Here is a 57671-nt window from a genome sequence, read left to right on the forward strand (position 1 = left end):
CCTTGGATTACTTTATCTTGCCCTTTTCAGCGGCTTGCCTTCGTTTGAAGGGAACGTTCTGAAATTCGGCGCGGCAGCGGTCGGTATTGTTATGCTGATTGTCTCGGCAACGCGTGTTTGTCCGATCTACTCTATCTTCGGCTTTAAGACCTGTCGGTCCTGAAGCAATGGAAACTTCGTTTACTCCTTTCACCTCTTTTAGCGGTGGCTTGCTGATCGGCCTTAGTGCTGTGCTGCTTATGCTTGGCCTGGGGCGGGTACTTGGTGCGACCGGGGTTCTGTCTGGTGCAGTCTTCGTCCAGAACCGGGAAGAACTGATGTGGCGGCTTGCTTTGATCGCAGGAATGATACTTGCTCCGGGGTTCATCTATGTCGTGACGGGCTCCATGCCCGTGCTCACCGTCCCCGTCAGCCCGGCGATGATTGTCATCGGCGGTGTGATTGTCGGGCTCGGCGCAAGCCTGGGGTCTGGTTGCACATCTGGTCACGGAATTTGTGGCTTGTCGCGCTTATCAATCCGTTCGTTCGTGGCGGTGCCGGTTTTCATAGCGACAGCAGCACTGACCGTATTCCTAATCCGCCATGTCGCTGGAGGCTGAGATGAAACATCTTTTTGCCCTAGTGACCGGACTTGTCTTTGGAGCAGGAATTGCGATCTCTGGGATGATGGACCCGGCAAAGGTTCTAAACTTCTTTGACGTTGCTGGAACATGGGATCCAAGTTTGATTTTCGTCATGGGCGGTGCTTTGGTCGTGACGTTTATTGGGTATCGGCTTGTTTGGCATCGCCCTGCCCCCGTGTTTGAACACGGCTTCCAGCTGCCTGTTTCCACACAGATCGATAACAAACTCATCGGGGGCGCTGCCCTATTTGGCGTTGGCTGGGGAATTGCCGGCTTCTGTCCAGGCGCTGCCATCCCTGCATTGGGAACAGGCCGCTGGGAAGTCGCGCTGTTCCTCGCGTCAGTCATTGGCGGATTCTATTTGCGCCGTCTGATCAGCCCTATGCCGGCCAAATCGACCACCTGACAATCCCTTCGGAGGACACGATATGACTTACCCCGTTTGCATGGGCATCAAACCGGATGTTCAGGCCTTTTTTGACGAAGCCACAAATACAATCAGCTACATCGTAAAGGACCCGTCATCGAATGCCTGCGCGATTGTCGATAGCGTCATGGATATCGACTATGCCGCAGGACGCATCACCTATGAACATGCAGATCAACTGATCCACCGAATTGAAGAACAAGCGCTAAAACTTGAGTGGATCATCGAGACGCATGTTCATGCCGATCACCTCAGCGCGGCCCCCTACATTCAGTCGAAGCTGGGCGGCAAGATCGGTATCGGATCGAAAATCATGGTGGTGCAGGACACGTTCGGAAAAGTCTTCAACGAAGGTACCGAATTCCAGCGCGATGGATCTCAGTTCGATGCGCTGTTCGAAAACGGTGACACCTACATGATCGGCAATATGCAAGCCTTTGCCATGTATACGCCGGGTCATACACCTGCCTGTATGGTGCATGTAATGGGGAATGCCGCGTTTGTAGGCGACACCCTGTTCATGCCCGACGGAGGTTCGGCCCGAGCCGATTTTCCAGGCGGCGATTCCGGCGTTCTTTACGACAGCATTCAGAAAGTGCTGTCACTGCCAAACGAGATGAGGCTTTTCATGTGTCACGACTACGGCCCAAACGGCCGTGAAATACAGTGGGAAACCACTGTTGGTGACGAAAAAGCGCACAATATTCATGTTGGCGGCGGCAAAACGAAGGAAGAGTTCGTCAAATTCCGCACCGAACGCGATGCACAGCTTGCCATGCCAAAACTCATCATTCCCTCACTGCAAGTGAACATGCGCGCCGGAGAAGTGCCAAAAGACGTTGACGGCAATCCAATGCTCAAAGTGCCCGTGAATGCACTCTGAGGAGGTCGAAATGGATATCAGGAAAATCACTGACAAAACCTCGGTAAGCCCGCAAATCACGGTCGACGATATAACCGCAATCAAGGATGCCGGCTTCCGAGCGATAGTTTGTAACCGTCCCGACGGTGAAGGAGCAGACCAGCCCAGCTTCGATGAAATCGAGGGGGCAGCAACGCTGGCTGGGCTTGACGCCGTCTACGTTCCCGTTCGATCCGGGATCGTAAAAGATGCAGATGTCGAGGCATTTGGTGACGCTTTGGCCCAGCTGCCAAGCCCTGTCCTTGCTTATTGCCGGACCGGAACGCGGTCAGCCACCCTTTGGTCGCTCCATGAAAGCAAGAAACGTCCAATGCCCGAAATACTCGCAGCAACGAAAGCCGCGGGATACGATATGAACGGTGTCGCCAGACGTATAGCAAATGGGGGTAAGACCCCAACGGATACGGGTGATGCAAAGTTCGATGTTGTGATTGTCGGTGCGGGTGCCGGCGGTGTTTCTGTCGCTGCCAGCCTTCAATCCCGCCAATCAAACCTTTCTATTGCGATCATCGATCCGGCTGATATTCACTACTACCAGCCAGGATGGACCATGGTCGGCGGTGGTATCTTCGAGGCCAGCGAAACCGCAAAAACTATGGGATCGCTCATCCCGAATGGAGTCAAATGGATCAAGGCGGCGGTTGCCGCGTTTGAACCCGAAAACGATGCGGTGATCCTGGATGGGTGCCGTGTTGTGAAATACAAGCGACTTGTTGTTTGCCCTGGCCTGAAGCTGGATTGGGAAGCAGTTGAGGGGCTCGAGGAAACGCTCGGCCGCAATGGCGTAACCTCGAACTACCGCTATGACTTGGCGCCCTACACTTGGCAGTTGGTCCAAGACCTGAAAGAGGGACGCGCCCTTTTTACGCAGCCACCGATGCCCATCAAATGCGCAGGTGCGCCTCAAAAGGCAATGTATCTGTCAGGCGATGCCTGGTTCCGAAACGGTCGCCTGAAAGACATCGACATTCAGTTCATGAACGCGGGTGGGGTCCTGTTCGGGGTGAAAGACTATGTACCCGCTTTAGAACACTACGTGGCTAAGTACGGTGCGACGCAGAACTACTTCCACAATCTGCTGTCTGTCGATGGCCAAGCAAAGACGGCAACATTCAAGGTCGCCAAACCCGAGACTGAACCGGAGACAGTCACAGTGGATTTTGACATGATGCATGTCTGCCCCCCTCAGGTGGCCCCTGACTTTGTCCGAGTATCTCCGTTAGCCGATGCGGCGGGTTGGGTTGACGTCGATCAGAGTACCCTCCGCCACAAGAACTACGAAAACATCTGGAGCCTTGGCGATGTCATGAACGCCCCGAATGCGAAAACCGCAGCGGCAGCGCGCAAGCAGGCTCCAACAGTGGCCGAAAACATCGTGGCCGATATCGCGGGTCGCTCACCGACTGCAGCCTATGATGGCTATGGGTCATGCCCTTTGACAGTTGAACGCGGAAAAATCGTTCTGGCCGAGTTCGGTTATGGTGGCGTGTTAAAGCCCAGCTTCCCACCTGCACTGCTGGACGGCACCAAGCCCACACGCTTGGCATGGTTTCTCAAGGAAAAGATGCTGCCGCCGATCTACTGGAAAGCCATGCTGAAGGGCAAGGAATGGATGGCCAAACCCGAAAAACTCAAGGTAGCTGCCGAATAAGCGGCTGATAACCAGCGCGGCGGAACCTTTTCCTAGATGCGCATCGTAAAAAGGTTGGCTCATGCGTGAACCGCTGAGCCCATCTTCTTTCTTCTGGACGGGGCCATGACCCAACTTCTACGCCGCAACCTGCCAGTACTGGACTGGGGACGCAGCTACGATCGCAGCGCTCTTTCGAACGATATGATCGCGGCTCTGATCGTCACGATTATGTTGATCCCGCAAAGCCTTGCCTACGCGCTGCTGGCGGGTCTCCCACCCGAGGCGGGTATCTATGCGTCGATCGTGCCAATCTTGCTTTATGCTTTGTTTGGGACAAGCCGTGCTCTGGCCGTAGGGCCGGTTGCAGTGGTCTCGCTCCTGACAGCCTCGGCAATTGGACAGGTCGCAGAACAGGGCACAGCAGGCTATGCGGTCGCGGCACTAACGCTCGCCTTCTTGTCAGGTGGATTCTTGTTTCTTTTGGGGGTGTTCCGGCTGGGATTTCTGGCCAATTTCCTCAGCCACCCGGTGATCGCCGGGTTCATCACTGCGTCAGGCATTCTGATTGCGACCAGCCAGATCAAACACATTCTTGGCGTTCCCGCCCAAGGACATACTCTGCCCGAGATGGTTGTGGCGACAGTATCTCATCTGAATGAATTGAATTGGATCACGCTTGTCATCGGAACAACTGCAACGGCGTTCCTTTTTTGGGTACGCAAAGGCTTGAAGCTAATGTTGAACCGTCTTGGGGCCTCGGCGTTTGTTGCAGAGCTTGCCACCAAGGCCGGTCCCGTTGTCGCCGTTATAGGCACCACTGTTGCGGTTTGGGCGCTCAGTCTTACAGACGAAGGCGTAAAGGTCGTGGGGGCTGTCCCGCAAAGCCTTCCGCCGCTGACCATGCCTAGTTTTTCCCCGGACCTCATCCAAGCCCTTCTTGTGCCAGCGATCTTGATTTCGATCATCGGATTTGTTGAATCCGTCTCCGTGGCTCAAACTCTTGCGGCCAAGAAACGGCAGCGGATTGACCCGGATCAGGAATTGATCGGGCTGGGCGCGGCCAACCTTGGTGCTGCATTTACCGGCGGCTATCCCGTTACAGGTGGCTTCTCGCGCTCTGTTGTGAACTTCGACGCTGGCGCGGAAACTCCTGCTGCGGGGGCGTTCACCGCCATCGGTCTCGCCATCGCCGCCACTGCCCTAACGCCGCTGGTTTATTACCTGCCGAAGGCAACGCTTGCAGCGACAATCATTGTTGCGGTGCTGTCTTTGGTCGATCTGTCGATCCTGAAAAAAACCTGGAGCTATAGCCGCGCCGATTTCGTCGCTGTTTCGGCGACGATTGTTTTGACCTTGTCGCTGGGGGTCGAGGTCGGGGTTGCTTCGGGTGTGATCATCTCTGTGCTGCTGCACCTCTACAAAACCTCAAAGCCGCATGTGGCCGAGGTGGGCCGCGTTTCCGGCAGCGAACACTTTCGCAATATCCTGCGCCACAAAGTCGAAACCGACCCGCGCGTGTTGAGCCTGCGCATTGATGAGAGCCTCTACTTCGTCAACGCTCGCTTTTTAGAGGATTTGATACAGTCCCGCGTTACCGAAGGCTGCAACATTGCCCATGTCGTCCTGATGTTCTCTGCGGTGAACGAAGTGGATTACTCCGCGCTCGAAAGTCTTGAAGCGGTGAACGCACGTCTAAAAGACATGGGTGTTGGGCTGCATTTCTCTGAAGTGAAAGGACCCGTAATGGATCGGTTAAGTCGCTCGCACCTGATTGATGACTTAAACGGGCAAGTCTTTTTGTCACAAAACGAGGCCTGGATAACCCTGACGGCACATCGGTGTGCCGCAGCAGAATAGCAAAAGACAAAGATCAGTTGTCCGGCGCGGGCTCGGGGGAAGAGTTGACCGTAGCGACAAAATCCAGCCCGATGTCCAGACAAGGCGCACTGTGGGTGATCCAGCCCATAGAAATCAGATCGACACCGGTTTCCGCAACGGCTCGCACACGAGCCGGGGTAATCCCGCCCGAGGCTTCGGCGATCGCCTGTCCATCGATCATTGCAACCGCTTTGCGAAGGGTCTGTGGATCCATATTGTCAAGCAGCACGGCATCGACACCGATCTCGAGAACTTGTGCCAACTGTTCGAGGGTGTCGACCTCAATCTCAATTTTGACCATATGGCCGACACTCTGTTTTGCTTTGGTCAGAGCCTTGCCAACACCACCTGCTATTGCAATGTGGTTATCCTTGATCAGCACAGCATCACTCAAGGAATAGCGATGGTTCATGCCACCACCTGCACGCACTGCATATTTTTCGAGCGTACGTAAACCGGGTGTGGTCTTGCGGGTGCAGGTGATCGCTGCGCCCGTGTCTTTGACCCGGTTCACCAGATCTGCCGTTACGCTGGCGATGCCAGAGAGATGCCCCATAAAGTTGAGCGCGGTGCGTTCAGCCATCAAAAGGCTGCGAGAGGGGCCTTGGAACGTTGCGATGACCGCGCCGGGCGCGACGAAATCACCGTCGTTTACATGACGCGTCACTTTGATTGCGGGATCGACCATTGCACAGGCCAGTTCCGCGCAATCCAATCCGGCAATACATCCAGATTGACGCGCGCGAGCCACAACTTCAGAACTGTGATTCCCTGAAATGATAGCCGTTGAGGTTACATCGCCGGCAAGACCCAAGTCTTCCTCCAGGGCGCGACGGACTAGGGGCTGCAGCATAATCCGGGGCAACGGGGCTAGGGCTGTGTCGGTCATAGTTCAAGCAGTCCTCAGAAGGGGTTCCTGGCAGATCGAACCTGCATGGGTGAGAATTTCGGTCAGTGTCATCTGATTGGCATGCGCCATGGATTCCGAATTTGGGAAATCGCTGCGATAGTGTCCGCCGCGCGATTCACAACGAAGATACGCAAAGATCGCGACAGATAGCGCCACAAGCGCCGGATCAGAGGCACACCCAGCGGATTCAACCATTGGCGACAGGTTTGAAATGGCAGATTGCAGCCCAGGCTGATTGCGGATTACGCCTAGGTGTCTTGAAACCGACTGCCTGACCAAACCAAGATAGGGATCAGGTAGCCATTCAGGCTCAAGCGCGGTCCGAGGAACATGAATCTCACACCCAGCAATGCTGTGGGCAGCGCGACGTCCCATCACCACAGCCTCTAGCAACGAGTTACTTGCAAGCCGGTTTGCACCATGCAGACCTGTGGCTGCGCATTCACCGACGGCCCAAAGGCCAGTCAAGGTAGTTCGGGCGTTCCTATCAACCGCGATACCACCCATGTGGTAATGCGCCGCCGGGCGTACTGGTATCGGTTCGCGAACCGGATCAATACCATGGGCATTACATATCGCATAAATACTGGGAAAATGCTGCGCAAAACTGGACCCAAGTGTTGTGCGGGCATCCAGAAATACGCGGCCACCATCAGCGATGACTTGATGCACAGCACGAGCAACCACATCGCGCGGGGCCAGTTCAGCACCCGGCATATGCGCCATGAAACGCTTGCCGTTTTGATCGACAAGGATAGCGCCTTCACCCCGCACGGCTTCGCTGACCAGATACAAGGGCGTCTGCGGAGTATCCAAGGCGGTGGGATGAAACTGCACGAATTCCATATCACGCAGTGCTGCCCCAGCGCGGGCAGCCATCATGACACCTTGCCCATAGTTGCCCGACGGATTGGTGCTGGCGTCGAATAAACCGCCGCAGCCACCAGTCGCCATGACAACCTGAGACGTGCGCAACACCTCTGCCTGACGGCCATGTTGAACGTGAATGCCGGTGACACTCTCGTCAGTCGTTGTCAGCCGCCGAACCTCGACATCTGTCAGGCAGGTGATCGACGGGCATTGCAGGACTGCACGTGTCAAGGCCGATATGATCTCGGCGCCAGTGCGGTCGCCACCCACGTGCAGTATGCGACGATGGGAATGTGCAGCCTCGCGCCCAAAGGCATATGCGCCATCAACACTCCGGTCGAAACAAACACCATAGCTTTCCAGCATGGTGATCGCCTCTTGCGCGTCGGCCAGAATGTCCGACGCGGCGGTCTCGTCGCACAACCCGTCTCCAGCTTTCAAAGTATCGACCAAATGTTGCGCCGGATCGTCATCCGCGCTCAACGCGGCGGCAATACCGCCTTGCGCCCAAGCGCTGGAACTTTCCTGCCCCAGCCCTGCACGGGTGATCAGCACCACCGGTTGCGGAGTCAATTCCAGCGCAGCGATCAACCCGGCAATGCCACTTCCGACTATTGCAACCTGGCCATGAAGACCGTCGAGCTGGATCATTTTACTGCCAACATCCGCTCCACAGAGCGGCGCGCATCGTCGGCGATGGCCGGGTCGACCGTGACTTCATAGCGATCATGTTCCAGCGCTTCGCGGATATTGCACAGACTAATGCGCTTCATGTGCGGGCACAGGTTGCAAGGACGCACGAACTCGACGTCCGGATGGTTAAGCGCCACATTGTCACTCATCGAGCATTCCGTGAGCAGGCAGACCCGCGCCGGTTTTTTGGCGCTTACGAAATCCGACATCACGGCGGTAGAGCCCGAAAAATCCGCCTCAGCAACCACCTCTGGTGGGCATTCCGGGTGGGCCAGTACCGTCACGCCCGGCCACGCTTCGCGCATGGCACGCACGTCGTCAGGTGTGAACAGCTCGTGCACCTCACAGTGCCCGCGCCAGGCGATCAGTTCGACATCTGTTTCTTTAGCAACATTCTTTGCCAGATACTCATCGGGTATCATCAGAACGCGCGGCACCCCGAGGGATTCCACGACCTTCACTGCGTTGCCCGACGTGCAGCAGATATCCGATGCCGCCTTCACCGCTGCCGACGTGTTGACATAGGTGATCACCGGAACCCCAGGGTGGGCTTGGCGCAGCAAAGCGATGTCCTCGGGGGTGATGGAATCAGCCAGCGAACACCCTGCCCCCAAATCCGGGATCAGCACGGTTTTCTCAGGGTTCAGCAGTTTGGCGGTCTCGGCCATGAAATGCACACCCGCCAAAACGATGACGTCAGCATCGACCTTAACGGCTTCGCGCGCCAAAGCCAGGCTGTCACCCACAATGTCGGCAACGCCGTGGAAAATTTCTGGCGTCTGATAGTTATGTGCCAGAATGACCGCGTTCTTCTTGCGCTTCAGTTCGAGGATGGCTTCCAGATCCTCTTCGAACAGCATCCACTCTGGAGGTGGGATGACCTGCTTAACCCGATCATAGAGCTCGGGAAGGCGAAAATCTTTCATTGGACTCTCCATTTATACTCGAATCGAGTACATTTTGGACCTACTTATTCTCGTTTCGAGATTATGTCAATGGAGTTTCAGGGTCTGGAGAGCGGCAATCTGGCACCCGACAGCATTCGGGCCTCAAGAATGGCCGGGCGAAATCGGAATAGCCGCGCCGGACGGCCGCTGGTGCCGCTGGACATTTCACCGGTTTCTTCAACCAGTTCCTGCTGGTCAATCTGGCGGCGGAAATTGGGTTTGTGCAGGTGCAGACCAGACAACGCTTCGACCGTGCGCTGCAATTGAAGCAGAGTGAAGCTTTCGGGCAAAAGTTCAAATACCACTGGAGAGTATTTGATCTTGGCCCGCAGGCGCGAAATGCCTGTCGCGAGGATGCGACGGTTGTCGCCTGCCATGGGTGCTCCGAATTCTGGCGTATCGACCAGCCCGGCCTCGTACATCAATTCATAGCGTTGCAGAACAAGCTCTTCGTTCCACGGTTTTCCATTTAGACCGAACAGATAATCGACACGCTGGACCTTTAGCGCATCCGCCGCCGCCCATGCTGTGAGGCGGTCAGTGATAAGCGGAAGTTCCTTGGGGCTGTGGTCACCGCGATGATCCTCCCAGGGAAAGTACCGATACCAGCTGCGCCATGTCGGGCGTCTGGCCCCGGCTGCATCCTGCTCACGCACCAGCCCAAGATAGCTGATCGAAATACGCTGCGAGCTGGTGACCTCCTCAGATCTTGGATCACGGTCCTTGTCTGCGAAGGTATAGAGTTGTTCGAGATAGCCTACTGGATGGCCGGTCTGTGCTTCGATCCAAGCACGCAATCCGCTTTGCAAACTGCGATGAGAGGATTCGAAAGGTCCGGAAGGCAAGGCCTCGCCTCCCCGTAGGGTCATGACCCGCGGCTGATCATCCGTTACCGCCGTTAAGATGGCGATCAGTTCGGCAGGGGCTAGTCCACTTGGCAACGAAATTCCCGTGTATTGAATGTCTGACCAGATTGGCTTCAATGTGCGTTCTAACTCAAATTCAATACCTTTGCTTGTAGAAAATGCCCTACAAAACGTGCTGATTCAGAGAATTCAGCTCTGACCCAAGTGCTCGCCGAGCGCAGTTAGAAGCACCCAACAACTTTCACTTAAGGCGGTTTCGAAAAACGGCTTCACGGGCAATTTTGTTTCAGGATGCACGAGATCAATGAACCAGCGAGAGGTTATGTCATCGACATCAAGCAGCGGTACATTTGATGATCACAGAACAGAAGAAACCATCTAACGACGCCCTCTCAATGCTACTGCAATAGGCAGCCGAGCTGCAGCAATTGCGGGCACGACACCACCTATGACTCCGATGGCAAGACCAACCAATGCGGCCTCAACCATAACATCTCGACCAACCACGAGATGGAAGGCCAGCTTTGTGCCATTTGCGCCGATCGTACTTGCCTGCCAGCCGTTTATTGCCAGCCATGATGCGGCGAGGCCCAAACCAATGCCCAAGGTTGAAAGCAATACAGCCTCTAACCAGGTCGCTACACAAGCCGATAAGCGGCTAAACCCCAATGCCCGGACGGTGGCGATTTCGACGGTTCGATCAGATACCGAGCTCATCATGGTATTCAGCGCCCCAGCGGTTGCGCCAATCGCCATCAAGATCGCCATTGGCCATCCAAAATACCGGACGAGTCGCGCCGTTCCCTCGGCCTGACCTGCGTAGAGCTGAGCCTCGGTCAGAACCAAAAGTTGAGCTGTATTGAATTCTGAGGTGGCGCGGATTAGCCCTTCAAGCTTGTTTGCCTCAGTGAGAGAGAGCCGAAGACTTTGCACCTCACCCAAACGGTCGAACACGGCTGCGACAGCATCAATGTCGCCCCAAATCTCTGATTCTAATGCACTTCCTTGGTTGGAAAAGTGTCCGACAACCGTCCAATCAACCGGACCGAGCCGAACCCGATCACCGACGTTCAAGCCAGGATAGCGGGCGGCCAGTTGTTCACCTACCATGATCTCACGCGTACTGGCTTTCATCGAGCGGCCGGAAACGAGCGTAACACCCGCGTGAATGCCCGGGCCAGTTTCATCCATACCCCGTAGTGCCAGTGTTTCAGCTACCGCGTCGGGACTGTGTCGAAACTCGACGGGAACTACAAGCTCGCGAGACAGGACGGGTACGTTCCGATCGTCGCGCAGGACGCCCAAATCGCCGCGCGTTGCCAGAAGTGCCCGCACAACTTCATTTGGGATATCAGAGTTGCCTTCCTGTCGTGTGCCGCCGCCAAGGATAACAGCCACGTCTGATGATCCCGCGCTTTGCAACGTGATCTCGAACCCCCGTGCCATGGCAAGAAAGCCACTTAGAACACAGACCACAAGCGTGATTGACCCTACCATAGACAAGGAAATGGCCAGCCTGCGCGGGAGACTGAGAAAGGTTGCACGGCTCATTGCAATAATTTGTCGAAAGGATGCAGGCATGGGGCTTACCTCGTTCTGAAAGCGGAAAGGATTGGTGTTCGCATGGCGGTCAGCGCGGGCAGCGCCCCGGCGACGAGACCAAGCAGGAAAACCAGTGCGGCTGCGCGCAACAGGACACCCGGATCAAAAACCAGCCCCAGAGCGGGCGGCAAGGCCAGGCTGGCAAGCTTCGCAAGTCCCATACCGGTGGTGCCGCCGAGCAGAAATATGAAAAGGGCCTCGGCCAAAACCATCATCAGGATACGGGATTGCGAAAACCCCAGGGTTTTCAGCACACCGACCTCAAAACGACGTTCGCGTAAGGCGAAGACCATTGTGTTAATCACAATCATCAAAAGCGTCACGAAAGAGGCGCCGACAACCAGTGTTACAACATGTTTGATGTCGGCATATTGGCTGAGGAACGCACTGAGAAATTGCTTTTCTGATAAGGTGCGCGTGGGTGCCGCAGAGTTGGCGAACAACGCGTCTATACGCGGTGCCAATTCCTGTGGTGCAACTCCTGGTTCTGGACGAAGCGCGAAGGTGGACACGGTATCTTTGCCCCGTGCGCGGCCTTCGTTGATGTAGCGATACTGGGCGAGGATAAAATACGTATCTGTGCTGGCACTTTTGCCATCAAAGATTGCGGCAATCTCAAACGGCCAGTCACGGCTTCCATCACGTCTTTTGGTGCGGAAGGCCGAAACCGTCAGTCGGTCTCCGACCTTCCAGCCCTGAGCCTCGGCAAGGGCGCGCCCAACAAGCACCCTATCCCGCCCGGCGCCCAGCGCATCAATCATGGACTGGCTCAGTCCGAGATCCCTACCGCTGACCGCCAGCAACTTATCAGGCTGACCCGCGCTGACCGCGACCACATTGCGTTCATCGCGAACGCTGCCGCGCAACCGTATGATGGGGCTGACTTCTGCAACACCTGGCACCGCAGCGATGCGCGGTAGATAGGCCACGGGCAAGGGCTGACTGCGACCGGCTGAGTGCATTACACCAAGCAAATCGTCGCTGGCGGCGGCCGTGCCCTGTGATCCGGCGATAAAACTGGCGGTCAGCCCGTAGATGAAAAAAGCCACAACGACGGAAATGACCAGCAATATGGATCGCAGTGGTTTGCGTAGTGCGCTTTTACGAGTGAGACCAAAGAATGTCATGCCATCACCCGCTCACGCTCGATAAACACGCCTTTATCAAGATGTAGTGTACGACCCGCGACCTCGGCAGCCTCGGGGTCATGGGTTACCATCACGATGGTCTTGCCAAGCTCGCGGTTCAGGTATTCTAGCATTGTCAGTACTTCATCGGCGGATGCGCGATCCAAATCCCCGGTCGGCTCGTCACAAAGCAATAGAGTTGGATCAGATACAATTGCGCGTGCGATTCCGACGCGCTGTTGCTGTCCGCCAGACATGCGCGCAGGGTTTTGCCGGCCACGCCCGGCCAGACCCACGAGATCGAGTATTTTCTCAACCCGCACGCGCCGCATAGAAGCAGGGATCGGTTTCAACAGCAGCGGAAGTTCCACGTTTTCTTCGGCGGTTAGCATTGGCAGAAGGTTGTAGAATTGGAACACGATCCCAAGATGGTGCGCACGCCACGCTGAACGGGCGGCCTCGCCCATATGGTCCAGCCTTTGGCCTGCGATCCAGATCTCACCAGTATCTGGCCCGTCAAGGCCGGCCAACAGGTTGAGGAGCGTTGATTTCCCGGAACCCGATGGCCCCATCACAGCAACAAATTCGCCTTTTTGGATGGTGAGATCGAGGTTTTCGAATATTGGAACACTCGTGCCACTGGTTTGAAAGGTCTTGCCGATACCGTGCAGCGTGATGAAAGATTGGTTGGTTTCTGAATTGGTACTCATGGGTAAGCTCCCGGTTCTATTTGGGTGTGCATCGATGATGGAGGCAACGTGATGTTGACGCGCGCCGCCATGCCTGGCCGCAGCCCGGCTGGCGGATCGATCGGTTTGAGGCGCAGCTCAACGGTTCCTTTGGCGGCATTCACCAACGGCGCAATGCGTTGAAGCGAGAAAGAGAAGGGTTGATTGGGAAAGGCGTCCAGAACCGCCTCGCCTATGAGATCATCGCTTAGGTCAGCAATCGCTTTTTCTGTCACATCAGCATCGATGACCAACTGGCCCAGATCAGCAATTGTCATCAGACCGATTCCGTCATGTATCGCATCGATACGGTCCAGAACGGCATCGCCTACATGAGCGGAAAGATGTGTCACAGTTCCCGCGATCGGCGCACGCACGGTCAGATCGGCAACGCGTTCTTCTGCGACGCGTACAGCGAACTCAGCCCTATCAAACTCGGCTTTAGCGTGTTCGACCCGGTTGGCCGCCATACGCGCAGCCGTCTGTGCATCTTCCAACCGACTACTTGGAACGGCACCCCTTCGTCTGAGTTCGGCCTGTCTCTGCAGTGTCGCATCAATCTGTGCCCAGGAAATACGCGCAGCAGAAAGCGCCAGTTTGGCGACATAAAGTGAGAGCTGCGCGCTTTCCAACGCGAACCTGGCGTCTTTGTCCTCGATAACAAGTACCGGTTGGCCCAAGCGAACCATGTCTCCGGGTTCAACAAGAACATCCGATATCAGCCCACTATGTTCCGCATAAACAACGGCTGAGGATTGTGCGGCGACGTAACCCGATCCAGTGATTTCTCGGATCATGGGTGCTGAAGAAGGAGCAGATGAGTCCAAGACGAAACGCTGCGCCTCAGCTCCAACTGACGTACTCGGCACGTCAGGCTGCAACAGAGTGCGCTGCGCGCCATCAGGCAGAAGAGCAAATCCCAGACCGGCCGCAAACAACACTAAAGATGTTAAGCTTGCCAGAGACAACTTGGAAAAGCGCCGCGATGACCTGCCCGTTGTTATTGGCGCCGGATACGCTGAAAGCTCTCTCAGCGTCTCGGACATCTTACTGTTTTGATCGGTGACTGTTTTCATGTCACCAGAATTTGTAACATCCCGCGAACCCGCGACCTCTAACGCGATCTAGGACGTTCGAAATCGCGATTCAGTCAATTCCAAGCGAGGTCAGCGCGCCACTTTTGACGTTGGCCCTTTTGATTTGCGCCATTCAAGCGGCGTTACGCCTGTCACGCGCCGAAACTCTCTGTTGAAATTAGATTTTGTCTCAAAACCAACTTCGAACATGATCTCCGTTACCGAACGTGTGCTGTTCTCCAGCAGTTCGCAAGCCTCAGCGATACGGTAGCCGTTGACGTATTGTGAGACATTGTTTCCCGTCATCCGGTTGATTGCCCCCGAGATTTGCCTCGACGGGATAACCGCCCGGCGGGCGAGGCGCGCAAGGTTTAGATCGGCGTCCCGATAGATATGTGTTTCGCTCATCAAACTCTCGATGTTTGCCATGATCTCTTGATCATCAGCGGAACCAGAGAGCGACGATGGCGTAGTTGTTGGGGCGGGTGTTGAGCTTTCACCAGTGGCTCGACCACGACTAGCCACTGCGGTGGCCATTGAAAGAAAGAGCAGAGTTGCGACATTGCCAACCGAGACGAGTTGCGGCAAATGACGGGCATTCATGATCGCGATATCAACTGTGATAAGCGTGTCAACCACTGCAGAAAATATCAAGACAAGTGCCGCAAAAACCAAAGCACGGTGAACCAATCCCGCTGATTCCAGCGCCGTCACCCGAAGTGCATCTGCCCCGGATCGGAGCAGAAAAAGTATGAGAGCCGCATAGACAAGGAACGTGACGATAATAATCACGTCCAGCGCAGCGGGCCAGAAAGCCATCGAAAGCAGGACCATCAAAAGTGGAACACTGTGCGGTGTAATCGGATGGAGTTTCCCAACCCGCCGTGGGCCGACCAATTTCAACGAGCCGAAGTAAACCAATGGGGCCATTACGGCCGCCAGCGGCGGCGACAGGAAGCGGACCCATTCAACACCATACCCGAAACGCAATCCGATCAACATGGACTGCAAAGCCGCACAGATGATCAACAGCATAAATGCTGAGTTCTTGGGTTGATCATTCTCCCGCCGGGCGATGCTGACAAAAAGCAGTGCCAGTAAGATTGTGACAACAAAAGGCAGCGGTACAAAGATCATAGCGCAGAGATAACTCGTCATGCTTGAATAGAATGATTGCTGACAAAAGATGAGGCACCCAGCACCAATGGTCTAGACCTCAACACGATGTTCATGGCGATCCTTGAGATCTTGGCAACTGTATTTCTCAGGTTTCTCTTGATCAGAGCCCATTGTGATTGATCCTAATTCACAGACTCTTCCTTTGTTGGATGGCTATTTTTGTAACTAGTTTGGCGAAAAATGCTAAGTTTTGTTCCACCGCTTCAATATCGTTTTTCCAAATCCGGGAGGATGAAATGATGGACATCGCGGCAATTTCACATGGCTATGACGACAATCCAGCGCGTTCGAAATCTTTGAGAGCAGAAGCCTATACCGAGCCAAGATGGTTCGACACTGACCTAAAGTCCGTGATCTGCAAGACTTGGCAATGGGTCTGCCACGTTGAAAAAACACGTGATCCGGGGGCCTATGTCACAGTTGAGATCGCAGGCCAGCCAATTGCGGTTGTCCGCGACAAAACTGGCGTACTGCATGGGTTTTATAACGTCTGCAAACACCGTGCTCATGAACTTCTTTCAGGCGAAGGCACCACAACACGGATTATGTGCCCTTATCATGCGTGGGTCTACAAACTGGATGGGCAGTTGGTACGCGCACCTCATACCGAAAATCTCGTCGATTTCGACGTGAACGAAATTTGCTTGGATGAGGTGCAGGTTGAAGAGTTCTGTGGCTTCGTTTTCGTCAACCTAGACCCAAACGCCGCCCCGTTGGCGGAGCAGTCTGGCAATCTTGAGATCGAAGTGCGCCATTGGGCCCCGGATGTGGACCAACTGACCTTTGGCCACCGTCTGACATACGACATCAAATCGAACTGGAAGAATGTCGTTGATAACTTCCTGGAATGTAACCATTGCCCCACCGCGCATAAGGATTTCTGCGATCTGGTAGACATGGATACCTATAAGGTAACAACGCATTCCATCTACTCCAGCCACATGGCTGACGCAGGTCAACACGCAAATTCAGCGTATGACGTTGCCAATGCCACGGTCAAAACCCACGCGGTGTGGTGGCTCTATCCAACGACCTGCCTGATGCGATATCCGGGGCGGTCCAGCATGATCGTCCTTAATATCATTCCAGTTGGGCCGGATCGGACTTTGGAAACCTACGATTTCTTTCTGGAAACGCCCGAGCCTGACGCAATGGAGCTCGATGCCATCCGATATCTGGATGAGGTTCTTCAGGTCGAAGACATCGGTCTGGTCGAGAGTGTGCAGCGCGGAATGAGCACGCCTGCCTTTACCCAAGGGCGCATCGTGCATGACCCTGATGGATCGGGAAAATCCGAACATGCGGTGCATCACTTTCACGGACTGCTTCTGGATGCCTACACCAAAGGTGCCGCGTGACACAGCCCAACATACTCGTGATCATGGCAGACCAACTAGCACCACACTTCACAGGAGCTTATGGGCACAAAACCGCGAAAACGCCGCATCTCGATGCGCTTGCCGCGCGTGGCATGCGGTTTGATGCGGCCTATTGCAATTCGCCTCTTTGTGCGCCCTCGCGCTTCGCTTTCATGTCAGGTCAGCATATCAGCCGTATTGCGGCCTATGATAACGCGTCAGAGTTCAAGGCATCCATCCCGACCTTCGCCCACTATCTGAAAATGTTGGGATATAGGACCTGCCTGTCAGGCAAAATGCATTTTATTGGCCCTGACCAGAGGCACGGGTTCGAAGATCGCGTGACCACTGATATCTATCCGTCGGATTTTGCCTGGACCCCGGACTGGGAAGCACCCGATGAGCGGATCGACAAATGGTATCACAATATGCAGACCGTCAAGGAAAGTGGTCTGGCACATGCAACATTCCAGATCGACTACGACGATGAGGTCGCCTTTGCCGCCAAACGGTGGCTCTTTGATGCAGCGCGCGACAAGGCGGCGGGCAAAGCGGCACCCTTTGCCATGGTTGCCAGTTTCATTCACCCGCATGACCCTTATGTTGCCCGGCCGGAGTGGTGGAACCTATATTCCGACGACGATATCGAAATGCCGGACTTTGTGCCCGCGCTTGAAGATCAGGACCCGTTCTCACGCAGGCTTATGGATGGGATTGAGGCGTCATATGTGCCGCTGACGGATGAGGAAGTGATCCGCGCACGGCGCGCTTACTTGGCCAATATCAGCTACTTTGACAGCAAGATAGGAGAGCTTGTTCAAACTCTTCAAGAAATAGGGGAACTCGACAATACGATCATTATCGTGACCGCAGATCACGGCGATATGCTGGGTGAACGCGGTCTTTGGTACAAGATGAATTTCTTTGAGCATTCCGCGCGCGTGCCGCTTGTGATGGCAGGCCCTGGCGTAGTGATTGGGACTGCTCAGAACGCGGTCTCGCTTGTAGACCTCCTCCCCACCTTCATCGACATCGCAGGTGGCGATCTTTCCATGTTGGGAGAGCCGATTGATGGGCGCAGTTTGATCCCCTTGATGAAGGGAGAAGACGATCCTGTAGACGAGGCGATTGGCGAATATTGCGCCGAAATGACCGGCTACCCCGTCATCATGATCCGGCGTGGGCCGCTCAAGTACATCCACTGCGATAGTGACCCCCCTCAGCTTTATGACCTCGGCCGCGATCCCAAGGAAACGCGAAATGTCGCCGCAGACCCGGATTACGCAGATGCCGCAGCTGGCTTTGCCAAAGAGGTCGCTGATCGATGGGATGGCGAAGCGCTTCGAAAGCAGATCATAGCGACGCAAAGGTCACGTCGGGCTCTGCATGCTGCTATGGAAGCCGGAGCTTGCGAGGCATGGGACTACAACCCGCCCTCTGACGCCAGCCAGCAATATGTGCGCAACCACATGGATTGGACGCTTGCGGCCAGCAGGTATCGCTTCCCACCCCCGAAGGATCAAGATCAATGATGTTAAAAGGAAAAATCGCACTGGTGACGGGTGCACGCGGTGGAATTGGACGCGCGATTGTAGCGCGGTTCTTGAAAGAGGGTGCGACGGTTTATGCGGCTGATCTGACACCTGAGGGGTCGCTGGACAAGCACGACGACGGCGGTCACTTTGTTAAACTCAATGTCACCCTGGAAGCGGACGCCATCGCCGCAATGGACATTGTCGGCGCGGCCCATGGCAAACTGGACATCCTAGTAAACGCGGCGGGTATCGAGATCGAAAAGACGGTCGAAGAAACCACGCTTGAAGAATGGAACCAAAGTTTCGCGGTGAACTGCACAGGAACATTCCTTACCTCAAAATACGCGCTGCCTTTGATGCGAGCAGCAGCAAAGTCTGGCAGCAGTGCCAGCCTTATCAATTTTGGTTCATATGACGGGTTCATAGCTGACCCTGGTTTGGCTGCCTATTGCGCGACCAAAGGGGCCGTCCATGCGCTTACCCGCGCCATGGCCTGCGATCACGGCCCAGAAGGTATTCGGGTCAATGCGGTTTGCCCTGGCTATATCGACACACCCATGTTGCAGAGTTTCTTCAATGGGGATGGCTCGGGCGGCGGCGGGGGCAACATTGAAACGCTACAAAAGGCAGTGCGCGACGTGCACCCGATGCGCACCTACGGCACACCGACGGATATCGCCAATCTGGTGAACTGGCTTGCCTCGGACGAGGCGCGCTATGCGTCAGGCCAACTATGGGTGCTGGATGGAGGTCTGTCGGCGCAAGTCCAACAGATGAAGCTCTGATGCCCAGGCCCGTTATCATCACCTGCGCACCGACTGGTGGCATTCACACGCCGTCGATGTCGCCTCACCTGCCCATCACGCCAGCTCAGATCGCAACAGCAAGCATTGAGGCGGCGGCGGCCGGCGCGTCGATTATCCACTTGCACGCGCGTCATCCGGAGACAGGCAAGCCAGATCCGCGACCAGAGCTGTTTGGCCAGTTCCTGCCCGTCATCAAGCAATCGACCGACGCTGTCATCAACGTTTCAACCGGCGGCGGGTTGGGAATGTCTATCGACGAACGGCTGTTGGCTGCAACGTCTGCGAGCCCAGAAATGGCCAGCCTGAACATGGGTTCAATGAATTTCGGGATCTTCCCGATGCTTCAGAAATACACCGAATTCCAGCATGATTGGGAACGTCCATTCCTTAAGATGACCGAAGACTTCATCTTTCCCAACACGTTCAAGACGATCCGCTACGCTATCGAAAAACTCGGCGGAGATCATGGCACGAAGTTCGAGTTTGAATGCTACGATCTTGGCCATCTCTACAACGTTAAATGGTTTGTCGATCAGGGGATCATCAAACCGCCATTCTTCATTCAGATGGTGTTTGGAATTCTGGGCGGCGTCGGGACTGACCCCGACCATTTGGTCCACATGCACAACATAGCAGACAAGCTGTTCGGATCAGAAAACTACGAATGGTCCGTGCTGGCCGCTGGCCGCCATCAGATGCCATTTGCGACGCAAAGCGCCATGCGTGGCGGCAACCTACGTGTCGGGCTAGAGGACAGCCTTTTTATTGGTAGAGGCCAACTGGCCAAATCGAATGCCGAACAGGTGGCACGGATCCGCACGATAGTTGAAAGCCTTGGCCTCACAGTTGCATCCCCTGCAGAAGCGCGCGCACGGCTTGCCCTCAAAGGTGGCGATCAGGTCGGGTTCTAGGGAGGACAACATGCAAACGAAAATTCTGATCAATGGTGAAATGGTGGACGGTACGGGCGAAGCGCTTGATGTCATGAACCCCGCAACGGGTGAGGTCATCGGGGCCGTGAATGAAGCCGGGTCAGAACAGATCGAAGCGGCTGTTCGCAGCTCTGCCGAAGCCTTCGACAGCTTCGCACGCATGCCTCCTGCTGATCGCGCAGCCATTTTGCTGCAGATCGCTGATATCCTTGAAGAACACAGTCAGGAACTAGCAGAACTGGAAAGCTTGGATGTCGGCAAACCATGGCCCTCGGCCCTTGATGACGAAATGCCGCTGACCATCGATGTCTTTCGCTTCTTTGCCGGTGCCGCACGCACAATGACGGGCTCAGCCGCCGGAGAGTACGTGGCCGGGCATACATCGATGATCCGTCGTGATCCCGTGGGTCCGGTCGCCGCCATCGCACCATGGAACTATCCTTTGATGATGGCCTCTTGGAAACTGGCGGCCCCTATCGCCGCCGGTTGCCCGGTCGTCCTGAAACCGTCCGAGATAACCCCTCTGTCTACCCTTCGCATGGCGGAGCTGCTGCAAGACGTCCTTCCCAAAGGGGTGTTGAATGTGATCCACGGGCGCGGTCCAACTGTTGGCGACGCCCTCATCAACAGCCCGCAAATGGAAGCCATAAGCGTCACAGGTTCCCCCGCAACGGGCATGGCGGCGATGCGGGCAGCTTCGCAGCAAATCCGGCATGTCCACCTTGAACTGGGCGGAAAGGCACCTGTGATTGTCTTTGATGACGCTGATCTTGAGGCCGTAGCCGAGACCATTCGCTTTGGCAGCTATTTCAACGCCGGTCAGGACTGTGCCCAACCCTGTCGGGTGTTGGTCGCTGCCAAAGCTTATGATAAGCTCGTTTCAGCCATTGAAGGCCAGGTCAGCCAAATTCAGATCGGCGCCCCAAAGGCGGAAGGCACCGAAATGGGGCCATTGATCTCCTTGGCGCAAAGGGATCGCGTTGCAGGCTATGTCGAACGTGCGCGCGGGGCTGCTGAAATCGTGACCGGTGGTGCCGAGGGTGACGGACAAGGTTTTTTCTACCAACCAACCGTCATCGCCAATGTCGACAACAATGCCGAGGTCGCCTGCAAGGAAGTATTTGGTCCAGTTGTGACAGTTTCGCGGTTCGCAGATGCGGACGATGCTCTGAGTATTGCAAACAGTGGTTCTTACGGTCTCGCGTCCTCGGTCTGGACGCGTGATGTCGGCCGCGCCATGCAGATGACGTCGAAACTGCGCTATGGCTTCACTTGGGTGAATACGCACGGGGTCGCGACCCCGGAAATGCCTTGGGCCGCGATGAAAGGGTCTGGCACTGGAAGCGATATGTCTGTTTATGCGCTGGACGCCTATACCGCGATCCGCCATGTGATGGTGGCACACTAATGCGGCTGGCTGGCAAACGCGCTTTTGTTACGGGCGGCAAGCAAGGGATTGGTCGCGGAGTTGTGGAGGCATTTCTGGCTGAAGGGGCTGCTGTTACGACCTGCGGGCGCGGCCCTCAACCTGATGATCTGCCAGAGAACGCAATTTGGTATACGCTAGATGTGTCCGACCCTGATGCAGTTGCACAAATCGTCTGGACAATCGGCGGCACCGATATCCTGGTCAACAACGCGGGCGTGCAGGTCGAAAAGACCGTGGTTGACAGCACAGACGAAGATTGGAACCGGGTGATGGGCGTCAATGCGCGCGGCGTGTTCAACTGTTGTCGGGCCTTCATCCCACACATGCCTTCGGGATCGGCGATTATCAACATCGGTTCGATTTCTGGCAATGTCGCGGACCCGTCAATGGCACTTTACAATGCGTCCAAGGCCTTTGTGCACGGGCTGACCCGCTCAATCGCTGTCGATCATGGCCCCGACATTCGCTGCAACGCCATCTGTCCCGGCTGGATTGAAACGGGCATGCTGGATGCCGGTTTTGATTTGGCAGATGATCCCGCACGAGCCAAACAAGACGCGCTCGCCCGGCATGCGGTCAGACGTTTTGGCAGACCGGCGGATATCGCTGCTATGGCTGTTTGGCTCGCCTCTGATGAGGCGGGCTTCGCAACCGGGCAGCTGTTCACTGTTGATGGCGGCATGACTGCAGCCTCGCCCCTTAATCCGGGATTATTCTGATGATAGAGATTAATCATACCGCCGTCCTTGGGGCTGGCGTCATCGGTGCAAGTTGGGCCGCACTCTTCCTCGCTGCGGGTCGTAGTGTCACTGTCTTTGACCCCAGCCCAACCGTTGAATCTGACGTGCGCGACTATATCGAAAAAGCATGGCCCACCCTTGAAGAGCTTGGATTGACGACGCGTGCAACACCCGATGCCATTCGCTTTGTTGCGAACGTAAAAGAGGCTGTGCGCGACGCGCAATTCGTTCAGGAAAACGTCCCGGAACGACTGCCCATCAAACACGCGACCTACAAAGATATCGAAGCCGCTCTCACACCAGATGTGATCGTTTCCAGTTCCACCTCGGGTTTGACGCTCGAAGCATTGCAGGAAGGCTGGCAAGATCCGAGCCCTCTGATCCTTGGCCACCCGTTCAACCCGCCCCATCTGATCCCATTGGTCGAACTCACTGCTAACACCGCAACGAAAGCGGATGTCTTGGACCGAACAGAAGCGTTCTATGAGGATATCGGCAAAGTCACGATCCGAATTCGCAAAGGTCTTCCGGGGCACGTTGCGAACCGCTTGCAGGCCGCTGTATGGCGCGAGGCGGTACATATGGCCATCGAAGGGGTCGCCAGCGTCGAAGACATCGACAAAGCCATGTGGGCGGGACCCGGTTTGCGTTGGGCCGCAATGGGTCCGACAACGCTCTTTCATCTCGGGGCGGGCGAAGGCGGGCTCAGGGCCTTTTGTGAGCATTTCAAGGACACGTTCAACGGCTGGTGGGATGATCTTGGGGATCCCAGACTCAATGACGATGTTATCGAACTTTTGGTTGATGGAATGTCAGCAAAATCCAAGGGCCAAAGCCCGACAGACCTATCTGCTCAGCGAGATCGAATGCTCACAGCGTTGCAGACAGCGACCCGGCACCTTCGCTCTTGATGTCAGGCTGGTACATGGGCCAAGCGCGGAACTCGAACGGTACCCGCCCAGCCACCCGATCCGCGCTTGGTGCCAGACCGAAACGTTGATGATAGGCCCGGCTAAAGTGCACTTGGCTGTTGAAGCCAGAGGCCGCAGCAATCTCACTTAGCTTCAACTCAGTCTGTGTGACCAAACCACGTGCCCGATCCAACCGGATATCACGGTAGTAAGCCACGGGTGATCTATGTGCATATTGCTGAAACAGGCGGCTGAGTTGCCGCTGTGAGGTTTGTAAACGCTCCGCAATCTCGGGGATCGGCAGGGTGTTTTCCAGATGGGCTTCCATCAAATCAATGGCCGCGCGGACGACGCCAGATGTTACATAGCCCATGGGTTCAACAACCTTCGGGTTTTGTGACTGATCTTCACCCCTGACATTGTGATGAAAAAGGTAGCGTGCTGTCGCATTGGCGGTGCTTTCACCCGCAACTTTGTGCACGAGTTTCAGCCCCAAATCCGTCGAAGCTGTTCCGCCGCAACAGGTGAATATGCGACCATCCAGTACAAACATGTTCTCAGAAACCGTGGTGTTTGCAGCAATTTCGATGAACGCATCAATGTGCTCATAGTGAACCGTTGCGATCTTACCCTCAAGCAATCCCGCCATTGCCAAAATGATCGCGCCGGTGTCCAACCCACCAATGATAACACCCGATCCAGCCCATCGTTGAAGCAATGTGCGAAGTTGGCGCGACGCGTGCCGTTCGGGTGTCCAACTGGAACTAACCAGGATCATCCAGGGCTCGGATCGTTCGACCTCTTTCAACGGCTTGGTGCAAACGACCATCCCATTGCTGGCTTCAACTTCGCCACCGTCTTTGGATACGAAAACCCAATTGAACTTCGACGCTCCGCTCAGATAATTCGCAATGCGGAACGGATCGATAAATGCAGAAGTCGCCGAGACATTAAAATGCGGCGTCACAAAAACGATGATCTCAAGCTGGGCACCTGACATGGCCATTTTTGTAAAGCATCGTCCGAATTCGTCAAACGAACTTCCATGGAATGAACTGGATCATCGGATCTGGCTTTGACGCCCCGAAACCGGCTTAAGTGCTCCGACCGCTCCATTTCACCCGAGCTGAAAAGCACGCGAAAGACCGATCATGTCTTTGCAGCTTACTCGGTCATCGATTGTCCTTCGGCATCAAAGAAGTGTGTTTTGTCCGGTGGAAAGACCATGCCAATTCTTGCGCCGCTTCTTAGATCAGTATCCCCGTTCAGACGCACCGTGACACGTTCATCGTTGCCGCAATCAACAATCAGAAACGAGTCTGCCCCCAGATACTCGACCACCTCGATTGTACCGTCCGATTGACCAGCACCGGGGTCTGCTATCTCGATATGCTCAGGGCGTATTCCGACTTTGGTTGCTTCGCTTCTCAAGGGAAACCCGCCCGAACCGCCATTGTCCAGATGATATGCGCCATCCCGCGTCGAACATGGCAGGATGTTCATCTTTGGGCTTCCGATGAACTGAGCAACAAACAGATTGGCCGGGCGTTCATACAACTCGCGCGGTGTCCCCACCTGGGCGATCTTGCCGTATTCCAATACGACGATCCGATCCGCAAGCGTCATGGCCTCAACCTGATCATGGGTCACATAGATCATCGTGCGCTTCAGGTTCTGGTGCAGTTTCGCGATCTCGTACCGCATTTCGACCCGCAGGGCGGCATCGAGGTTCGAAAGCGGTTCGTCGAACAGGAAAGCCGTGGGATCGCGGACGATAGAGCGTCCGATGGCGACACGCTGACGTTGTCCCCCCGATAGATCCTTTGGTCGCCGTTCCAGAAACGGCTCTAACTTCAACACGTCGGCGGCTTTTGCAACCTGTTCCTGAATCTCAGCCTTGGGCACGCCCGCCACCTTGAGTGAAAAGCCCATGTTTTCGCCCACGGTCAAATGCGGATAGAGCGCATAGGACTGGAAGACCATGGTGAGCCCACGCTTGGATGGCGGGTGGTCGGTGACATCGCCGTCATTGATGAGAAGCGCACCGCGCGAGATATCTTCTAACCCGCCAATCATGCGAAGAAGTGTGGATTTCCCACAACCCGACGGGCCGACGAAAACAACAAATTCACCTTCTTCGATCTTAAGATCGACGCCCTTGATGACCTGTGCGCTGCCGAACCATTTTTCGACGCCTTTGAGTTCAATACTGCCCATCAGTTCCTCCCAGCCCAATGAAGCCAAACAGCGGCTGTCCAAGTAAATGCCTTGCCACCAGCGGGACTGCCGGTCATTGGGTCAAAATATTCTGCAAAGCCAAAGGTTGAGATCAGGTCTGCTGTTTTACTGCGTAACAACTCTGCCTCTACCTTGTGGCCCATTTCGTCCAGACCGAACCCGGCCAGCATGTTCATGATCGCCCAGCTTGGCCCTCTCCAATATCGGCGAGGATCGAAGCCCGGCATTGACGGGTCATAGCTTGGGAAGGGGTATGGCACGGTTTCCAATGTAGATCGTGCGCGCTGCAGCATTCCCTTAGAATCCACACCCGCATACCAGCACAGATAAGATGCGTTTGAAACGCTACCGGACCACTCGCCGGTATGCGCATCGCGAGAATCAAAGGACCCCAGTTCATCATTCCAAAGCGATTGCGCCCCGGTTTCCAGTTTTGCGATGTCTTCGGTCAAACCATCGGCGGGTAAACCCAATGCTTCACTGACGATCAATAGATCCCGTGCAGCGCGCAAAGTGGTGAACGACATGGTCGGATCGGCAACCCGAAATGGATTATCATCGAGCAGCTTACGCTGATTCCAATGCACGTTCCGCCCGATCTGGACCAGCTTTATATAGCGGTCGTAGTCGTATTTGGTCGGGCGATCATCGCTGTTCACGTGCTTTGTGTCACGACGCTGATATTCGCCCACGTCCGAGGCATCCATCCGCACCATTGTGTTATCCCAATCCGGCGCATTGTCCCGGCCGGCCTCCCATGGATGGGTGGTGCAAACTGCACCATGGTCATCAAGGCGCCACGTCATGATCCACCGGTGCCAGGCCAGCAGCGCCGGGAACAATGAACGCATCCGCACCTCACCGGCTTCGGGGTCTTTTCCCCAGATCTTGCGCGCCATCGTTGCGGCAATCGGTGGCTGGATAATACCTGAGGACGGAATTGGCCCGTTGCAGCCCCAGACGTCAGGGCCCGGGAAATAACCCTCATCCTGCTTATGAAACAGGATATGTGGCACCATACCGTCATCCCATTGGCCTGAAAACAATGTCTCGATCTCGACCCATGCGCGGTCGATGTCGAACTCGGCAAAGCCCAGCGCAGCAATGGCACTGTCCCAGTTCCATTGATAGGGGTACAGCCCCTCGGTTGGGATGGTGTAACCGCCGCGATCGTTGGCAATCAGAATGTTACGTGCCTCGCGGTCGGGGTTTGTATGTTGGTTCATCTCGGTCATCCTTTGACTGACCCTGCCGTCAGGCCTTTGGTCATGAAACGTTCAAGCCCCAGGAACAGCGCCATGATCGGAACAGTGGCGATCACCGCGCCGGCCATAAGGTGCTGTCGGGGAATTTCAGAGGAGTTCAGCATGGTGACGCCTCGGGTCAGAGTGAATTTCGACGGATCGTCCAGCAGCATGAAGGCCAGCAGGAACTCGTTCCAGGCAATCATGAAGACGTAGAGTGAGACCGAGGCCAAAGCTGGCAGGCTGAGCGGCAACGTGATCTTCCAGATCACCGCCAAGCGCGAGAGACCATCCATCAGACCAGCCTCCTCCACCTCGGTCGGCAGGCCCCGGAAATACCCCTGCAGCATGTATAGCGCGACCGGGATCGTCGTGACCGGATAGATCATCACGATGCCCAGGATCGAGTTGCGCAGACCAGTCAGCGAGAACGCAATATAGATCGGCAGCGCCAGAACGATCATCGGCACCATGTAGATCAGCAGGATCGAGCGAGAGAACGCCTTTTGCCCCTGAAACCGGAAACGCGCAACCGCATAGGCACCGGGAACGCTAAACGCCAGTGTGATGAAAACTGTCAGGACCGAGACATAAAGAGAGGTCCAAAGATAGGTGCCGAAGTTAAAATCGCGGAAGAGTTCCGTATAGCTGCGAAACAGCGCCCAGCCTTGCGAAAGGTCCACCGAGAAATCCAGCGGATTTTGTAACAGCGCCTGTTGCGATTTCAGGCTGGTCATTACCATCACATAGAAGGGAATGACGACGATGGCGGTAAAGAAGATATAGCCGAATCCGGTGCAGAAGCGGATCACCGCATCCTCGAACTCATGGCGGGTTAGCTCACCGAAAGGAAGTTCCTTCAAGATTTCTGCCATTGAAAAATGCATCACCAAAGCCATGGCGATGACGGTGATCATCGTGGCCTGCAGCGTGGTGTCTGAGCCGACCAGAACCGGACCAAAACCTGTCACGCAGGATAGGCCCAGCAGGGCCGTCACACCCAGGCGTGCCGGGGCAAGGCGCGCCGGAAAGCGAACGTAGATCAGACCAACCACCGCCCCCCAGATCAAGCTCATCAGAACTTGGGGACGAAAGGCTGCGCCCGTCGCGAAAGACATTGTCACCGCGACGGTTGTGGAAATGACCACTAGCCACAGTGCACCCAAAACAGGTCCAGTAATAAATCCATTGCGCATCACAAACCCTCCTCACGGCTGATGAAGCGGAAGAAGACGAAGCTGAAGGTGATCAGGCACATCAGGATCACAACCGCAACGGCAGCGCCTGCACCGATATTCGAGATCGCAAAGGCTTGCTCATAGACGTTCACGGTCAATGTGCGGGTCCCCGCATTGCCGCCGGTCAGCAAGAAGATGTCGTCGAACTTATTGAACGTCCAAATAAAACGCAGCAGGAACAGCACCGACAGGATGCCCAGCAATTGCGGAATGCTCAGCAGCCAGAACTTTTGGAATGGTGAGGCCCCATCCATATCGGCAGCTTCGTACATGCTGGAGTCGATGGATTGCATCCGCGCCAGAATGAACAGGAAGGACAGCGGGAAGTAACGCCAGATTTCGAACACCGTGACCATGATCAGTGCCAGAGGTCGTTCGCCGAAAAAGTTGATCGGATCGTTACTAAGCCCCATTTGCACCAGCAATGCATTGGCCGAGCCAGAGAAGGGGTCAAACAGTGTAACCCATGTGAAGGCCACGGCAATCACGGGGGCGACATACGGGAATAGATACAAACCTCGGATGAAGCCCTGACCTCTGAAGCTTTTGTTCAGCAACAGCGCGGCAAACAGGCCCATGACCAGGGCGCCAATTGTACCGAAGACGGTGTAAAACAAGGTAACCCAGAGAACGCCCCAGAATTCTGATCCGTCAAAGACACGCGCGAAGTTTTCTAGACTGAACTCCAGATTGGTCAGAACGTTTGGTCCTTTCCCGGTAATGCCCGGTTCAGATCCTTCCAACAAATCTTCAAATGCGTCCTTATCGCCATCCAGGGTGACCGGAATGCGAATGCGTTCACGTTGACCACCTTCCAACGTGCCGAAATCGCAGAATAGGTCTTGTCCATTCAGAACGCAGGGGGCAGCGACCTCACCCGCTATGACACCATCTGGCAAAACATCACTGAGTGTTACACCTTCGACAGCGATTTCCTGACTAGAGTTGCGCAGTCGGTATTCGATCCGTAGATCGTCACCCGATCCACGCAGGCTCTCGCGTACGACGGGTGCAGGTGGACGCAGGTCCGACAGCGAGAAGGGTTTGAAGCTGATCCAGATGATTGCCAGCAATGGCAAGATCACAACCAGCGACACGCTGATGATGGTTGGGGCCAGCAGCGCCCAGGCCAGACGCGCCTCGCGTTTGGCTAAGGCCCCGGTTCCGGTCGGTGGGGTGGCCGAAGTCATTTGATACCTCGATGGGTTGGGTGCAACGGCGCGAACGCCGCTGCAGATGCCAAAGAGAGGTCGCGTTATTCGACCTTGGCGAGTTCGTCGTTCATGGCGGCAACCGCAGCTGCAGCGTCAACTTCGCCATCAATATATTGACGGACGACCCGATTGATCGCCTGGCTGTTGATCATCTTCGACGCCAGTGCCAGCTGACCTTCGGCCACGCCCCAGCGCTGGGCAACGTCCAGACCACCAACGATTTCATCGATCATGGCCTGTTCATAGAGATCCCCGAGCGGGGCTTTGCGATCAACACCAACCGGCAGTTCAGCCCATGCTTCCGCAAAGGCAGTCGGGTTATCGGCATTTCCACGACGGACAGGGAACTTGCCCTCTGGTGCGATAGCCAGAGTTTGGGTGTATCCGTCATCCATAGCAAACTTCACAAAGTCGATCGCCGCATCGGTATCCGCATCGCTGGTAATACCGAAGTAACGCACATCACCCCAAGCAGCTCCATCCGGGTTTGACGGGCCGGACAGCTTGGTCACGATTCCGGTCTTGCTGGCCAGATCGCGCGAGGTCGGATCGTCGTTGATGGTCGGCGGCGCACTGTCGCGCAGACCAGCCAGCTCGTCCAGAATAAATGGGGACCAGATGATCATCGCGGCTTTGCCGTCGAAATACAGTTCACGCGATTGCTTCCAGTACAATTCACCCGGAGGCGAGGCCTGAGAGATCGCTTTGTAGAAATCCAGAACCTCGGTGGTCTTGGCTTCGTCCAATGGCTGGAAGCCCTCGGAACCTACAGGGCTAACGCCATTGGCGAGGAAGACATGCTCCAACACCTGACTCATGAAGTTTTCATCAACCTTGGTGGCCGAAACAAACCCGTACATTTCAGGTGGGTTATGCAGTGCATCCAGCGCTGCCTGAATGTCGACAAAGCTGTTCGGCGCTTCCAGACCCGCCTCATCAAACAGATCCTTGCGATAGACCACCATCTGCGTCCAGCCGTCGACCGGAACCGATGCAGTTTCATCATCAAAGGCGGCCATGGACAGAGGGCCCGGGGCAAAGGTATCCGCGCCCAGATCCTCGATCACTTCACTTGCAGCCCCGGTGTCCAGAATACCAGCTTCAGCCCAGGGAAGGGCATATTGCAGCGGGTGATAAACCACGTCCGGCAGATCGCCGGCAGCAAAGGCGGCGGTGGCGCGGGTGCCAAGATCGCTTTCGGTAACCGGGATCACTTCAACTGTTGTACCGGTCTGGGCCTTGAACTGATCAGCCATCTCTTGCTGTCTGGCCAGACGCTCTGGTTGTTCTTCGGTTGTCCAGAAACGGATCGTATCAGCCTGCACGGATAGCGCAGTCAGCGCGAGTGCAAGCGACGAGCCCAGCATAAGCTTGGCCGCTTTGGGCGTAAGTTTCATTGATAGGTTCCTCCCAAGATGTGTTCATTAGATTTCGTGATCTTTTCCGCCAACTCCTCCGAGGTCAGCGATGGCGGGCCGTCAGAGGCCCGTTCGGTCAAAGATGCCTCGCCAAGCTCGCGCAAAGTGTCAGGGGCTTCTCCCCGGATTTGACGGATCAGCAATGTTGCGAGGCGAGCCCCCGCAGCGTGGCTATCAACATTGAACGTCGTCAGGCCCGGACGGGCATAGTGGCATTCAGGGATACCGTCGTAGCCAATGATCGAAATATCCTGTCCGATCTTCAGCCCCAGATCGGTTGCGACCCCATAACATCCCAAGGCCGCCAGGTCGGTGGCAAAGACGATCGCGGTGGGTGGCCGATCCAAACGCAGAAGCGCCCGGCTTTCGGCGGCTCCCTCTTCGCGCGTTCGGGCGCCGTTCCGCACAAGCTCTGGATCGAAGGGCAACCCGGCGATACCCAGCCCTTCAACATAACCATCCCGGCGGAGATGGCTGTAGTTGAATTTCAGATCACTGCCGACATACCCGATGCGGGTATGGTTGTGACCTGCCAGCCGAAGCACCGCCTTACGGATGGCTGTCTCGCCCGAGATATCGAACCACGACGTATTTGCAGGCGGAGTGGCGCATCCATATCCAGTGCGGCCATATAGGATGAACGGCACGTCCAGATGCCGTAAAAATCGAATACGCGCGTCGTTGACCGCAGTTCGAGGCAGGATAAACCCATCGGCCTTATGCTCTTCCACAAGACGGGCAAGAACCTTGAGCGTGTCCTGCTCAGATCTTGCGGTTGATATTGTCATCGTCCAGTCAAATCCGCTGGCGGCCTCGCAAGCTCCGGCTAGGAATTCCTGCAGAAATGGGTTGTGGCCATCCGGCTCGTCAGCGTTGAGCACCATCGCAATGGCGCGAACACGCCCGGTTCGAATAGCTTGTGCATGGCTAAGGGGACGGTACCCCAACTTACGTGCCATGGTTTCGACACGCTTGCGCGTGGTTTCGGAAATATCGGGATATCCGTTCAGCGCGCGCGAAACCGTGCTTTTCGAAAGACCAAGCCGGGCTGCAAGATCATGGATCTTAACACGGCCAGAAATCTGCTGATTTTCAGCAACAGATACCTCCAACCGATTTGTAAGATTCGCTCCCATCTTTTCGATTTTCGACGCCGAAACCGGTTTCGGCAACAGATTTGTAAAACTTCTGCCGCCTGAACCTCTGGCGTCAAACAAACTTGGTTCCTGGAAGACGCCTATAATTCCAGAATCCGAAGAGACACTGGCGCGGCGATCTCGGGTCAGGATTCACAACCAGTAGATAATGGTCGTTACGAAGGCGACTGAGGGAAGGAAGACCTGGAATAGCGATCACAACGTAACGCCACTTGTGCCCAACTCTTGAGCCAAACAACATTCCAGGTCACCGCAAGGCGTACTGAAAGCGGTATCGAACTTTGTATCGAAGATGACGCACCCGGCATTCCGGAAGGCGCCCGAGACGAAGCGCTTCGGTCCGGCAGTCGGCTGGACACCTCAGTAAGAGGAACTGGTTTAGGTCTGTCTATTTCCGTTGATCTACTGGCTGCCTATGTTGGGAAGCTGGAACTTAGAACATCGGAGCGCCTGGGTGGCTTGGCCTGTGAGGTAACGCTTCGGATGTGAGCAAAGCGCTCTGCTTATTGCGCTAGCAGTCAGGGCGCAACCTCTTCCGATCTGAAATCGCCGTCTGCATAGACGCCAAACCAGTCTTTGACGCACACCGCAGCGCGTGTTGCTATGAGCTTAGGCGATCCCTCATTTTCAGGCGATCAGGGCAGGCAGCCGGCCCAAACGGGACACCCGACCGAATGCCTAGACGCTGCAGCTGTGGCGAAAGCCCGGTCTTGCAAAGCTGCGTGGCAGCGCTTGAAGGCCTAGGCCAAGTCCTCAATCCGGACTTGCCCGGCAGTCACACAATAGGACCGGCAAGCGGTCATACATGCACGCAGGGCGGTTGAGACCACGAGGAGCGTGACGTGCCTAGTCGAAAATCTCTAGCAAATTGTCGAACATGCCGCCGCGCTTGCGGCGTTTTGGGTAACCCTGCGGCGTGCGCTGAGGGCTTTCGTGATAATGCACATCAGAATATGCATCGTCAGCGGAGACGCCGCTATCGATGAGCGCTTCTTCGCGGATGGCCATGATGATCTTTTCTAACTCTCCACGATCCAACCAGATGCCCCCCGAAGAAGGACAGATATCCATCTTTACACCATAACGTTCCACCTCACGCATGGGCGAACCGTCGATTGGAGATGTCATCAGGGGCATATGCGATATCCTTTGCTAAGCGAGATTTACCAGTGAGCAGACCTTACATAAATTGTAGTTGAGTGATGCCTTTACAAGGCTGAGAACTCCATCGGATCAGCGGTTATCTTCACGGGATTGGTTCGCCACGTGCTGGACAACGTCGCCCAATGTGCCCCAATCGCTGGAACATCATTCCATCAAAGCCCTAGTCGGCGAACCCGCAAGACAATCAGCACGGATTGAAGTCCGCGTACCGCCATACCAACCAATTGGCGTTCGTCACATTTTGCAGATGAAAACGGCTTCCGGCGACATCACAATTGCGCCGTCGCTTCGATTTCGACCTTTGCCGCATCTTCGACAAGACCGGCAACAACCACCATCGACATGGCCGGGAAATGTTTGCCAAAAATCTCCCGATAGGCCTGGCCAACTTCGCGTTGGGCGGCCAAGTATTCAGCCTTGTCCGTAACAAACCAGGTCAGGCGCATCACATCCTCGACTTTGCCACCGGCCGTTTCGACAATTGTCCGGATGTTGAGTAGCGCCTGACGCATTTGACCAATGAAATCGTCACTCACGAACTCTTTGTTTGCATCCCATCCAATCTGGCCACCAATATGAAGCGTGCCATCTTTCGCCAGTATTCCATTTGCATAGCCCAGCGCCGGCAGCCAACCTTCGGGGTGTATTACGTCATGCGGCATCAGTGGGCTCCTTCAAGTCTTGCAGTCGTTGTGCGATCCGTTCCGGCCAAGGCGCTGCGCGTCCTATCGCGTTGATGTGAACCAAGGTTGCCTCGGTTGCGAATCTAAGCTCTTTTTCACAATGCGCAGTCAGGCGAAACGTCATTGATCGGCGGCTGATGGCAGAAATCTTCAAGCGCAATACCAGCTGTTCCCCGTGTCGACTTGGGGCGGCAAACCTCGTGTTGATCTGTGCCGTCGGCACGCCGCTCTGGCCATGAATGTCTTCGAACGGCCAATCCAGCACGTCCGCGAAAAAACACTCAACACAGTCGTTTATCATCTCGAAATAGCGTGGGTAGAAGACAATCCCGGCAGGGTCGCAGTGTTTGAACATGACTTTTTGGGTAAGTTCAAAGCTCATCACACACCTACATATTGCGCGGTCAATTCGGGCGTCAAAGCGTCCATTTTGCCAGCCCAAACCGTCTTGCCCCGCGCCAAGATGACGGCGTTGTCGGCAACCGAGGACAGCTCGCGCAGGGATTTATCGATCAACAGGATCGACATTCCGGTCTCACGCTTAATCTGCGTGATCGCTGCCCAAATTTCTTGGCGAACAATCGGGGCCAGGCCCTCAGTTGCCTCGTCCAACACCAAAAGCTGAGGATTGGTCATCAATGCCCGTCCAATTGCGAGCATCTGTTGCTCTCCACCCGAAAGCGAGGCCGCGCGTTGGCCTTTGCGTTCTTCAAGTCGGGGAAAAAGCCGGGCGATGGCTTTTAAATCCCAAGCGCCAGAGCGTGCCGCAGCAATGAGGTTCTCTTCGACCGTCAGGTCCCTAAAGCAACGACGCCCTTCTGGCACCAATCCAACACCCAGCCGAGCCACGTTATGGCTCGCCAGCTTATGCAGGTTTTTGCCACTAAACATCAGGTTGCCGGACGAGTCGATCATTCGGCAGATCGCTTTGACTGTGGTGGATTTTCCCATACCATTCCGCCCCATCAATGCGCAGACCTCGCCTGCGTTCAGGGTCAGATCAACTCCGAACAAAGCAGGCGTACGACCGTAGGATGCTGTCAGGTTTTCAACCTTGAGCAAGCTCATGCCTCCTCCCCCAAATAGGCCTCTCGGACCTCGGGCGATGATCGAATTTCGTCTACTGTTCCGGACGCGATCACCTGGCCATAGACGAGAACGCTGATCCTATCGGCCAGCGAGAAAACCGCATCCATGTCATGTTCAACCAGCAGGATCGGTGCCTCGTGGCGCAGTTTGTCCAGAAAGCCGGTCATTTCCTTCGACCCCTCCGCACCCAATCCCGCCATCGGTTCATCCATGACAAAGGCCTTAGGGGACAGGGTTAAGGCAACGGCGACTTCCAATTGCCTACGTTGCCCATGGCTGAGATTAGCAGTGGTTTGACCCGCGGCACCGTCTAAGCCGACGCGGACAAGCGCCTCCATAGCCCTGTCGCGCAAGTCTGTGTCCCGGCTTGCTGCGCCCCAAAAACGCCAAGGATTTCCGGAATGTCCAAGCGCGCCCAGCAGCGCATTTTCAAGCACGGTGTCTTCCATCGCAAGAGCAGAGATTTGGAAGGTTCGCCCTAGACCGGCCCTGGCACGTTCCTGCGTCGATAGGGATGAGATGTCCTGATTGTTCAAGTAGACGCGGCCGGAATCGGGCTTTAATCCGCCACAGATTTGGCCAATCAGCGTTGACTTGCCAGCGCCATTGGGACCGATGATGGCGTGGATTTCCCCAGCCCTCAAGTCAATCGAAACGTCTTGCGTGGCCTTGAGCGCGCCAAAGCTCTTTTTGAGGTTCCGCGTAGATAATACAACGTCAGACATGGGGCCCCTCTTTGCCGGTCAAAATGCCCAACAGGCCACCGCGGGCGAACAGCACAATCAGAAGCAGGATCACCCCGAGCCAAACGTGCCAGAAATCGGTCAAACCGCCCAATAAATGCTCGAGCATCACAAATAGTGCGGCCCCAATGACAGGACCCATCAAACGCCCAACACCACCAATGATAATCAGAACAATCAACTCGCCCGACAATTGCCAACTGAACATCGTCGGGCTCACAAAACGATTTAGATCAGCAAAAAGAGCACCCGCTAGTCCGGTCACCGCTCCTGAGATGACAAAGGCCAAAAGCTTCAGGCGCATCGGGTTCAACCCGACCGTTTCCACGCGTTGCGGCACCTGTCGTGCTGCGTTCAAAGCCAAGCCGAAAGGAGATGCACGAAGTCGCCAGTGGAGCAGCAGTGCGGCACAAAGCGCCGCGAAACACAGACCGAAGAACTGGATCGGGACTAGCGTGTTCATGCCTGGAAATCCGTTGCGCACGTAAATCGACAGACCATCTTCGCCGCCATAGGCGCTCCAGGAAATGGAAAAGAAAAAGAACATCTGACCAAACGCGAGCGTGATCATGATGAAATAGACACCCGTTGTCCGCAGAGACAGTAGCCCGATCAACAACGCCGCCAGGGCGGAGATGACAATCGCCGTCAACCATATCACCGGCATGGATTTTGTGCCTTCGATGCTAAATGGTCCAAGCTCCAGCGCGGTATATGTCTGGGCATGATGGGCGAGAATGCCCATCGCATAGCCACCAAGGCCAAAAAACACCGCGTGCCCAAGGCTTACCAAACCGCCAATCCCAAGCGCGATGTTCAACCCCACCGCGGCCAGCGCCAGAATAACGATCCGTGTGGCCAATGTGATCGTGAATGGCTCATCAATTGCAAGAGCCCAAAGCGGCACGACCGAAAGCCCGGCCAGCACGACCCAATTGACATAATGTTCCCTGATCATGCCCGCACCCCAAATAAACCGGTCGGGCGCCAGATCAACACGATGCTCATAAGGATATAGACAGCCATCGACGCCAAGGCAGAGCCGGTTTGCGTCGCAGCGCCTGCTTCCATGAACAGTTTGAAAACTTCCGGCAGGAATATTCCACCCAGCGTATCGGTCAATCCGACGAGGACAGCTCCGATGAACGCCCCTTTGATCGAGCCGATCCCACCGATCACGATCACCACAAAGGCAAGGATCAACACAGGTTCTCCCATCCCCACCTGCACCGATTGGATCGCGCCCACCAAGGCACCTGCCAACCCGGCTAGCGCCGCGCCCAGCGCAAAGACGATCGTGTAGAGTTTCGAGATATCGACACCAAGCGCTGCGATCATCTCGCGGTCATTTTCTCCTGCGCGGATTTGGATACCGATCCGGGTACGGGCGGTAAGCCACCACAGCCCAAGGGCCACCACAATACCCACGCCAATAAGGGTCAAACGATAAAAGGGATATTCAATACCGCCCGGCAATGTGATCGGGCCAGACAGGAAATCGGGGATGTCAAGAAACAGAGGGAAAGACCCAAAGACCCACCTCGTACCTTCGGAGAAGATCAAAATCAGGGCAAAAGTCGCCAACACCTGATCCAAATGCGGAGCATGATAAAGCCGTCGGATAACGGTCATTTCGACAATCGCGCCAGCACAGGCCGCGGCAGCCAGCGCCGCCACAAGCGCCAGAACGAAAGAGCCTGTGTACCCGGCAACGGCTGCGGCCGCGAAGGCCCCAACCATGTACAGCGAACCATGGGCCAGATTAATCAACCCCATAACGCCGAAGATCAGGGTCAGGCCTGCTGCCATCAGAAATAGCATAACACCAAACTGAAGCCCGTTCAGAACTTGCTCAAAAATGAGAATAGCTGACATTCAATCGCCTCGGAAACAAACAGACCTACCGTGCAAACCACGCGCGGCAGGCCTGCCATCGTCACTACATCTTGCAATCACCCGCGTAGGCGTCCGCGTGGTTTTCGAGAGCAGCACCAAGAATTTTGTTGGTGAAAACGTCACCTTCCTGGATCACCTCACGGGCATAGATCGTTTGCACCGGGTGATGGTTATCGCCAAAGGCAAAGTCGCCGCGCGTGCTGTCAAACTCGGCGGCTTTCAAAGCCGCACGGAACGCGTCGGCATCGTCAACACTCGTGGTGTTCAGGGCCGATAGGATCAGGTTTGCGGTATCGAACCCCTGGCTTGCATACAGCGACGGAAGACGCCCGTATTCAGCCTGAAAGCTCTCGACGAAGGCGGCATTTGTCGGATTGTCGATATCCTTGTTCCACTGCGATGTGTTCACTACGCCCAAGGCGGCGCCCCCCACCGCTTGCAGGATACCTTGGTCAAAACTGAACGCCGGACCGACCACAGGCAGATCAACACCGCTATCTGCATATTGCTTCAAGAAGGAAATTCCCATTCCGCCGGGCAAGAAGAAAAACACGCTATCTGCGCCCGAGGCACGGATCTGCGCGATCTCTGCGGCATAGTCTGTTTGGCCAAGTTCGGTGTAAAGCTCGCCGGCCAACTCACCTTCAAAGAAACGCTTATATCCGGTCAAAGCATCTTTCCCGGCCGGGTAATTGGGGGCAAGGATGAAGCTGTTGGCGTAGCCCGCACCATTTGCATACGCGCCAGCAGCCTCGTGAAGATTGTCGTTCTGCCAGGCAACGTTGAAGTAGTTTTTGTGGCAGCCTTTGCCGGCCAATGCCGAAGGTCCCGCATTGGGCGACAGATAGAAAACGTCTTGGTTTACAGCAGATGGGACGACAGCCATGGCCAAGTTTGACCAGATGATTCCAGTCATAATGTCGACTTTCTCGGACTGGATCATCTTGTCTGACAGCTGAACCGCGATATCCGGCTTGCGCTGATCGTCTTCAATCACAACTTCTACATCATCGCGGCCGGATTGTTTGATTGCCAGCATGAAGCCATCGCGCACATCAATCCCCAGCCCGGCACCTCCGCCTGAAAGTGTCGTGATCATGCCGATCTTGGTCTCTGCCACCGCTCCAGTAGCGGCAAGCGCAAGCGCTGTTGTCATCGCAAGTATTTTTTTCATTGGTTTTTCCTTTCCCTGTTTCGTTTCGGCACGGTTAATTTGTTTCCACTTTAAGCGTGGCTTTGTCCTCTCGATAACGCTCATATCGACTCTTGTTCCGGAATCGCCTCTTTCAGTCTGAAGCGTTGAATCTTTCCTGTTGGGGTCTTTGGCAGTTCATCCTGGAAAAGGATAGAACGTGGATATTTGAAGGGCGCAACGGTCGCTTTCACATGGTCCTGAAGAGCTTGGAGCAGCTCGTCGGATGGTTCGACATTTTCAGCAAGAACAATATGGGCTTGAACAATTGACCCCCGCGCCTCGTCTGGCACACCGATGACGCCACATTCAGCAACGGCTTCGTGCCCCAGAAGGGCCGCTTCAACCTCGGGCCCAGCGATATTGTAACCAGAGGAGACTATCATGTCGTCATTGCGGGCTACGAAATAGAAATAGCCATCCTCATCACGGCGAAAGCTGTCACCCGTGACATTCCATCCATCCTGAACATAGGTGTCCTGACGGTCGCCCCGCAGATATCGGCACCCTGTCGGGCCGCGCACGGCCAGTCGCCCAACCTCGCCAATTGGCGCTTCGCTGCCGTCAGGCGCCAGAATTTTGGCTTCGTACCCCGTCACAGGCTTGCCAGTACAACCCGCACGGTGATCGTCAAAACGGTTCGAGATAAAGATGTGCAGCATCTCAGTCGCCCCAATCCCGTCCAGCATCGGTTTGCCGGTTTTTGCGATCCACTCCTCATAAACCGGGGCAGGCAAGGTCTCTCCTGCGGACACGGCAGCCCGAAGACTGGAAAGGTCAACCCCCTCTTCCATAGCGCAGAGCATCACGCGATAGGCGGTTGGTGCTGTGAAGGATACCGTCGCCTTATACTTCTGGATAATGTCGATCATATTCGGCGGTGTTGCGTCTTCCAGCAGCGTTGCTGTTGCACCGAACCTGAGGGGGAAGATCGCTAGTCCTCCCAAGCCGAATGTAAACGCCAATGGCGGTGAACCGACAAAGACATCTTCGGGCACCACCTTAAGCACCTCCCGCGCATAACCATCCGCAATCATAAGAAGGTCGCGGTGGAAATGCATGGTTGCCTTGGGCGCACCGGTGGAGCCGGAGGTAAAGCCCAACAAGGCGACATCGTCACGACCCGTCTGAACCGCATCGAACGTCACCGGTTTTTCCAGCGCCAGCCCGTCAAGCTCGGCATCATGGTTCATTGTCCCGTCAAATGCCACAACGCGCAGAGAAGGACAGTCCTTTGCGCAAAGGTCCAATTCATCCATCAGTCGGGTGTCGCATAGCGCATGCGTGATCTCGGCTAGTTCGATATATTTTTGCAATTCGACCGCACGCAACATCGGCATTGTGTTGACCACCACAGCGCCTGCTTTCGTAGCAGCAAGCCAGCAGGCCACCATGGCCGGATTGTTGGCCGAACGGATCAACACACGATTTCCTGGTTTTACATCCAGATCGTCGACCAGTGCATGTGCCAGTCTGTTTGTCCAATCCGTCAGTTCTTTGTAGGTCCGCTGCCGACCATTTCCGATCAGCGCCGTGTGATCTCCGAACCCTTTGGCCACCATCGCATCAGTCAGTTCCACACCGGCATTCAGATATTCTGGGTACTCAAATCCAGCCGTCAAGAAATCAGGCCAACTGTCCTGCCTGGGCAGGTTGTCCCGCGCGAAACCATCACTATGCGCCGTCGGTCCGAGCATCAGGCACCCCCCTCGAACACGGTCATGGTCTGGCGCGCTATGATGATTTTCTGAACATCGCTCGCACCTTCATAGATGCGCAGCGCCCGGATTTCGCGATAGAGCGTTTCCACTGAAGACCCAGATCTTACGCCGTCTCCACCAAAAAGCTGAACCGCCTTGTCTATCACATGTTGCGCCTGATCCGTGGCAAACAGCTTTGCCATCGCCGCCTCGCGGGTGATGCGCGGGGCACCCCTGTCGCGCATCCATGCAGCGCGGTAAATCAACAAAGCCGCCGCATCGACATCCAAAGCCATGTCAGCGATATGCCCCTGAACCAGTTGTAAATCAAACAACGGAGACCCTTGCACGTGCCGGGAGGAAACGCGCCCAAGTGCTTCATCCAGCGCGCGGCGCGCAAAGCCCAAAGCCGCTGCCGCCACGCTGGCACGAAACACATCCAATACAGACATTGCGATTTTGAAGCCTTGCCCCGGATTCCCAATCATACCGCTGGCGGGAACACGACATTCCGTAAACCGCAAGGTCGCCAAAGGATGTGGCGCGATGGTATCAAGACGCTCTGCAACATCAAAACCCGGCAAGTCTGGCGTGACGATAAAGGCCGACATGCCCTTGGTACCCGGCGCTTCACCCGTGTTCGCAAAGACCGTGTAGACATCAGCAATCCCGCCATTCGAGATCCAGGTTTTCTCGCCACTAAGGATGAAATGATCGCCATCGCGCGTCGCTGTCATGGTGTTGGCCGCAACATCTGAACCCGAGCCCGACTCGGTAAGTGCAAAGGCGGAAATCACCTGCCCGGCGCGCGTCTTTGGAAGCCATGCGGCCTTCTGTTCGGGCGTTCCAAACAGCGTGATTGCTCCAGTCCCCAACCCCTGCATGGCAAAGGCGAAATCGGCCAACCCGTCATGGCGTGCCAGAATCTCACGCGAAAGGCACAGCTTGCGGACGTCGAACACGCCGTCCTTATTGGACGTCGGCGCAAGAACGCCTGCCTTTCCCAGCTCTGCAACCAGCGCCTGGCAGGCCGCGTCCGTATCGCCGTGATCTATATTCAGCCCTTGGGCAATCTCTTCCACATAGGCCGCCCAGTTGCGGTGTTCGGCATCAAAGAAGGGCCAGTGAAGAAAGGTTTGATCCGCCATCAATCTCCCCCGAAAACTGGTTTTTCTTTGGCAATAAAGGCTTCATAGGCACGCGTAAAATCCTGGCCCTGCATACAGATGGCCTGTGCCTGCGCCTCGGCCTCGATCGCCTGATCCAGGCTCATATTCCATTCCTGCGCTAGCATCGTCTTGGTCATCGCATTGGCAAAGGTCGGCCCGGTGGCAATCCGTTCGGCAAGGGCAATCGCCGCCGCCTCAAGCTCTTCAGCAGAGGTTACAGAGTTGAAAAACCCCCAGCGCTCGCCCTCTTCTGCGCGCATGTTGCGCCCGGTATAAAGCAATTCCGCAGCGCGCCCCTGCCCGATAATCCGAGGTAGCATCGCGCAAGCCCCCATATCGCAGCCTGCAAGCCCCACCTTGTTGAACAGAAACGCAACTTTTGTATCCGGTCCGGAAATGCGCAGATCAGACGCCATGGCCATAATCGCGCCTGCACCCGCGCAGACCCCATCAACGGCCGCAATGATCGGCTTGCCACAATGGATCATCGCCTTGACCAAATCTCCGGTCATACGCGTGAAGGCCAGAAGCTCTTTCATGGTCATCCGGGTGAGCGGCCCGATGATGTCATGCACATCTCCGCCAGAACTGAAATTGCCACCGTTTGGCAAGATCACAACCGCGTGGACATCGTCCGAATAGGCAAGGGCACGGAACCAATCGCGCATTTCTGCATAGCTGTCGAACGTAAACGGATTTTTTCGATCCGGTCGATCATGGGCAATACGGGCAATGCCGTCGACGATTTTGCAGCGAAAGTGCTTTGGCTGAGGCAGGTTCATCACGTGTTCCGATCATCCAGGGCTTTGTTCAAAAGACGGGTCAGGGTTTTTGTGTCCTCACGCGTCAGGTTGCCCAACATATCGTCTATCCATTCTTCATGGTGCTGCGCCAAATCCGCGAATGCTTTGGTGCCTTTGGGTGTTAAGCGCGCGATCATGGCACGCCGGTCTCCTGGCACCGCAACACGAAGCGCAAGGCCTTCTTCCGCCAAGCGGTCGATAATTCCAGTAATGTTACCGTTGGAGACTTTCAGATAGTCGGAAAGCTCGCTCATTTTTAACCCGTCAGGATAGCGCGATAGGGCTGCCATCACATCAAATCGCGGAAGCGTCGTATCGTGATTATCTCGGAGCCTACGGCGCAGATCTGCCTGGACCGAAGACGAAAGCTTCAAAATCCTGAGCCAAAGGCGCAGCCGCTCCTTTGACAGAGGTTTCTGGTCGGGTTGCGGTTGTGGATTCATATCTCACCTCCCGACATTGACAATGCATGACCGTTGATCGCGGCGGCTTGCTTAGACGCCAAAAACAATGCTGTTGCGGCCACTTCACTCGGGTCAATGAGTCGTGCCTGGGGATTGCCCGACGCAACCATTGTCGTCGCCTCAGCCCGGTTCATATCAAACCGTTTCATAAGCCCGGATATAGCCTCATCTGCCAGCGCAGTATCCGTAAAGCCGGGACAGATCGCGTTACACGTGATCCCCGACTTCGCAACATCCAAAGCGATGGATCGAACCAGCCCGACAACACCATGTTTGGCGGCAGAATAAGCGGGAACCGATGCGTTCCCTTTCAGGGCGGCAGTCGACGCAATTGCAATCAGGCGCCCGCCAGCGCCCATCGTGTTCAAGGCTGCGCGAAAGGTCAGAAACGTGCCTGTCAAATTGACCGACAGAGTCTTTTCCCAGGACGCAAGCGACGTCTTTGAAACCTTGCCAGAGGAACCGCCCCCGGCATTTGCAATCACCACGTCGAATGGCGCGTCAAAAAGCGCTTCGACCTCTGGCTCTTTTGTGACGTCAGCGGTCTGCCAAGTGATTGAACGCCCAGCGCTGGCGTCTTCAAGCATATCGCTTCTTCGGCCTGTAATCGTGACAGCGTCGCCCGCGTCAGCAAAGGCATGGGCAATCGCACGCCCGATACCTGTACCTCCGCCCGTGACCAAAACCCGTCTCATACTTTAAGCATCTCCGCTTCGCGATCTGCCAAACGCCAGGCCTGATCTCGTCCTGCCAGATAGGGAAGTGGCCAATCAGGAGCCGCCCTGTCGCCGATGCGTGCGGCCTCGTGCAAGGTCCAGTATGGATCCGCCAGATGTGGACGCCCGACCGCAACAAGATCAGCGCGCCCAGCCATGAGGATCGAATTCGCGTGATCAGCTTCATAGATGTTGCCGACTGCCATCGTTGGAATACCCGCGTCGTTGCGAATACGGTCACTAAACGGCGTCTGGAACATGCGGCCATAGACCGGCTGAGCCTCAACTGTGGTTTGCCCCGCCGACACGTCAATCAAGTCCGCCCCCGCCGATTGAAAGGCTTTTGCGATCAACACGGCTTCCTCAGGTGTTACACCCGCATCTCCAACCCAGTCATTCGCCGAGATTCGAACCGATATCGGCTTGGCCTTTGGCCAGGCTGCACGCATGGCGGCAAATACCTCCAACGGCCATCGCAGGCGGTTTTCGAGTGCGCCACCGTATTCATCGGTGCGTGCGTTCGACATGGGCGAGATAAAGGACGAAACAAGATACCCGTGCGCCGCGTGCAGCTCGATCATGTCGAATTCGGCCCGATCAGCCATGCGTACGCTTTCAACAAACTGGTCCTTGATCTCGTTTATCTCCGCTCGGGTGATTTCGCGGGGTGTTGCGTTGTTTGGCGACCAAGGAAGGGCAGAAGCACTGACCAGGTCCCAATTCCCTTCCGCAAGCGGCGCGTCCATGACCTCCCAACCCAATTGGGTCGAACCCTTGCGCCCCGAATGCCCGATCTGACAGCAAATCTTTGCATCGGTGTGTTCGTGCACAAATCCAGTCAGGCGCCGCCAAGCAACCTCATGTTCCGTTGCGTAAAGCCCCGGACAGCCGGGTGTGATCCGGCCCTCTGCGCTGACGCAAGTCATTTCAGTATAGACCAGCCCGGCCCCGCCTTTGGCCCGCTCTCCATAATGCGCCAAATGCCAATCCGTCGGTGCACCGTCCACAGCCCTATACTGCGCCATGGGCGACACAACGATCCGGTTCTTGAGTGTCATCTCTCGCAGCTTAAACGGCGTGAACATCGGAGAGCGCAGGGGTGCGTCCTCTGGCATACCTGAACGCGTCATGAACCAACGCTCGGCGCTTTCCAACCAATCCTTGTCGCGTTCGCGCAGGTTTTCATGGCTGATCCGCTGGCTCCGGGTCAACATGGAATAGTTGAGCTGTACCGGCTCCAGATCGAAGTAGCGCTCCACAGTTTCAAACCACTCCAGCGAGTTGCGCGCCGCTGATTGCAAACGCAACACTTCAAGCCTGCGATCCTCTTGATAGCGCGCAAGGGCAACGCCTGTGTCCACCTCGCTATGCAGCAAGTCGGCCAGGGCGATCGCCGACTCCAACGCCAGCTTCGTGCCAGAGCCGATCGAAAAATGCGCCGAGGCTGCGGCATCGCCCATCAACACGATATTCTCATGATGCCATTGTTCGCAAAGCACACGCGGAAACCGTAGCCAGGCGGAACCACGGATATGATTGGCATTCGTCATCAAAGCATGCCCGCCTAGGTGATCTTTGAAGATGTGCTGGCAGACGGCGATGCTTTCGTCTTGGCTCATCTCGCCAAAGCGATACGCGTCGAAAGTGGATTGCGAACATTCGACAATGAAGGTCGCAGTCTCATCATCGAATTGATAGGCATGGGCCCAGACCCACCCTTTGTCGGTTTCCTCAAAGATGAAGGTAAACGCGTCATCAAAACGCTGATGCGTCCCCAGCCAAACGAACTGACAAAGCCGTTCGTCGATCTCGGGTTTGAATACATCTGCATAATGCGCGCGCGTTTTTGAATTCAGCCCATCGCTGGCCACGACAAGATCGAACTCGGCAGCATAAGTTTCGACGCTTTCGATCTCAGTTTCAAAACGCAATTCGACGCCCAGTTCTCGCGCCCGGTCCTGAAGCAAAAGAAGCAGCGTCTTGCGTCCGATACCGCAGAACCCATGGCCCGAAGATACCAGTCGCTCACCTTTGAAATGCAAGGCCACGTCATCCCAATAGGCAAAGTTTGCACGGATTGCCGCAGCGCTTATGCTGTCATTTGACGCGAGGTTGTCGAGCGTTTCATCAGAGAGCACGACGCCCCAACCAAAGGTGTCGTCCCTCTTGTTTCGCTCCACAACAACAACCTCATGGGTCGGGTCGCGCAGCTTCATCGAGATCGCGCAATAAAGCCCTGCCGGGCCGCCACCAAGACAGGCGATACGCATACAATCCCTCTCCTTGCCCCGATTCTTGAACTAAGTCTGCGGGCAACTCATTTTTATTTCAAGCTTGAAATTTTAAATAAGAACAGTTTGACTCCGAAAGAATGGCTCGGTTGCGAGGGAAAAGAGGACCCTTATGCCAGACGGCGTTTGCGCTACGACGCGAGCAAGCGTGAAGCCTGCCCGTCTTGATTGCGGCCACCAAGGCGGACTAGGCTGCCGCCCGGCAATATACTTTAGATAACATGCAGTTCGACAAACCGCTTGCTCAAGCGTGAGTTTTTAACGAAATAAACCGTCAATTCGAACAACGATGGCCTTGAGCCAAAATAATTTGTCAGTAGACACTGTCCCGACCCTCATTCCGCCGCGAGCGCAACAACTGGATTGTTGGGGTCAGAAGGTTGTTGGTTGGCTACCCGCCGATTTTTGAATTTGCCACGATACACCAACGCGAACACAGGCGGGGTGAAGTAGAACGACACTACTGTCGACAACAGAACACCACCGGCGATCGCCACTGCAAACGGAGGCCAAAAAGCTCCTCCTCCTAAGATAAGGGGCAGGAAGCCACCGAAAGTCGTGATTGTTGTCGAGATGATGTGTCGGCTGGAACCAGTGACAACGCGCGCCATCGCCGCCCGATCACCCTGGCTGGCCTGATCGTCTTGTTGCAACCCGGTTAGGATAATGATCGCCGCGTTGATCGAAACCCCTATTGAACCGATTACTCCGATAATTGCAGTTATGCCAAACGGGAATTGCATGACGGCCAGTGACAGCATTGAAAGGCCCGCAGACAATACGCACACGACCAAGGTCACAAGAGTCAACCGGAATGAGTTGAAGGTAAGCACAATGGTCGCGATGGAGAGCGTGACAATCAATCCGACAGAGGCAAGCAAATTGCCCACGGTGTTGGATCGGGCATCACTGTCGCCGCCTAAGGACATCGAATAGCCTTGCGGCAACACAAACCCGGACGCATCAAGCGCTTCTAGAACGTCCTGCAAAGCCTCTTCGGGCAAAACACCCGGCACGATAAACGCCTGTATGGTGTTCTCGCGTACGCCATCCGTTCGGGTTATGACGCTCTCTGCAGGTTCGATAACCGGTCTGGCGAGTTCCGACAAAGGTACAGCGGGGAACACTCCGGTCGCGGATATGGCGGCAGCGTTCGGCAACAGAATGGGCATACTGACAATAGCGCTTAGGTCTGATCGCACCTCGTCACCCAAACGAACACGCACCGGCAACTGTTCAGTCCCTTCGATCAGTGATCCACCGGTGATGCCAACAAGCGCCGTGTCCAGCTGACCCGCTATATCCGCGACGTCCAATCCCAGCAGACGGGCTTTGACCTCATCAATCTCGAACCGGATTTGAGGGTTGCCGCCGTTCACGCTGGCGCGCGCCTGAGTCACCAGGTCGAGATTGGCCATAACGGACCGCACCTCGTCGCCGAGATTGCGCAAAACCGTGATGTCTTGCCCCTGAATTTTAACCTCAACCGGTGCGGCGACCGGAGGGCCTTGCACAAGACTGCGAACGATGATTTGCGCGTCAGGAAAGTCGGTATCCAGACGACCCTGCAGGGCTCCGACAAGGCGAGCTGCGTCGTCGGCCGTGTCGGTCGTGATCATGGCCTGTGCAAACCCGGGCTCGCGTGAACGGTTGCCGACGATGTTGTAGTAGAATGCAGGGCCGGACTCTCCGACTGTCCAGTAGACACTTTTTACGCCGTCATCAGCCAGCAGCATTTCATCGATCTGACGGGCGGTTGCTTCGGTGGTGGCAATTGATGTTCCACCCGGCATGTCGACCTCGATATAGAATTGGTTTCGGTCGACGCCGGGGAAGAATTGCGCGGTCAGCGTTGGAAAGGCCGCAAAGCCAAGCACGGGCAAGACCAACGCCAACGCGATGGATCGCACTGGGTTGGCAACGGACAAGCGGATTGAGGCCTCGAACATACGGGCAAGCGGCGGAATGCTGACGCCACTGCTCAGCATTCCCGCATCTGGGCGATCGGACAGTACCCAGCCCGCAATCGCCGGAGTCACCGTCAAGGCCACGACCAGGGACCAGACAAGCATAAGCACCACAGCGATCGCGATGGCACCGACAAAGTCGCCTGCGGGCCCCGGCAGCAAGATCATCGGCGTGAAGGCAAGCGCCGTTGTGACAGTCGATGCCAGTAACGGCGCGGCCAACCGGCGAACAGCATCTCGCACGGCTGCAAGTCGCTCCATCCCATCCTGCAGACGGCGTCGAATCTCATCGGTCATCACGATGGCTGCGTCAACGAGCAGACCGAGAGCAACAATCAGGCCCGTCACGGACATCTGATGAATGGGCAATCCAATCATGTTCATCGTCGCCAGAGTTGCCAATGAGACGACAGGCAGTACCAACGCCACAATCGCAGCGGCCCGAACCCCCAAGGTTATGAACAAAACAGACACCACCAGCGCCACGCCAATTGCCATGTTAATCCCGACCTCTGACAAACGATCCGTCGTGTACTGGCTTTGATCAAACAGTAGTATTTCCTGTATGCCCAGAGGTACCAGTTCGGCGCCTGCCGCAAGCTCATCCCGAAGAAAACCAGTCCAGCGGTCGATCTGCACGCCGTCCTGCGCCAGAACCCCGATCAGAACCGAAGGTTTTCCGTTGGCAAACGCGATTGAGGACTGCGGTTCGCGCCCACCCCGGTCTACGCTGGCAATATCTCCAAGCTGCACCACGGCACCGTCTGCGTTTTCACGCAGGACGATGCTTCGAATGCGGTCCAAAGTCTCAATCTCCCCGCTGATGCCGATGGTCAGGTCGACATCGGACTGCAACCGCCCAGACTGAACCTTGCCATCTGCTTCTGCGATCCGCTGGGATATCTCGGCCGCGCTAAGCCCAAGCGCAGCAGCCTTGTCCATATCGACGCTTACAAGCACCTCTTCATCCGGCTGACCGAAATAGTCCACTGCTCGTGTCGCAGGTATCGCACGCAATCTGTCACCCAATGCTTCGGCATGACGTGACAACAATGTTAGCGGGAAGTCGGGGTCCTCGGCTGCAACCGCAATAACAGCGGAATAGGCGGCAATACCTTCAGCATCAAACTCTGGCGGCAATACTCCTGCCGGGAAGTTCTGTCGCGCGTCTTCAACGGCATCCCGCGCTTCGGCCCAAACCTGCTCAATGGTGGCTTCATCCAGCGTTTCCAGCAACTCGACCGAAACAACCGACACGCCCGAGCGTGAGACAGAACTGATCTCATCCACTTCGGAGATTTTCCGCAGTTCTTCTTCGATTTCTGCGGTAACCAGCGCTTCGACCCGCTCCGGGTCTGCACCCGGGAACTGCGTCGTCACAGTTGCGAAGAGGTTGGTAATCGTTGGGTCTTCCTGCCGGCCCAACGATAAGAACGAAGAAAGACCTGCAGATACAAGCACCAAAATGATAAGGGCGACCAGCCGGGGGTGGCGAAAAGTAAGAGTTTCCATCAGATCGCTCCGTTACTCGCCCGTGTTGAAAGCGACACGCTGGCCAACGGTAACGCGCTGTGGCCCTTGGTCGATCAGAACAGTGCCTTCTGGAAACGCGCCGCGTACGAAAACGCGGTCATCTTCAGCGTGCAGAACTTCGACCGTTGCCAGGCGTACAATCTTCTGTGCGTCAGCAACCAGAAGTGTCCATTGCCCACGCGTACCTTCCTTCAACGATGTCGTGGGCACCCAGGTCCCCGCACTCTGGACGGGATCCAGTACATGAACACGTGCGGTTTGTCCGAAAGCAACGTCTGGCGCGTTCTTCAGATCGAACAGCGCAGTGCGGGTTCGGGTCACCGGGTCAATGTCGGGCCGCAAAGTTGCAAGCTCGGCGCGATAGCTTTGACCTGCTATTTCGATCTCAACATCAGTCAGCAGCTCCGGATCAACATCGAGAGGGATACCGATCCGAACCTGCGGGGACACGACCTCGACCATTCCCAGAACCAGCTCACCCGATCGCAGAGTTTCACCTCCGTCCACGTGTCGCGCGGTTATTTGACCAGCAAATGGGGCCTCGATACTGGATTTCTCGATCCGAACGGTCACATCACGCATGGCCGCATCCAGTTCGCCGATTCTGGACAACAATTCGTCTTGCAGGGAAACTGCTTCGTCCAAACGGGCTTGGCTGGTGAATCCCTGTTCGATGAGTTTGGCGTTTCGCTCAACTGTTTTCTTGGCAAATGCGAGCTGGGCTGAGATGGCATCGCGTGATGCGGTCAGACGCTCACGTTCGACCTCCAACAGAGCAGTGTCCAGCGTCGCCAGAAGTTGGCCCTTGGCAACCTCGTCGCCCTCATCCACCAGAATCTGATCAAGCGTTCCGTTCAGCTCGAATGAAATATCTGCCGAACGCTGTGGTTCGACCTGACCGATGAACACACGGTCGACTGTATAGGCGCTCTCCGACGTGATTGGCGTTGCCGAGACCGGCGTCACTGCCGCAGCGTCCGGTGAAGGAACAGCATCTGCCCGGCGTGTGAGCTCGGACGCACCGAAGTAAACTGCGGCCGCTGCAACGGCTATAAAACTGACGGTCACTCCCAGACGCACAGTGCCGCGGAACACACGTACAAATAGGCTCGGTTTGGTCGCTTCAGCAGATGAATTTGCAGGATTCGGCATTTGGGGACCTCATCAAGTTAGCATCTCTAACATATGTTAGAAGTTCTCACTTTGACAAGAGATACGTGATCTGGCACATGTTGGATCATGAGCAGCACAGAAAAAATTCACACTTCAACTGGCCAGGCGACCGGTCATGCTGTTGGCAAGAAAGCCTATCATCACGGCGATCTCCGCGCTGCATTGATCGAGGCAACCCGACAGCTGGTTGAAGAGAAAGGTCCGGATAGATTTTCCGTGTCTGAGGCGTGCAGACGGGCGGGCGTTTCGACTGCGGCCCCCTACAAGCATTTCAAAAACAAGACAGAAATGCTGGTTGCGACTGTTCTTGAAGGCATGGAGCGTCACCGAAATAAAATGCTTGCCGCACTTGAGGGCGTTCCTGAAGGATCGCCCGAGCGCATCACCGCAATTGGGATGGAGTATGTTGCTTTCGCCCTCAACGAGCCGGGAATTTTCAGGTTGAAATTTGGTGGCTTTACGGATCGCATCGCAGATCCCCAGCTTGAAGAAAGCGGCCAACAAAGCTTTGAGATTCTTTTGACCGAGGTTGCAAAATGTCTCGGAGAACCGGGAATCACTGACGAGGTACGTAGACGAGGGTTCTTATTGTGGAGCTTTGTGCACGGGCTATCTTTCATTCTGCATGACAAAGGGCTTGCAGAGAAAGGCGGAGATTTCGAGCTGTATGCCCTACTCGAAGACATCTCTGAAAGAATGCTGCGTTGATCTCTCACAATATTCGTAACCGTTGTGAGGGTTATCGGCATCGAAGGTTCTGTTGCAAACTTTGCCCCACCTGTGAGATCGAAAGCAGTTCTGGTGACGCGCACTAAACGTGACAGGAACCGGCCGTGACGATCTCGTTCAAAGGTGCACATTTTCCGAAAGACGTGATCTTTCACGCTATCTTCTAGCGGGATCTGGAAGAAATCATGGCGGAACGTGGTGTCGACATGGATCACGCGGTGCTAAACCTCTGAGTACGGACCTTCTCGTAGCGGCCTGTCGAACCAGCCGCTCAGTGCAAGCGCAAAATAATAGGGTGGCTGAAGTTACATGATGCGAACAAAGCCACCTTTAAGCTTAGGTGATTTATCCGCGTCTGCTCACGCTCGCCTGATAGGCGTCCAGCGAGCCTGAAAGGGCATGGCCGCAAGGCACGTCATGCCTTTCGCAGAACTCTTGCCAGACTACCCCATAGGGTAGGTCTTTGAGCTCTTCGGTGAAAATGAGACGCTTTGTGAAGTCCAGCGTAGCTTCTGCGCTTTTAAGTTCTGTTAGCGGCATAAGCAGAGATCGCAAGAGTGCCTTTTGCATGTTCCGTGTCCCGATCACCCAAGCGGCCGTTCTGCTGATCGTCGCATCAAAGAAATCCAGCCCGATGCGTGTCCTGTCAAGCAGGTTGGCGAACACGAGCTCGTTCGCCATCGCCTGAATGTCGTCATTCAGCAGGATCACGTGATCGCTGTCCCAACGCATGGGGCGTGAGACGTGGAGGAGGATTTCGTCAAGCGAGAGCGCCACGGAACTCAGTTTGTCGGCAATGTTCTCAGTGGGATGGAAATGCCCCATGTCGAGGCACAGAAGCGTACCTTTGCGGATTGCGTAACCCATGTAGAATTCATGGCTGCCAACGGTGCAGGCCTCGACACCGATACCAAAGAGCTTGCTCTCGACCGCATCAACCATCTGGGCGGGGTCCTGGGTCTCGGCGCGCATGGCATCGAGTGAGGCCTCAAGCCGTGCGCGTGCGGCCATGCGATCCACTGGGATATCTTTGTAGCCGTCGGGCACCCAAATGTTGTTGACGGCTGACGAACCAAGCTTTTCACCAATCTTTGCTGCGATGTCGCGCGTACGGCGGCCGTGTTCGATCCAGAAATCGCGGATGCCCTCGTCAGGGTGGCTGAGGGTCAGATTGTCGTCGGCCTTCGCATGCGCAAAGAAAGTCGGATTGAAATCAATGCCAATCCCCTGATCCTTGGCCCAATCGACCCATGGTGCGAAGTGGTGGTATTCGATTTCGTCCCGATCGGGCGTCTCGTCCGTGTCGAGGTAAATAGCGTGCAGGTTGAGCCTGTGTATGCCGGGGATCTGACAATAGGCGAATTCGAGGTCGGCGCGGAGTTCATCCGGCGTTCGAGCGCGGCCTGGATGGTTGCCGGTCGCCTGAATGCCACCGCCCGAAGTGCCGCTTCGTTTTTCAAAGCCCATCACGTCGTCACCTTGCCAGCAATGCATCGAGATCGGAATCGTAGCAAGTCGATCGAGGGCTGCCTCGGTATCAACACCCCATTCTGCAAAAACCGCCTTTGCGCTGTCGTAGGTCATGGGCTTCCTCTCTTAACGCGTGAAGGCCTGAACGTTACCCGCGTCGACATTGATTATGTTACCGGTCGATTTTGCCGACTTGTCAGACGCAAAGAAATAGGCCGCCTCAGCAATGTCCTCCGGCAAAACCGAGCGCTTTAGCATCGAACGTTGGCGATACATTTCTTCAAGGCCGTCTTTGTCGGTTCCGTAGGTCGATGCGCGTTGGTCGAGCCACTCGCCCTCCCAGATGCGAGACCCACGAAGAACCGCATCAGGGTTGACGACGTTGACGCGTATACCTGCCTCCGCCCCCTCTAGCGCTAGGCATCGGGCGAGGTGAAGTTCGGATGCCTTGGCCGTACAGTAGGCCGAGGCGTTGGGGCTGGCTGCAAGACCGTTCTTGGAACCGACGAAGACGATCGATCCTCCAATGCCTTGGGTGCGCAGGATCTTGAACGCTTCGCGAGTGACGAGGAAGTAACCAGTGGATAAAACATCCATATTCTTGTTCCACAGCGCGAGCGTAGTTTCCTCGACTGGAGCCGATGAGGCGATACCCGCGTTTGAAACAAGAATATCGATGCCGCCAAACTCAACGGCTGTCTCAGCGAAGGCCGCAAAGACAGCATTCTCATTGGTTACGTCCATCTTGACGCTGTGAACAACATCATCCGAATAGCGGGATGTCAGGTTGTCGGCGACGGCTCCAAGAGCGTCCGCGTCAATGTCGGCCAGCACGACGCACGCCCCTTCCGAAAGGTACCTTTCAGCCGTTGCCGCACCAATTCCACCGGCGCCACCAGTGACAAGCGCGATGCGCCCGGCAAGCGATTTTGGTTTGGGCATACGCTGAAGTTTGGCCTCTTCCAGAAGCCAGTATTCGATGTCAAAAGCTTCCTGCTCGGGCAGTCCGACATATTCGCTGACAGAAGAAGCACCACGCATCACGTTGATAGCATTGATATAGAACTCGCCCGAAATGCGCGCGGTGGCTTTGTCCTTGGCAAAAGTGATCATGCCGACACCCGGGATAAGATAAACAACAGCATTCGGGTCTCGGATCGCAGGACTATCGTCGTGTCTACAGCGCTCATAGTAGGCGGCGTAGTCATCGCGATATGCAGAAACCTGAGCGGGCAGCCCTTTCAACACGGCATCGATATTGTTCTTGGCCGGGTCGAAATCTACGACCAACGGTCGGATTTTTGTCCTTAAGAAGTGGTCCGGGCAAGACGTACCAAGTGCTGCGAGGGGACGAATGTGTTTTGCGTTGACGAATTCGAGGACGGCGTCGCTATCATCGAAATGGCCGACCATATGCTGTTTGCCTGAAACCATCCCACGGATCGGTGGCATAAGACGCGCGACAACGGCACGACGATTGGCTGGCGAAAGGCTTTCGTGAACAGCGCCGCCAAAAGCCGCGACATCAGCTGTCTTCGCCTCGAACCAGTCCATTGCTTTCTGAATGATCGCAAGCGAAAGTTCATAGCATTCCTTGGCGTCGTCCGCCCAAGTGAAGAGCCCGTGTGATTCAAGCACGACGCCCTTGGCCTCTGGGTTTCTTTTGCAGAAATCCTCAAGCCATAAGCCCAGTTCAAAGCCCGGGCGCTTCCACGGAAGCCAGCCAATCTCGCCGCCGAAGATTTCATGCGTTAGCTCTTTAGAGTTCTTCGAAGCCGCGATCGCGATGATGGCGTCCGGGTGGAGGTGGTCGACATGTTTCTTCGTGACATAGGCATGGAGCGGAGTGTCGATGGAGGCCGCGCGTGGATTCAGTTTGAACGTGCAATGTGGGAGATAGCCGACCATCTCATCCTCAAACTCAACGCCGCGGTAGAGACCCTTCAAGGCAACCAGCTTTTTCATGTAAAGCGTCGCGAACCCGTCCATTTTGATAGACCCAATATCGCCGCCCGAGCCTTTGACCCAAAGGACTTCGACATCCTCGCCTGTCAGTGGATCGCGCTCCATTGCCTTGGCTGACGTATTGCCGCCGCCGTAGTTGGTAATGCGTTTATCCGATCCTAGAAGGTTAGAGCGATAAAGAAGCTTCTCCGACTCGCTCATCTTTGCTGCAGCACTGTCTTCCCAGAGATTCTCAAGGGGTTGTTTTTCAACGGTCTTCAACATCTGACCCTCCGGCTGCGTCCAAATTCAGGCTGTGCGTTGCAAGCGAGGGTGCGGAGGTTGTGTCATTTTGTCAATCAAAAACGATCACAATCAATCATTCTGCATTGCAGCATGATTGATTGTGAGTGAAAATGATTGACAGGTTATGCGAATCTGGACATCGTGCTGGGCCAAGGGAGGCACAATTGCACGAAACTGAGCGTCATACTGTAATCTTGTCGGCGGTTCAGGACCGCCCATTCGCCAGCGTCACCGATCTTTGTGGGCTGACCGGTGCTTCTGAAGCCACCATTCGACGGGACATTGCTACGCTTCACATGGAGAAAAAGCTCCGCCGTGTTCGTGGAGGCGCCGAAGCGATCGCGCCACCTCAATTCGTCGGACTTGCAGGGCGGACGTTTGCCGTAAACGAAGCTATTCGCATTGATGAAAAGCAGTCCATTGCTCAGGCCGCAGCCGAGCTGTGCGAAGATGGCGATCCGATCATTATTAACGGGGGCACCACGACGTTCCAGATGGTGCATCCACTAGCCAACCGGCGCATGCAGGTCTTTACCAATTCGTTTCCGATTGCAGAGCACCTGCTGAAGCACTCCAAGAACACGGTCATGCTGCCTGGTGGTGCGATATACCGTGAACAGAACATTATCCTGTCTCCGTTCGAGAATGATGTCTCGCGCAATTTCTATGCGCGCCGCATGTTCATGGGGGCTCAGGGCATTGGCCCGCTTGGTTTGATGGAGGGTGATCCCCTGCTTATCCAGGCCGAGGAAAAGCTCATGGGTCAAGCGGACGAGTTGGTCGTGTTGGTCGATAGCAGCAAATTCGAGTCTCGCTCCAGCCTCGTACTCTGCCCGCTGGATCGTATCGACGTCGTTATTACAGATGCGGGTATCTCCGACCGGGCTGCGGCGATGCTGGAGGCTGCCGAAATCAAACTGATCGTGGCGGAAATGAACGCCGCGGCTGAAACCGGTTCGACCTAAGCGAACCATTCACAATCGCTCGACAGGGAGGATTAACCATGAGCATGACCAGAAGACTCTTCGGTGGCACAGCAATCGCGGCCGCCATGCTGGCGGGAAGTGCTGTGCACGCACAAGATGACATGCGCATCGCGCTTGTCGTCAAGGCGCTGGGTATCGGCTTTTTTGAAGCGGCTGCGGAAGGTGCTGAGGAGGCAGCGGCAGAGCTCGGTAATGTCGAAGTCATCTATACCGGTCCGACCGACACCACCGCGGAGGGCCAGATTGAAGTCATAAACTCTCTGATCGCCCAAGGCGTCGACGCCATCGCGATCTCCGCCAACGACCCGGACGCCGTATCTCCTGCCCTCCAGCGTGCGATGCAGCGTGGCATCACGGTCATATCGTGGGATTCAGGCGTCAACGAAGAGGGTCGGATGATGCATCTGAACCCGTCCTCGACCCCGCTGATCGGCAACACAATCATCAAACTCGCGGCTGACCATATGCCAGATGGCGGCCAGGTGGCAATCTTGTCGGCATCGGCTACGGCCACAAACCAGAACGCATGGATTGCTGCTGCAGAAGAGGTCCTGCCGAACTACGAAGGCATTGAATTGGTCGCAACAGTCTATGGCGATGATCTTTCGGACAAATCTTATCGCGAAGCACAAGGCCTGATGGCGTCCTACCCGGACCTCAAGGCCATCATCGCACCGACAACGGTTGGTATTCTTGCGTCTTGTCAGGCCGTGTCTGATGCGGGCAAGATCGGTGAGATAAACGTTACCGGCTTGGGGCTACCATCCGAGATGGCAGGCTGCGTCGAATCCGGCGCCACAGAAAGCTTCGCAATCTGGAACCCGATCGACCTTGGCTACTCGGCGACGATGATTGCGCACGCCTTGGCCTCAGGTGCTGCAGCGGCCGAGCCAGGTGCAGAGATTCCAACGGGGCGCATGGGCTCGGTGACTCTGGATGACACGAACTCTGCCGCAATGTCAGACCCGTTCACTTACGACGCGTCGAATATTGATCAGTTCAAAGACATATTCTGATCGCTGAAACAAATCGGCGCAGCGGTATAGTTGCGCCGGCACTCCTCCGATATGGCTAGCCGAACCTGATGTTAATGGAAGCAGATCCCGAGCCCACGCTCACCAGGGCTGAAACCAACGTACCGGTTCTTTCGCTGAACGGGGTAACGAAGACGTTTCCGGGCGTTACGGCTTTGTCTGAGGTTTCGCTTGAGCTTTTCCCCGGCAGGGTCACGGCACTGGTCGGAGAGAATGGCGCTGGAAAATCGACTGTCGTCAAGATTTTGACCGGCATCTATCAACCGGATGGTGGCCAGATAGAGATCGATGGTTCGCCCGTTCGGTTCCCAACCGCTCAGGACGCTGGCAACGCCGGCGTCACCGCGATCCACCAAGAGACAGTTCTATTCGACGAATTGTCGGTGGCAGAAAACGTGTTTCTGGGTCACGCACCACGCTGGCGTTTCGGCCTGATCGACACAACTGCGATGATGGAGAAGGCTCGCGAAATCCTGGAAGCCATTGGTGCCAACATCGATCCCAGAACGAAACTCAAAGACCTGGGGATTGCAAACAAGCATCTCGTGGCGATTGCCCGCGCGCTGTCGATCGACGCGCGCGTGGTAATAATGGACGAGCCGACCGCCGCGCTCAGCCAGAAGGAAATCGAAGAACTTTATGAACTTATCGAAGGGTTGAAAGCGCAAGGCAAGGCTATCCTATTCATCAGCCACAAATTTGATGAAATTTTCCGCATTGCCGACAACTACACGGTTTTCCGGGACGGGGCGTTGGTGGGCAACGGTGCTATCGCAGATGTGTGCGAGGCAGAGTTGGTTAAGTTGATGGTCGGCCGGGATGTCAGCCAGATCTTCCCCGACCGTGAACACAATGCTGGCGATCAGATACTGGTGGTAGAAGGCTACGAACATCCGACCGAATTCGCCGATATCAGTT

General features: G+C 55.7%; 52 protein-coding genes and 1 pseudogene (2 of these 53 cut by a window edge). 19 read left to right on the forward strand and 34 right to left on the reverse strand.

What is annotated here, in order from left to right; genetic code table 11:
* The 6 genes from ACR0EL_RS08350 to ACR0EL_RS08375 form a co-directional block, all read left to right on the forward strand.
* Nucleotides 1-163: the 3' portion of a YgaP family membrane protein gene (locus ACR0EL_RS08350; protein ID WP_480499348.1), read on the forward strand. It extends 50 nt beyond the left edge of the window; only the last 163 of its 213 coding nucleotides appear in the window; its start codon lies off the left edge, out of view; its stop codon occupies nucleotides 161-163.
* Between the two features lie 4 nt (nucleotides 164-167).
* Nucleotides 168-599 carry a YeeE/YedE family protein gene (locus tag ACR0EL_RS08355; protein WP_480499349.1) on the forward strand — a complete coding sequence of 144 codons (432 nt, stop codon included), beginning with the start codon at nucleotides 168-170 and terminating at the stop codon, nucleotides 597-599.
* A gap of 1 nt (nucleotide 600) precedes the next feature.
* On the forward strand, nucleotides 601-1029 hold the full coding sequence (locus ACR0EL_RS08360; protein WP_480499350.1) for a DUF6691 family protein: 429 nt from the start codon (nucleotides 601-603) through the stop codon (nucleotides 1027-1029).
* Between the two features lie 22 nt (nucleotides 1030-1051).
* Nucleotides 1052-1933, forward strand: a complete 882-nt coding sequence (locus tag ACR0EL_RS08365) for an MBL fold metallo-hydrolase (RefSeq protein ID WP_480499352.1) — start codon at nucleotides 1052-1054, stop codon at nucleotides 1931-1933.
* Between the two features lie 10 nt (nucleotides 1934-1943).
* A complete protein-coding gene (locus ACR0EL_RS08370; protein ID WP_480499353.1) occupies nucleotides 1944-3623 on the forward strand; it encodes a bifunctional protein tyrosine phosphatase family protein/NAD(P)/FAD-dependent oxidoreductase in 1680 nt (559 codons plus the stop codon).
* Nucleotides 3624-3728: 105 nt separating this feature from the next.
* Nucleotides 3729-5462, forward strand: a complete 1734-nt coding sequence (locus ACR0EL_RS08375; RefSeq protein ID WP_480499354.1) for a SulP family inorganic anion transporter — start codon at nucleotides 3729-3731, stop codon at nucleotides 5460-5462.
* Nucleotides 5463-5475: 13 nt separating this feature from the next.
* Here ACR0EL_RS08375 and nadC read toward each other — a convergent pair whose 3' ends face one another.
* The 9 genes from nadC to ACR0EL_RS08420 all read right to left on the reverse strand — a co-directional run bounded on the left by nadC (nucleotide 5476) and on the right by ACR0EL_RS08420 (nucleotide 15223).
* Nucleotides 5476-6372 carry a carboxylating nicotinate-nucleotide diphosphorylase gene (gene nadC, locus ACR0EL_RS08380; RefSeq protein ID WP_480499356.1) on the reverse strand — a complete coding sequence of 299 codons (897 nt, stop codon included), beginning with the start codon at nucleotides 6370-6372 and terminating at the stop codon, nucleotides 5476-5478.
* A 3-nt stretch (nucleotides 6373-6375) separates the two neighbouring features.
* Entirely contained in the window at nucleotides 6376-7914 is a 1539-nt protein-coding gene (locus tag ACR0EL_RS08385; protein ID WP_480499357.1) for an L-aspartate oxidase, read from the reverse strand.
* Nucleotides 7911-8882 (reverse strand): quinolinate synthase NadA, encoded by a 972-nt coding sequence (gene nadA, locus ACR0EL_RS08390; RefSeq protein WP_480499358.1) that lies wholly within the window; start codon nucleotides 8880-8882, stop codon nucleotides 7911-7913. The genes ACR0EL_RS08385 and nadA overlap by 4 nt, the downstream gene beginning before the upstream one ends.
* Nucleotides 8883-8959: 77 nt before the next feature.
* A complete protein-coding gene (locus ACR0EL_RS08395) occupies nucleotides 8960-9772 on the reverse strand; it encodes an NUDIX hydrolase (protein WP_480499359.1) in 813 nt (270 codons plus the stop codon).
* 375 nt (nucleotides 9773-10147) lie between these two features.
* The gene (locus tag ACR0EL_RS08400; RefSeq protein WP_480499360.1) at nucleotides 10148-11266 is read right to left on the reverse strand and encodes an ABC transporter permease; all 1119 of its coding nucleotides are present in this window, start codon (nucleotides 11264-11266) and stop codon (nucleotides 10148-10150) included.
* Nucleotides 11267-11355: 89 nt separating this feature from the next.
* Nucleotides 11356-12498: an ABC transporter permease gene (locus ACR0EL_RS08405; RefSeq protein ID WP_480499362.1), complete on the reverse strand. Its 1143-nt coding sequence runs from the start codon at nucleotides 12496-12498 to the stop codon at nucleotides 11356-11358.
* Nucleotides 12495-13208 carry an ABC transporter ATP-binding protein gene (locus tag ACR0EL_RS08410; RefSeq protein WP_480499363.1) on the reverse strand — a complete coding sequence of 238 codons (714 nt, stop codon included), beginning with the start codon at nucleotides 13206-13208 and terminating at the stop codon, nucleotides 12495-12497. Before ACR0EL_RS08410 ends, ACR0EL_RS08405 begins: the two co-directional genes overlap by 4 nt.
* Nucleotides 13205-14023 carry an efflux RND transporter periplasmic adaptor subunit gene (locus ACR0EL_RS08415; protein WP_480499365.1) on the reverse strand — a complete coding sequence of 273 codons (819 nt, stop codon included), beginning with the start codon at nucleotides 14021-14023 and terminating at the stop codon, nucleotides 13205-13207. Before ACR0EL_RS08415 ends, ACR0EL_RS08410 begins: the two co-directional genes overlap by 4 nt.
* Nucleotides 14024-14392: 369 nt before the next feature.
* Nucleotides 14393-15223 (reverse strand): helix-turn-helix domain-containing protein, encoded by an 831-nt coding sequence (locus ACR0EL_RS08420; protein WP_480499366.1) that lies wholly within the window; start codon nucleotides 15221-15223, stop codon nucleotides 14393-14395.
* A 494-nt stretch (nucleotides 15224-15717) separates the two neighbouring features.
* Between ACR0EL_RS08420 and ACR0EL_RS08425 the strand changes: the two genes are divergently transcribed.
* From ACR0EL_RS08425 to ACR0EL_RS08455, 7 genes are read left to right on the forward strand one after another with little or no spacing between them, the layout of a single operon-like run.
* Complete coding sequence (locus tag ACR0EL_RS08425) at nucleotides 15718-16839, forward strand: aromatic ring-hydroxylating oxygenase subunit alpha (RefSeq protein WP_480499367.1); 1122 nt, start codon at nucleotides 15718-15720, stop codon at nucleotides 16837-16839.
* Nucleotides 16836-18371, forward strand: a complete 1536-nt coding sequence (gene betC / locus ACR0EL_RS08430; protein ID WP_480499368.1) for a choline-sulfatase — start codon at nucleotides 16836-16838, stop codon at nucleotides 18369-18371. Before ACR0EL_RS08425 ends, betC begins: the two co-directional genes overlap by 4 nt.
* Nucleotides 18368-19159 (forward strand): SDR family NAD(P)-dependent oxidoreductase, encoded by a 792-nt coding sequence (locus ACR0EL_RS08435; protein WP_480499369.1) that lies wholly within the window; start codon nucleotides 18368-18370, stop codon nucleotides 19157-19159. Before betC ends, ACR0EL_RS08435 begins: the two co-directional genes overlap by 4 nt.
* Nucleotides 19159-20091 carry a 3,5-dioxohexanoate:acetyl-CoA acetone transferase gene (kce, locus tag ACR0EL_RS08440; RefSeq protein WP_480499371.1) on the forward strand — a complete coding sequence of 311 codons (933 nt, stop codon included), beginning with the start codon at nucleotides 19159-19161 and terminating at the stop codon, nucleotides 20089-20091. Before ACR0EL_RS08435 ends, kce begins: the two co-directional genes overlap by 1 nt.
* A 10-nt stretch (nucleotides 20092-20101) precedes the next feature.
* The gene (locus tag ACR0EL_RS08445) at nucleotides 20102-21520 is read left to right on the forward strand and encodes an aminobutyraldehyde dehydrogenase (RefSeq protein ID WP_480499372.1); all 1419 of its coding nucleotides are present in this window, start codon (nucleotides 20102-20104) and stop codon (nucleotides 21518-21520) included.
* Entirely contained in the window at nucleotides 21520-22260 is a 741-nt protein-coding gene (locus ACR0EL_RS08450) for an SDR family NAD(P)-dependent oxidoreductase (RefSeq protein ID WP_480499373.1), read from the forward strand. The genes ACR0EL_RS08445 and ACR0EL_RS08450 overlap by 1 nt, the downstream gene beginning before the upstream one ends.
* A complete protein-coding gene (locus ACR0EL_RS08455) occupies nucleotides 22260-23192 on the forward strand; it encodes a 3-hydroxyacyl-CoA dehydrogenase NAD-binding domain-containing protein (protein ID WP_480499374.1) in 933 nt (310 codons plus the stop codon). Before ACR0EL_RS08450 ends, ACR0EL_RS08455 begins: the two co-directional genes overlap by 1 nt.
* On the opposite strand, the gene ACR0EL_RS08460 is transcribed toward ACR0EL_RS08455, so the two are convergent.
* From ACR0EL_RS08460 to ACR0EL_RS08490, 7 genes are all read right to left on the reverse strand, one after another.
* Nucleotides 23152-24198 carry a GlxA family transcriptional regulator gene (locus ACR0EL_RS08460; protein ID WP_480499376.1) on the reverse strand — a complete coding sequence of 349 codons (1047 nt, stop codon included), beginning with the start codon at nucleotides 24196-24198 and terminating at the stop codon, nucleotides 23152-23154. The two genes, ACR0EL_RS08455 and ACR0EL_RS08460, sit on opposite strands and share 41 nt — an antisense overlap.
* Before the next feature lie 158 nt (nucleotides 24199-24356).
* Nucleotides 24357-25409, reverse strand: coding sequence for an ABC transporter ATP-binding protein (locus ACR0EL_RS08465; RefSeq protein ID WP_480499377.1), 1053 nt, complete (start codon nucleotides 25407-25409; stop codon nucleotides 24357-24359).
* Entirely contained in the window at nucleotides 25409-26656 is a 1248-nt protein-coding gene (locus ACR0EL_RS08470) for an MGH1-like glycoside hydrolase domain-containing protein (protein WP_480499378.1), read from the reverse strand. Before ACR0EL_RS08470 ends, ACR0EL_RS08465 begins: the two co-directional genes overlap by 1 nt.
* Before the next feature lie 5 nt (nucleotides 26657-26661).
* Complete coding sequence (locus tag ACR0EL_RS08475) at nucleotides 26662-27870, reverse strand: carbohydrate ABC transporter permease (RefSeq protein ID WP_480499379.1); 1209 nt, start codon at nucleotides 27868-27870, stop codon at nucleotides 26662-26664.
* Nucleotides 27870-29102 carry a carbohydrate ABC transporter permease gene (locus ACR0EL_RS08480; RefSeq protein ID WP_480499380.1) on the reverse strand — a complete coding sequence of 411 codons (1233 nt, stop codon included), beginning with the start codon at nucleotides 29100-29102 and terminating at the stop codon, nucleotides 27870-27872. The genes ACR0EL_RS08475 and ACR0EL_RS08480 overlap by 1 nt, the downstream gene beginning before the upstream one ends.
* Nucleotides 29103-29167: 65 nt before the next feature.
* Nucleotides 29168-30523 (reverse strand): ABC transporter substrate-binding protein, encoded by a 1356-nt coding sequence (locus ACR0EL_RS08485; protein WP_480499381.1) that lies wholly within the window; start codon nucleotides 30521-30523, stop codon nucleotides 29168-29170.
* Nucleotides 30520-31680, reverse strand: coding sequence for a LacI family DNA-binding transcriptional regulator (locus tag ACR0EL_RS08490; RefSeq protein ID WP_480499382.1), 1161 nt, complete (start codon nucleotides 31678-31680; stop codon nucleotides 30520-30522). The genes ACR0EL_RS08485 and ACR0EL_RS08490 overlap by 4 nt, the downstream gene beginning before the upstream one ends.
* A 246-nt stretch (nucleotides 31681-31926) precedes the next feature.
* On the opposite strand from ACR0EL_RS08490, the gene ACR0EL_RS08495 reads away from it, so the two are divergent.
* Nucleotides 31927-32190, forward strand: coding sequence for an ATP-binding protein (locus tag ACR0EL_RS08495; protein WP_353009534.1), 264 nt, complete (start codon nucleotides 31927-31929; stop codon nucleotides 32188-32190).
* 357 nt (nucleotides 32191-32547) lie between these two features.
* Here ACR0EL_RS08495 and ACR0EL_RS08500 read toward each other — a convergent pair whose 3' ends face one another.
* The 16 genes from ACR0EL_RS08500 to ACR0EL_RS08575 form a co-directional block, all read right to left on the reverse strand.
* Entirely contained in the window at nucleotides 32548-32838 is a 291-nt protein-coding gene (locus tag ACR0EL_RS08500) for a TFIIB-type zinc ribbon-containing protein (RefSeq protein WP_170537416.1), read from the reverse strand.
* A 296-nt stretch (nucleotides 32839-33134) separates the two neighbouring features.
* Entirely contained in the window at nucleotides 33135-33527 is a 393-nt protein-coding gene (locus ACR0EL_RS08505) for a RidA family protein (protein WP_480499383.1), read from the reverse strand.
* Entirely contained in the window at nucleotides 33517-33930 is a 414-nt protein-coding gene (locus ACR0EL_RS08510; RefSeq protein WP_480499384.1) for an acyl-CoA thioesterase, read from the reverse strand. Before ACR0EL_RS08510 ends, ACR0EL_RS08505 begins: the two co-directional genes overlap by 11 nt.
* The gene (locus ACR0EL_RS08515) at nucleotides 33930-34616 is read right to left on the reverse strand and encodes an ABC transporter ATP-binding protein (protein ID WP_480499385.1); all 687 of its coding nucleotides are present in this window, start codon (nucleotides 34614-34616) and stop codon (nucleotides 33930-33932) included. Before ACR0EL_RS08515 ends, ACR0EL_RS08510 begins: the two co-directional genes overlap by 1 nt.
* The gene (locus ACR0EL_RS08520) at nucleotides 34613-35362 is read right to left on the reverse strand and encodes an ABC transporter ATP-binding protein (protein WP_480499386.1); all 750 of its coding nucleotides are present in this window, start codon (nucleotides 35360-35362) and stop codon (nucleotides 34613-34615) included. The genes ACR0EL_RS08515 and ACR0EL_RS08520 overlap by 4 nt, the downstream gene beginning before the upstream one ends.
* Nucleotides 35355-36338 carry a branched-chain amino acid ABC transporter permease gene (locus ACR0EL_RS08525; RefSeq protein ID WP_480499387.1) on the reverse strand — a complete coding sequence of 328 codons (984 nt, stop codon included), beginning with the start codon at nucleotides 36336-36338 and terminating at the stop codon, nucleotides 35355-35357. The genes ACR0EL_RS08520 and ACR0EL_RS08525 overlap by 8 nt, the downstream gene beginning before the upstream one ends.
* Entirely contained in the window at nucleotides 36335-37255 is a 921-nt protein-coding gene (locus ACR0EL_RS08530) for a branched-chain amino acid ABC transporter permease (RefSeq protein WP_480499389.1), read from the reverse strand. The genes ACR0EL_RS08525 and ACR0EL_RS08530 overlap by 4 nt, the downstream gene beginning before the upstream one ends.
* A gap of 64 nt (nucleotides 37256-37319) precedes the next feature.
* Nucleotides 37320-38450: an ABC transporter substrate-binding protein gene (locus ACR0EL_RS08535; protein WP_353009520.1), complete on the reverse strand. Its 1131-nt coding sequence runs from the start codon at nucleotides 38448-38450 to the stop codon at nucleotides 37320-37322.
* Between the two features lie 80 nt (nucleotides 38451-38530).
* Nucleotides 38531-40165, reverse strand: a complete 1635-nt coding sequence (locus tag ACR0EL_RS08540) for an AMP-binding protein (RefSeq protein ID WP_480499390.1) — start codon at nucleotides 40163-40165, stop codon at nucleotides 38531-38533.
* Nucleotides 40165-41316, reverse strand: coding sequence for an acyl-CoA dehydrogenase family protein (locus ACR0EL_RS08545; RefSeq protein ID WP_480499391.1), 1152 nt, complete (start codon nucleotides 41314-41316; stop codon nucleotides 40165-40167). Before ACR0EL_RS08545 ends, ACR0EL_RS08540 begins: the two co-directional genes overlap by 1 nt.
* Complete coding sequence (locus ACR0EL_RS08550; RefSeq protein WP_480499392.1) at nucleotides 41316-42119, reverse strand: enoyl-CoA hydratase family protein; 804 nt, start codon at nucleotides 42117-42119, stop codon at nucleotides 41316-41318. Before ACR0EL_RS08550 ends, ACR0EL_RS08545 begins: the two co-directional genes overlap by 1 nt.
* Nucleotides 42119-42583, reverse strand: coding sequence for a MarR family winged helix-turn-helix transcriptional regulator (locus ACR0EL_RS08555; protein ID WP_480499393.1), 465 nt, complete (start codon nucleotides 42581-42583; stop codon nucleotides 42119-42121). Before ACR0EL_RS08555 ends, ACR0EL_RS08550 begins: the two co-directional genes overlap by 1 nt.
* A complete protein-coding gene (locus ACR0EL_RS08560) occupies nucleotides 42580-43299 on the reverse strand; it encodes an SDR family NAD(P)-dependent oxidoreductase (protein ID WP_480499395.1) in 720 nt (239 codons plus the stop codon). The genes ACR0EL_RS08555 and ACR0EL_RS08560 overlap by 4 nt, the downstream gene beginning before the upstream one ends.
* On the reverse strand, nucleotides 43296-45590 hold the full coding sequence (locus tag ACR0EL_RS08565; protein WP_480499396.1) for a bifunctional salicylyl-CoA 5-hydroxylase/oxidoreductase: 2295 nt from the start codon (nucleotides 45588-45590) through the stop codon (nucleotides 43296-43298). Before ACR0EL_RS08565 ends, ACR0EL_RS08560 begins: the two co-directional genes overlap by 4 nt.
* A 356-nt stretch (nucleotides 45591-45946) precedes the next feature.
* Nucleotides 45947-49090 (reverse strand): efflux RND transporter permease subunit, encoded by a 3144-nt coding sequence (locus ACR0EL_RS08570; RefSeq protein ID WP_480499398.1) that lies wholly within the window; start codon nucleotides 49088-49090, stop codon nucleotides 45947-45949.
* Nucleotides 49091-49102: 12 nt separating this feature from the next.
* Nucleotides 49103-50263, reverse strand: coding sequence for an efflux RND transporter periplasmic adaptor subunit (locus ACR0EL_RS08575; protein WP_480499400.1), 1161 nt, complete (start codon nucleotides 50261-50263; stop codon nucleotides 49103-49105).
* An 87-nt stretch (nucleotides 50264-50350) separates the two neighbouring features.
* Between ACR0EL_RS08575 and ACR0EL_RS08580 the strand changes: the two genes are divergently transcribed.
* Together ACR0EL_RS08580 and ACR0EL_RS08585 are read left to right on the forward strand one after the other, a co-directional pair.
* A complete protein-coding gene (locus tag ACR0EL_RS08580) occupies nucleotides 50351-50992 on the forward strand; it encodes a TetR/AcrR family transcriptional regulator (protein ID WP_480499401.1) in 642 nt (213 codons plus the stop codon).
* A gap of 125 nt (nucleotides 50993-51117) precedes the next feature.
* A pseudogene (locus tag ACR0EL_RS08585) lies at nucleotides 51118-51240 on the forward strand (IS6 family transposase); the annotation flags it as partial.
* Between the two features lie 118 nt (nucleotides 51241-51358).
* Here ACR0EL_RS08585 and ACR0EL_RS08590 read toward each other — a convergent pair.
* Entirely contained in the window at nucleotides 51359-52597 is a 1239-nt protein-coding gene (locus tag ACR0EL_RS08590; RefSeq protein WP_480499403.1) for an L-rhamnose isomerase, read from the reverse strand.
* Nucleotides 52598-52609: 12 nt separating this feature from the next.
* Nucleotides 52610-54712: a bifunctional rhamnulose-1-phosphate aldolase/short-chain dehydrogenase gene (locus tag ACR0EL_RS08595; protein ID WP_480499404.1), complete on the reverse strand. Its 2103-nt coding sequence runs from the start codon at nucleotides 54710-54712 to the stop codon at nucleotides 52610-52612.
* Between the two features lie 185 nt (nucleotides 54713-54897).
* On the opposite strand from ACR0EL_RS08595, the gene ACR0EL_RS08600 reads away from it, so the two are divergent.
* From ACR0EL_RS08600 to ACR0EL_RS08610, 3 genes are all read left to right on the forward strand, one after another.
* A complete protein-coding gene (locus ACR0EL_RS08600) occupies nucleotides 54898-55698 on the forward strand; it encodes a DeoR/GlpR family DNA-binding transcription regulator (RefSeq protein WP_480499406.1) in 801 nt (266 codons plus the stop codon).
* Between the two features lie 38 nt (nucleotides 55699-55736).
* On the forward strand, nucleotides 55737-56735 hold the full coding sequence (gene rhaS, locus ACR0EL_RS08605) for a rhamnose ABC transporter substrate-binding protein (protein ID WP_480499407.1): 999 nt from the start codon (nucleotides 55737-55739) through the stop codon (nucleotides 56733-56735).
* 68 nt (nucleotides 56736-56803) lie between these two features.
* Nucleotides 56804-57671, forward strand: the 5' portion of a protein-coding gene (locus tag ACR0EL_RS08610; RefSeq protein WP_480499408.1) for a sugar ABC transporter ATP-binding protein. It continues 665 nt past the right edge of the window; the window shows 868 of its 1533 coding nt (coding positions 1-868); its start codon is at nucleotides 56804-56806; its stop codon lies beyond the right edge, outside the window.

The sequence above is a fragment of the Ruegeria sp. AH12 genome (genome assembly GCF_056541465.1).

Excerpts from the sequence above, each read along its gene's own strand:
- ACR0EL_RS08355 (WP_480499349.1), top strand. The coding sequence starts at position 168 with ATGGAAACTTCGTTTACTCCTTTCACCTCTTTTAGCGGTGGCTTGCTG.
- ACR0EL_RS08360 (WP_480499350.1), top strand. The coding sequence starts at position 601 with ATGAAACATCTTTTTGCCCTAGTGACCGGACTTGTCTTTGGAGCAGGA.
- ACR0EL_RS08365 (WP_480499352.1), top strand. The coding sequence starts at position 1,052 with ATGACTTACCCCGTTTGCATGGGCATCAAACCGGATGTTCAGGCCTTT.
- ACR0EL_RS08370 (WP_480499353.1), top strand. The coding sequence starts at position 1,944 with ATGGATATCAGGAAAATCACTGACAAAACCTCGGTAAGCCCGCAAATC.
- ACR0EL_RS08375 (WP_480499354.1), top strand. The coding sequence starts at position 3,729 with ATGACCCAACTTCTACGCCGCAACCTGCCAGTACTGGACTGGGGACGC.
- nadC (WP_480499356.1), bottom strand. The coding sequence starts at position 6,372 with ATGACCGACACAGCCCTAGCCCCGTTGCCCCGGATTATGCTGCAGCCC.
- ACR0EL_RS08385 (WP_480499357.1), bottom strand. The coding sequence starts at position 7,914 with ATGATCCAGCTCGACGGTCTTCATGGCCAGGTTGCAATAGTCGGAAGT.
- nadA (WP_480499358.1), bottom strand. The coding sequence starts at position 8,882 with ATGAAAGATTTTCGCCTTCCCGAGCTCTATGATCGGGTTAAGCAGGTC.
- ACR0EL_RS08395 (WP_480499359.1), bottom strand. The coding sequence starts at position 9,772 with ATGACCCTACGGGGAGGCGAGGCCTTGCCTTCCGGACCTTTCGAATCC.
- ACR0EL_RS08400 (WP_480499360.1), bottom strand. The coding sequence starts at position 11,266 with ATGGTAGGGTCAATCACGCTTGTGGTCTGTGTTCTAAGTGGCTTTCTT.
- ACR0EL_RS08405 (WP_480499362.1), bottom strand. The coding sequence starts at position 12,498 with ATGACATTCTTTGGTCTCACTCGTAAAAGCGCACTACGCAAACCACTG.
- ACR0EL_RS08410 (WP_480499363.1), bottom strand. The coding sequence starts at position 13,208 with ATGAGTACCAATTCAGAAACCAACCAATCTTTCATCACGCTGCACGGT.
- ACR0EL_RS08415 (WP_480499365.1), bottom strand. The coding sequence starts at position 14,023 with ATGATCCGAGAAATCACTGGATCGGGTTACGTCGCCGCACAATCCTCA.
- ACR0EL_RS08425 (WP_480499367.1), top strand. The coding sequence starts at position 15,718 with ATGATGGACATCGCGGCAATTTCACATGGCTATGACGACAATCCAGCG.
- ACR0EL_RS08435 (WP_480499369.1), top strand. The coding sequence starts at position 18,368 with ATGATGTTAAAAGGAAAAATCGCACTGGTGACGGGTGCACGCGGTGGA.
- kce (WP_480499371.1), top strand. The coding sequence starts at position 19,159 with ATGCCCAGGCCCGTTATCATCACCTGCGCACCGACTGGTGGCATTCAC.
- ACR0EL_RS08445 (WP_480499372.1), top strand. The coding sequence starts at position 20,102 with ATGCAAACGAAAATTCTGATCAATGGTGAAATGGTGGACGGTACGGGC.
- ACR0EL_RS08450 (WP_480499373.1), top strand. The coding sequence starts at position 21,520 with ATGCGGCTGGCTGGCAAACGCGCTTTTGTTACGGGCGGCAAGCAAGGG.
- ACR0EL_RS08455 (WP_480499374.1), top strand. The coding sequence starts at position 22,260 with ATGATAGAGATTAATCATACCGCCGTCCTTGGGGCTGGCGTCATCGGT.
- ACR0EL_RS08460 (WP_480499376.1), bottom strand. The coding sequence starts at position 24,198 with ATGGCCATGTCAGGTGCCCAGCTTGAGATCATCGTTTTTGTGACGCCG.
- ACR0EL_RS08465 (WP_480499377.1), bottom strand. The coding sequence starts at position 25,409 with ATGGGCAGTATTGAACTCAAAGGCGTCGAAAAATGGTTCGGCAGCGCA.
- ACR0EL_RS08470 (WP_480499378.1), bottom strand. The coding sequence starts at position 26,656 with ATGAACCAACATACAAACCCCGACCGCGAGGCACGTAACATTCTGATT.
- ACR0EL_RS08475 (WP_480499379.1), bottom strand. The coding sequence starts at position 27,870 with ATGCGCAATGGATTTATTACTGGACCTGTTTTGGGTGCACTGTGGCTA.
- ACR0EL_RS08480 (WP_480499380.1), bottom strand. The coding sequence starts at position 29,102 with ATGACTTCGGCCACCCCACCGACCGGAACCGGGGCCTTAGCCAAACGC.
- ACR0EL_RS08485 (WP_480499381.1), bottom strand. The coding sequence starts at position 30,523 with ATGAAACTTACGCCCAAAGCGGCCAAGCTTATGCTGGGCTCGTCGCTT.
- ACR0EL_RS08490 (WP_480499382.1), bottom strand. The coding sequence starts at position 31,680 with ATGGGAGCGAATCTTACAAATCGGTTGGAGGTATCTGTTGCTGAAAAT.
- ACR0EL_RS08500 (WP_170537416.1), bottom strand. The coding sequence starts at position 32,838 with ATGCCCCTGATGACATCTCCAATCGACGGTTCGCCCATGCGTGAGGTG.
- ACR0EL_RS08505 (WP_480499383.1), bottom strand. The coding sequence starts at position 33,527 with ATGCCGCATGACGTAATACACCCCGAAGGTTGGCTGCCGGCGCTGGGC.
- ACR0EL_RS08510 (WP_480499384.1), bottom strand. The coding sequence starts at position 33,930 with ATGAGCTTTGAACTTACCCAAAAAGTCATGTTCAAACACTGCGACCCT.
- ACR0EL_RS08515 (WP_480499385.1), bottom strand. The coding sequence starts at position 34,616 with ATGAGCTTGCTCAAGGTTGAAAACCTGACAGCATCCTACGGTCGTACG.
- ACR0EL_RS08520 (WP_480499386.1), bottom strand. The coding sequence starts at position 35,362 with ATGTCTGACGTTGTATTATCTACGCGGAACCTCAAAAAGAGCTTTGGC.
- ACR0EL_RS08525 (WP_480499387.1), bottom strand. The coding sequence starts at position 36,338 with ATGATCAGGGAACATTATGTCAATTGGGTCGTGCTGGCCGGGCTTTCG.
- ACR0EL_RS08530 (WP_480499389.1), bottom strand. The coding sequence starts at position 37,255 with ATGTCAGCTATTCTCATTTTTGAGCAAGTTCTGAACGGGCTTCAGTTT.
- ACR0EL_RS08535 (WP_353009520.1), bottom strand. The coding sequence starts at position 38,450 with ATGAAAAAAATACTTGCGATGACAACAGCGCTTGCGCTTGCCGCTACT.
- ACR0EL_RS08540 (WP_480499390.1), bottom strand. The coding sequence starts at position 40,165 with ATGCTCGGACCGACGGCGCATAGTGATGGTTTCGCGCGGGACAACCTG.
- ACR0EL_RS08545 (WP_480499391.1), bottom strand. The coding sequence starts at position 41,316 with ATGGCGGATCAAACCTTTCTTCACTGGCCCTTCTTTGATGCCGAACAC.
- ACR0EL_RS08550 (WP_480499392.1), bottom strand. The coding sequence starts at position 42,119 with ATGAACCTGCCTCAGCCAAAGCACTTTCGCTGCAAAATCGTCGACGGC.
- ACR0EL_RS08555 (WP_480499393.1), bottom strand. The coding sequence starts at position 42,583 with ATGAATCCACAACCGCAACCCGACCAGAAACCTCTGTCAAAGGAGCGG.
- ACR0EL_RS08560 (WP_480499395.1), bottom strand. The coding sequence starts at position 43,299 with ATGAGACGGGTTTTGGTCACGGGCGGAGGTACAGGTATCGGGCGTGCG.
- ACR0EL_RS08565 (WP_480499396.1), bottom strand. The coding sequence starts at position 45,590 with ATGCGTATCGCCTGTCTTGGTGGCGGCCCGGCAGGGCTTTATTGCGCG.
- ACR0EL_RS08570 (WP_480499398.1), bottom strand. The coding sequence starts at position 49,090 with ATGGAAACTCTTACTTTTCGCCACCCCCGGCTGGTCGCCCTTATCATT.
- ACR0EL_RS08575 (WP_480499400.1), bottom strand. The coding sequence starts at position 50,263 with ATGCCGAATCCTGCAAATTCATCTGCTGAAGCGACCAAACCGAGCCTA.
- ACR0EL_RS08580 (WP_480499401.1), top strand. The coding sequence starts at position 50,351 with ATGAGCAGCACAGAAAAAATTCACACTTCAACTGGCCAGGCGACCGGT.
- ACR0EL_RS08590 (WP_480499403.1), bottom strand. The coding sequence starts at position 52,597 with ATGACCTACGACAGCGCAAAGGCGGTTTTTGCAGAATGGGGTGTTGAT.
- ACR0EL_RS08595 (WP_480499404.1), bottom strand. The coding sequence starts at position 54,712 with ATGTTGAAGACCGTTGAAAAACAACCCCTTGAGAATCTCTGGGAAGAC.
- rhaS (WP_480499407.1), top strand. The coding sequence starts at position 55,737 with ATGAGCATGACCAGAAGACTCTTCGGTGGCACAGCAATCGCGGCCGCC.